The following is a 57,671-nucleotide window of genomic DNA, read 5'->3' on the forward strand; positions in this document are numbered from 1 at the left end:
GCGGGCAACTGGATTGCACGGCTGAACTCATTGTAAAACGGGCGATGCCGACGGAGCCGCGCCCGGGACTGTTCCGGGCGGCCCTTCCAGACTCGGCTTGACCTTTTTGGGATTGGGCACGAACACCGGCGAGATCGGGTCGAGGAGATCTTCCTCATCGGCGGGCCATCCGGAAGGCGGCCCCACGATGACATCGAACACGAAAACAAGTCGCTCGCTCGTTCCAGCCGGCGCTCGAACATGGCCCAGCGCACGTTGCAGGATTGTACGGTCACCAAAGACCATCCGAGCCTCCGCCGGCTCGGCCAGCAACCGGCCGAAAATTTCCACCGCCTCGGGCTTCACAAACAACAGCGCTCGTTCGACGCCGCCTTTCTGATAGGAAAGCAGGCAGCACGACTCACGCATCCAGTCCAGCACGTTGTTGACGACCACATCGCGATCGCGCGTGGAGTCCCACACGCCGTCCATCGCGCGATAGCCGGGCTTGTTGGATTGTCCGCTGGCCATCACCGCGAAGTATCCGCCGTTGGCATCCTGCGTGCCGGCGAATCGAACCCCCGACAACCCGGTGATGCGCTCAATGTCCTCTGTTTTCAGTGCGGGCAGCTTATCTCTAAAATCGTCTTGAACCGCCCGCCAGTCATAGTGCTCCCCCGCCGGCGGTGGCGAGTGAACCGGCACCCGCTCGCTGGACGGCGGCGAATTCAGATAGGCCAGCCCCGGCACCGGCTCGTTGTTCCACTTGCTAAAGCGAATCGAAAAACCCCAGCCTCGGTCCAGCGGCGCGGGCCACGATTCGACCACCACGGTCAGCTCGTTCCACCCGGCGCGCAACGGGGCGTACGACGCCACCGTGTCCACCAGATTCCGATCCGCGAACTTATGTGCCGAGTAGTAGTCCCCCCGATGGATGCAGGCACCATTCAGCCAAACAGCTGCGCCGTCGTTCTGACCAATCCACATGCGCACGTCCTGATCCGCTGGCGAATAAACCCACGCCGTCGCGCGGGCCAGCGCCCAGCCTGCCCCGGGAAAAACCTCCGCTAGATTGATGAAGTCCGTCTCCGCATTAACGCGAATGGTCTTCTCCGGCGCGGCGGCCGGCAACGGATCGAGCACGTGCTTTTGCGGCGGGCCTTCCGCGGGCGGCGTGTCCTTCACGGGATACGGACCATCGATCTGCCACAGGTCGACGTAGCCGCCGGGAACGGGTGTATCGGCGATGCGCGGCCGCATGCACTCGTCACCGGCGAGGTGATAGCGCATCACCGATCGGACCGACGTGCCGATATTATGCGGTGGCTGCGTGCCGCATGCAGAAAGCGCTTCGCCGTCCGGCACGGCGGAGATCACTTCTCCCGCGCGAATCGCCCACAGGTAATGTTCGTACCACAATCGCATGTATTGCGGCCAGGTCGAATCGATGTACGTCGCCGAGAGCGCAGCCCCGCGCGGACCCTGATCCGGACCGACCGTGATGCTCGGCTTGCCCTGTTCTTCGGGCAACCGGGGCCGGATGCTGATGACGCTGTCGAACCAGCCGCGCCGCCCGATGAGATCCTCGGCAGGCGCCTCCAGCCCCTCGGCATACGTCACATACTCCCGCGGTTCGTAGTCCAGCACTTCGTAGAATGTTGTCGCAATGCGAAGCCGTCCGCCCGTCGCGCCCCAGATCATGGCCGCGCCGAGCAGCCAATGCTCCTTGATCGCGCGAAGATCGGCATTGGACAGCTTGGTGCCGCCGCGCTTGCGTTCGATGATCACCAGCGCGTACCAAACAGCCGGCTCCTGGAACCCGACGGCGTAACCGGCTCGCTGCATGTAATCAAGCAGTTTGATCGGACCGGTGTTCATGCGCTCGGCCATTTCACCCGCGCGATAGAAGCTGTCGGCATGCTTCGGATCAATGATGCGGGCCTCGTCAAATTCGTTAAACGCCTGCGAATAAAGCCCTGCCTGCTGAAGATACAAACCCCAGCGGTATCGCTCGTTGAGATTGCCCGACGGATTGTGCGGCCGGCCGTCGTAGGCCAGCTTGCGCAACCCGCGGCGCGCCATTCGCGCGATGCGCTCGTTGTCCGACTGGCTTAGCGCTTCGTAAGACTTGCGCGCATTGATCTTGTCGCCGCCTAAATCAAAGAACAGCGCCTGAAGAAACTGCTTCGCGACCGGATCGGGCGTCTCCTGAATCAGCTCCAGCAGCGGCCCAGAAGCGCGTTCGGGCAGCACCAGCACGTCGGGCATCGCCACCATCGGAATCGCGATGCCTTCGACCTCGCTCTCCAGCGTTACCTGAATCGTCAGGTTCCCGTTTTCAAACCCTGGATTGGCGCGAACGTCACCCAAATTGATGACGTACGCCGTGTTGTAATCCTGCAAATCCCAATCGGGCAACGCCTTCGTCCCGATCGTGAACTTCAGCTTCGCCGGAATCTGCTGCTCCACCGTCAGCGGCTGGTCTGACCCCACCACCGGCGGCTGTGACACGGCCTTCTTCGGGCGACTGCTGACCATCACAATGCCCAGCGGGAGATGACCCGATGCACTCGGTGGGAGGATGAATTTCTGTTCATGCGTGCCGGCGGGGATTTGCGCAAACCCCATCGGAATCCAGTTTACTTCGTAGTGGCTGCCGGCGCTTGCAGTCAGCGTCGAGACCCCAAGAAGAAACGCGCCGATGAGGCTCTTTCTCCCAAGCCCCGTCATTGCGTTGCGGCCGAACGCGAAAAGAATGAAACTGCGAACCCTCATGATCGATGCCTCAAGCTGCGGTAACATGATCCGGCGTCTGCATGGAAATCATCATAAACGCATCGAACCCACGTCGCCAATCAGGAGGGTCGCCGCGACGCGGAGTCGCTTGCGCGATGAGACGAACCCGCGCCTTGATCGGTCGAAGAAGTGTGCATCCACTCAAAGTCGCGGTCGTTCGCACCGACGGTGTCGCTTGTTGTTCGGGCGTCGCGCGCTGCCGGCATGAGTCGCGGCGATTGCCGTACCCGTCGCCGCAACCCCAGCCACGCCACGAGGAGCACCGCGACTGCGAGAACGACCCAGCGTTCGCTTGCCATGGAAACGCCACTGGAACGTTCCGCGGTACGATCCGACGTCGATGCCACGCTGACCATTCCATTCGTCACCACAACGACGCCGGCGCCGGATTGGCCGTCCGCCGTGCGAAACATGCGCGACTTCAGAAAGTATCCCGTCGCCCGTACCGGCAAGCCGATCGGCATCCTTGCCGGTTGCTCCATGCAGACAATCGTAACGATGGCATGCGAACCGGGCACCGAGAGTTCCAACTGCGTCAGGCGGCCCAATTCCGGCCGCGCGCGAATCTCATATTCCTCCCGACTCCGCAGAACCCCCTCCACCACCACAGGTCGTCCGCGAAAATCCGCCGGCCGCTCCATCAACTGCCGGATTGGGGTCGATGATTCGGATGCGGCTGCCAGCAATTCCTGTCGTGCCGCGGAGGATCGGGCGTGCGCGCAAAGCCAATAGAACGCCTCGTCGTCAAACGAAAACGTCCCATCGACCACCTGATCGAACATTTCTCTCGCCGCAGTGGCGCCTGGCTCCGTCCGAACAGGAGCGGCCCACTCCTGCACCGGCGAGACTGGCGGCGAGGCACACGAAGCCGGCAGTATGACCCAGGCGATGACACTCCACCACCGCTTCATGGTGCGCTCACTTCGCACAACCGCCTTGCTTCGTCGTGCAATTCCAGCAGCCGCGCCTGCCACGGCGGCCCACCAAGATCCGGATACCACGCTCGCTCGCTGGCGATGCCGCGCACCACGTCCCGCGCGCGACCCCGTCGAAGCTGATGCCGTAGCCAGCAATACCTTGCCTGCCAGTACAAGACCGGGTTCACGTCGCGCAGCGCGGTGTCTTCCAACAGACGACCCCATAGCGCTTCAGCGCGATCCGCCAGTCGCTCACGCTGTGATGCATCGGCCGATTCGGCCCGCGCCTCGTACAGCCGGGCTGACCATGCAATAAAATCGCCGCGTTGCGGCGCACGACGCATCAATTGCTCAAGCTGCGAAAGGGCTTCATCCGCTCGCCCGGCATCGGCCAGAAACCGCGCCCAGGCAAACCGCGCCACGACCTCCAACGCGCGATACTCCGGCTGGGACAGACACAACCCGGTCAAGCGTTCGGCCAGGCGCACACCATCCCCTGCAAGCTGCGCCGCTTTCTCGCGCTGACCGGCAACGTCGTATCGAGTGATTTCGTCGCCCATATCATCGAGTAGCGATTTCACCACGTCTCCTGCCCCGGGCCGGATCGGCGTCGACAGAATTTTCTGCATGACCTGCGACGCTTCCAAATTTCGACCGAGCTTTTGCAGGCAGCGCCAGCGGAGCGCCAGCACGTCTATTTCCGACTCAAGCGGCGCGAGCGCAACCAGCGCTTCGTCGAATGCCGCCACGCCGTCGGAGCTAAGAATGCGGCCCGCGACAAGGCGCGCCTGCCGGGAATCCTCGGTGGGCTTATCCGGCGGACTCGCTTCGGCGTAGGCCAGCCAGGCGGCTGCCGCTTCCTTCCCCACGGATTGAAGACTGGCATCGCCGGTTTCCCGCGACTGGTCGAACAACCTCTGACGACACGCCGCGATGCCACGGATCGCGCCGAGATGGTACGACGACGACGGTGGGATCCGTGCAAACGCCGCCACGGCCCCCTCCCAATCCCCCGTCTCCTGCAACGCCAACGCGGCGGAATACCGCGCTTCCTCCGCCAGGTCGTGCTTCGGCAGCCGTGTTGCCAAACGTTGCGATGCGCGGGCCAGCACGCGGCAGTCTTCCGGACGGCGGCCGGCCAGCGCCAGCTCGCGCGCGATCCGATAAGCCTGCTCGATGGATTGCGCCGCGACGAGATCGTCTGAACCGTCGCCGATCTTCTCAAAGAGCGACAAGGCATCCCGCGGCCGCCCCAATTTATATTGACAAAGCGCAAGATGAAACATGGCTGCATCGCGCGTGGACGGGTCCAGCCGGCGTTCCACGAGAACGTTCAGCAACGTCTCGGCCCGCGCGAAATCCCCGCGCGCCAGCCGCTCCTCCGCAGCCAGGCGAAGCGATGCGTCGGACAAAGTCTCCGGCTCCGCCGTGGCGGGCACGATTCGTTCGAGGTAGACGCGGGCAAGCGCCTCCCACGCCGGACCTCGACGGGCAACGTTCTCCATCTCCTCGATGGCGTGATCCCGAAGCGTCTCGAACGTCTCCGATGGGGCCCGCGCTATGGAACTCCCTGATTGATCCGAACCACCCGCGGTGCGATCCCGAATCATCGCCCGGGCCTCAACCATCCACGACCACGCGTGCAACACCGGTGCCAGCCGAATGTAAAATGCGCCGCCCGAGTCCCCTCGATTGACGGGCGCCTTCGCTAAGGCCCCGAACACGCGCCGCGCGGCATCCCACTTCCCCGCAGCCAGCAATACGCGGCCCAGCTCATGCTGCGCGCGCACGGACAGATCCATCGGCGCAGGAGAATCGACCGCTCGCTTCAGCACCGCCTCGGCCTCTTGCCACGCAGCCAGCTCCCGCAACGCGATTCCTTTCCCGATCAGGGCCCCCAGGCGCTCGTTCGCATCGTCGGATTCCCGGCTCAATGCATCAAACGCCGCCAACGCTTCATTCGCCCTTGCCGCACGGGCGGCGGGATCGGCTTCCGTCACCGTCGCACGGTACAACTGCGCCCACGCCAGCCCGGTCCGCTGCGCCTGCCCCAGCGCGCGCAGCGGCTGCGTCAAACCCAGCAGCATGAAGCGCTCTTCCGTCAAGCGCTTCGCATCCATCAGCCGGAACAGACCCTGCCCCGCCCGGCGATTCAGATCGATCACTTCAGCCAGCCCCGCATCCAGGGCTTTGCGATCACCCGCGAGGCCGCTGGTCATCTCCAGCCGATCCAATTCCGGCGCCAGCCGGTGTTTCAGGAGCAGATCCGCCAGTTCAACGCGACATTCCGCGAAATGAAACTCGATCCATTCGCTGCGCTCGGCGGTCGTTCCGGGATCCCGCGCAATTAAGTGTCGATATTCGCGTTCGGAGGCAATCAGAAAATCTCTGCGAACCGAATCGGTATGCGTGGTTGCCGCCGCCTGTCGATACGCGCGAGCCACGTGAATTCGGAAGGGTGCCGGCTGATTCTTCACCGCTTCCGCCACCAGTTCCGGCATCCCCCGATCGGACAACGCGCGGATCAGTCGATATGCCTCGCCGGTGAGACGACCTGCTTCGATCGCCGGGTCGTCCTGCGCGATGATCGGACTGGACGAAACCAACGCAGTCACCCATGCCAGCGCGATCACCGCGCGCACACGTTGCCGCTCATGGATCGGGAAAACTCGCACCATCAGGATGGCCCGTCTACCGTCGCGGCCGCCTGCCCGCGATCCACCGAAAACTGAACGCGCGCGAACCCCGCGCGCCGGGCAGCGTCCATCGCCGCCACGACGTGCTCGTATCGAACCGCCGGTTCCGCGCGAATCACGACGCGCGATTGCGAATCCGCGCCCGCCTCCACGCGCGACCGGAGAAATCCCTCCAGCGCCGGGAAGTCTCCATCGCGAATCGACTGGCCCATCACGCGGATGCCGCACCCCGCACCCTCGCCGCGATCGAGTTCAATCCGCACCGCCGGCACGATGCTGATCTGCGCCGCGCCGCCCGGTCCGGCCTGCGCCGGCAGTCGCGTGGAAAGGAAACCCTCGGTGAGCACGAAGCTCGTTCCCAGCATGAAAAAAATCAGTATGACCATGACCACATCGACCATCGGCGCAAGATTCGGCACGGTCGTATGCGCAATCGGGAATCCGCGGCGGTTCATGAGCGTCGCTCCTCCCGCCGCGCGGCCGCGAACGTGATTCGACGGATGTTCGCCTCGGCGCAAGCGCGCATCACCACCTCAATGTGGCGATACTCGAGCGCACGATCGGCACGAATCACGCAGTTCAGCTCGGGATCAATGGCCCCCGCTGCTTTCAATCGACGCGCAACGTCCTCGAGCGATGCCGGTTCGCCGCGGTATTGATACGTCGGCTCACCGCGCTCATCCGCGACGATCCCAATGACGACGCGATTGCCGAACTCCGTCGAGGCGGCGTCCTGCGCCGTGGCGGCGGCCGGCAGGTCGATCCGCACGTTCTCCCGCTCGACCATCTTGGTGGCGAGCATGAAAAAAATAAGCAGGCACATCATCACGTCCACCATCGGAGCAAGGTTCAGCGTCAGGGCGGTCGGTTGGGGTGGTCGGCGAATCATGTCGAGGAGCCTTCTAATTCGCGAAAAATCGGTGGCGAATCAGCGCGATTCAACGGGTTGCGGCTTGGCCGAAGACGCCGCCGTACCGCCGGCTGTGGCCACTTGCGGTGCATGGACCGCGCCGCCACCGCCGGGAGATGGCGGCGCCGGTCGAGGCGCGTCCGCCCCGAAACCCATCGCCGCCGGCCGGAAGTATTCGAGCAGATCCAGCACCGCCGCATGAGCCGACACGGTCAGGGCATCGACTCGGTTGCGACAGATGCCAAAGAACCCCAGCGCCACAATCGCGACACTCAACCCCAGGAACGTATTGACCAGCGCCAGGCTGATTCCGCCCGCGAGGTCCTCCGGGCGATAGGCGCCGTGCGTGTCCTGCATCGCGCCGAATGCCTTGATCATGCCGAGCACGGTTCCCAGCAACCCCAGCAACGGCGCGAGGTTCCCGATCACATTCAGATACTCGACGCGCCGGAACAATCGGCTGGTCCAGACCCCGGCGCGCTCGTCGGCGCACTCGCGCATCGCCTCAAAACCGTGTCGACCGTGCCGCAATCCGACTTCCAGCACGTCGGCGAACATGCTTCGCTGTGTCTTGAGCTGCTCAATGCACTCCTTGAACTTTCTCGCCTCGATCATCTGACGCATCTGCTCGATCGGTCCTTCCGGCGCGATTGATTTCCGACGAACACTCACAAACTGCTCGACGATGATCGTCACCGTCGCCAGCGACATCAGGGCGATGATCAGACCCGTCCATTCCGCCCCGTGAACTATCACGTTGAACAGCGTTCGCGAACCGGCGGCCGCCGTCGGCGTCGCGCCGCCATCGCCGAGGTCCTGCGCCCACGCCGTGCCGCCGAACATCGCCGCGACGCATAACGCGACTCCAATCCATCGTGTCTGGTTCATGCCGCTGTGGGTCCTTCCGGGTGTCGTTTCGCCCCGTCGCGCACCGGCACTTCACGGCAACGCCGTCGAAGCCTGTTCGCGCGATGCGCGATCCGAGACGTGTTTGTAAGTCCCGCGATTGGTTTCCGCAATACGCCGCAAAATGCGCTCGCCTTCGTCCATTGTGTCGTTCGCAAACAAAATTGTGTGAATCGTCGTACGCCGCTCCCGGTTCATCCGAGCGATCGTACTTAGCAGCTTGGAGTTCTGATCCCCGAAATCGCCATCCGACAGTAGATACATGACATCCGGCTTGTATTGCAGCGCCCGCCGCGCCGCCTCAACCGGCTCCGTCTGGCCGCGCGGCACCACCGACTTGATGGCATCAAACGCGTCGCGCTTGTTGTCCGCCGTGGCCCAGCGAAGCCGCTCGAACAGCTCGGTCGGCCGACCATCGTTGAACCAGATGACGTTGAACTGCTGGTCGGCACCGAGCGAACCGATCGCGCGCATCAACTCCTGCTGCAACGCAGAGAAGGCGTCGCCCATCGACCCGCTGCGATCCATGACGTACACAACGGACTGCGCGGCCTGACCTTCGCCGACGCCCCATAGGCTGCCCACCGATGCCCTCCCGGTGACATCGCGCTCGCCCAGTCCGGTGCCGTCGCCTTGACTTCCGCCGCGACCTCGCCCGACCGGGACAACGTCGGATCCTCCGATCGCGCTGACGGCCAGTTCGTCCAGCCCGGCGCCGCCGGCAGCCAGAAACGGCTTGATGGACGCGGTTCGCTCCGATGGCAACGCATCGTGGGTCAGATCGTTCAGCGTCGGGCCGTCAGGGGCGTCTTGTTGAGCCTCGCGAGCCGCTTGCTCCGCCTTGCCGGCGAAATGGAATCCCACCGCCGGTAAGTCTGCGATCCCATCAGTCAATTCCACTGAATAAGCTCGCTCGGTGATCCCTGGACGCGCCAACGACCAGGTCGCCGCCGCGAGGCCGAGCAGGCCCGCAGCATGGATTGCGACGCTTGCGAAAGCGGCCCCCACCCAGGATCCCCGTCGCGCGGGCAGGCGATGCAGCGCCTCACGCCGGTTCCGCAGTGCCGCGCGCGCATCGGCCCCGGCGGGATCTGATGGAGTACAATGGGACTGCGAACGCGACATGTTGACGGATTATATGCGCGAATCAGCTGTCCGCGCGGCCCGTTCGGCTGCCCGGAGCGTATTGGCCAGCAGCATGGCCACCGTCACCGGGCCGACTCCGCCGGGCACGGGCGTGATCGCCCGGGCCAGCGGTGCGACCTCATCGTACCGTACATCGCCGATCGTCTTTTTCTGATGCGTTCCGTCGGCTGCGACCACGCTGACCCGGTGCACGCCGACGTCGATCACGATCGTCCCCGGCGCGACGTGCTCGGCGCCGATCAGCCCCGCGGCGCCGGACGCGACCAGGAGGATCTCTGCGCCGCGCGTGTGCGCCGCGAGGTCCGCCGTGCGCGTGTGACAGACCGTCACCGTCGCATGCGCGTGCAGCAGCAACAAAGCCAGCGGCTTGCCGACGATGACGCTGCGCCCGACCACGACGGCATCGCGGCCTTCGATCGGCACGCCGGTTGAGTTGAGGCAGGCGAACGCCGCCGCCGCCGTACAAGGGACCAGCGCCTCGCGCCCCATGAAAAGGAGTCCGAGATTCGCACTCCCCACGCCCTCGACATCCTTCGCCGGCGCGATTCGCTGCTGGATCGTGAACGCGTCCCACGATTTGGGCAACGGCATTTGCAGAATGATCCCGCTCACCGACGCGTCGTGATTCAAACGCTCGATTTCGCGGATCGCATCCAACTCGGTCGCACCGGCAGGCAGCGCAACACGCTCGTACTCAATGCCCACCCCGGCTGCGTCCTTGCGCTGCGACTCGGCATACGCAGCCGCGGATGCATCGTCGCCGACCATCACCGCCGTCAGCTTCGGCACGATGCCTCGCGCACGCAACGCCGCCGCGGCCGACTTCGTTTCGGCGCGAATCGTCGCCGCGATGGCCTTGCCGTCGATGATCTGTGCGGTCAAGGGTTTCGTGCCTCCAGAAAGGCGTAAACGCGCTCCACAAACGCCGCATCCAATTCCCCGAAACGGCGTTCAAATGCGTCCAGGTCTTTCGCTCCGGTCCGCGTCGCCGTCAAGAAGTCGACCAGCGCGCGCGGCTGGGTCTCCGCAAGATAGTAAACCAACGCCCACGCCGACGCATACGCTGCTGACGCGCCCGCCGCGCCCGGGCCAAGCTCGCGCGGATCACCGACCACGCGTCGAAACAACGCCAGCCGTTCGCCCGCCGGAATCGCCATGGCATCCGCCAGCCGGTACGCATTGGGTCCGTCGGCGTTTTCGAAAAGCATCGCGGTTCCCTCGATCAGCCAGCGAGCCGCCCCCGCGCTCGTTGATTGGACACCGGTTGCCGCAAGGACCTGATGAGCGATTTCATGACGCACGACTGTCGCGATCACGGCTCGTTGAGCTGCTTCCAGTGCCCGGCGCGCGGCCTCCAGCGCCTTCTGCGCCGGTCCGGCGGCCGCGTGATTCGACTCGTTGCTGGCCCGATTCTGCGACGCAAGCTCGCGCTCCCGCCGCCACAACTGGTCACGCTGCGTTCGAACGGCCGTTGAATTGGCGAAGTTAAACAGCGCGCAAATTCCCGTCGCTTCGTCGAAGTACCCCGGCACGGATTCGCTCGCGGGGAAACCGGCCAGCCGGGCATGGCGTTCGTAGCCGCTGTATCGCTCGAACAAAAGCATCGGCATCCGGCCTGCCGGCGGACGATGCGGCAATTCGAGTTTGGCAATAAAACGCGACGCACCTCGAAACGTGTCTTCCGCCAGTTCCAGCACGCGACGAACCGTGCCGGCATCGCAATCGGAGAGCATCTCGAAGTGTTCGGTGTGATAGCGCCGAAACGAGCTGCCCAGCGCCGCCGAAAGAGAATCCAGCGGCGATGCAGCCGCCTGACTGCTTGCGATGGGATCGCGATGTGCCGAATCGCTCAATGCACTGCGCGATTGAGACGATCCGACGAGCGGAAACAACAGCGCCGCCGCGCCCGTCAAGCCTGCGATGCACCTCCGCGTCACGAACTTATGACCCCGCGCCGGCAAGTTGATGCCCCTGCCGCGGCGCGTACTTGTCCCCCTTGTAGGCGGACATCGCAACGGGCTTTTCGTCCAGCAGCTTCTTGAGGTACTGCGCCGCGGCCGGGAAAGCCTTTTCCGGATCGGCCAGTGACGGCGTCCAGAGTTTCGGCCAATCGAAAACCAGATACCCCAGGTAACCGATGCCCTTGAGCAACTGCACCATCCGCGCGATTTCCACGTTGCCTTGCCCCGGCAGTGCGTACCCTTCGAAGCACGTGCCGCTGAACTTCGCGTCGGTCACGTGCACGAGACCGATCTTGGAACCGAGCCGCGGGATGGATACCGTCGGCCGTTCGTTGCGCGTCCGCGCCGCCATGGGGTTCCAGCAGCATCGCATTGCCACCGATTCCACCGCGTCGACGAGGTACCAAATCGCGGCGCTGTCGGTGAAATCGCCGCTGTTCTCGATCAGTACCGTGACGCGCCGTGCCTCGGCGTATGCCGCCAGTTCGCGCAGCGCCTGGGCGATGCGGCCGAGCGTGACCTCGCGCCGTTCGTAGCCCAGAAGGCGTTTGGGAATCTCGGCCCCGAAAACCCGTACAAACGGACACTCCAGCCGCTGCGCCAAGTCGATGTATTCGCGCGCCTGGGCCTGATTGGCAGCGACCTCTTTCGGGTCGCGCATATGAAAGGCCGCGGACGACGCGAGGCAGATCAGCTCAACGCCCGCTTGACGCATGAGTTGCGATACCTTGCCCGGATTCGACGCCAGTTCCGGCGCAACCGGCAGATGCAACTGCCCCAAAAGTCCGCGCAGCTCGATTCCCTCGTAGCCGTATTCCTTGGCCCGCTCGACCATCTGGGCCAGTGTCCAGCCCGGACAGCCGACGCTGCTGAACGCCAGTTTCATTCGGTGCTCCATTCGATCCATCAAATGCCGCTGCGCGCATCCTGCACATCCTGCGGCAATGAACAGTCGGCAATCCTAGCATTGAATCAAATCGGTGGCCAGCTTCCACGGATAGCCGACAAGCGTTCGCGGCACCGCTTGAATGATGCCCGGAACGCCCATCTTATTGGCACAAATCGGCAACAGGTTGCCGACTGGTTGTGCAATCCAATACCATATAGGCAGCCGACCGGCGTATAACCGTGAGTTCAACTCCTGCCAACATCGAGCTTTCAACCAATCGCGACGCCGCGGGCGCGACCGTGATGACCGCCGTCCTCCCGGCGAGAACACTCGCCCAGGCGGTCCTCGTCAAACTTCCAGCGATCCTTACCGCTGGCCTGCTGCTGTTTACCTTCCTTCCGCGGGCACGGGAGAACCCCCGTCTCGGCTGGACCTTCATCGCCGCCGCCGGGCTGATGGCCGTCTGGCAGTTGATCCTCTGGGCCCTGTCACGTCGAAGGGGTCAGGCGCTGGCCGTCGAATTCGTCCCTGTTTCTTCGCATTATGTTCAGGCCTTCGTGCAGTTCTGCATTCTGATCTGGTGGGGCTGGTTTGCGCCCGAAGTTTACCTCGAATTCCCGCTGATCCTCGCACAGGTGGTGTTCCTCTACATCCTCGAAGCGCTCATTACCTGGAGCCGCGGGAGAACCTGGCGAATCGGCTTCGGACCCCTGCCGATCATCTTCAGCACGAACCTCTTGCTTTGGTTCAAGGACGATTGGTATTTCTTCCAGTTCGCAATGGTCGCACTCGGTGCGCTTGCCAAGCAGTTCATCACGTGGGAGCGAAACGGTCGCCGGACGCACATTTTCAACCCGTCGGCCTTCGGGCAGTTTCTCTTTGCGCTGGGGCTGATCTTCACGGGCACGACGAACGAGCTGACATGGGGCAAGCAGATCGCCGCATCGTTCGAAACGCCGCACATGCTGATCGTGATTTTCCTCGGCGGCCTGCTCGTCCAGTACTTGTTCCATGTCACGCTCATGACGCTGGCCGCGATGTCCATGCTCATCGTTCTCAATCTCGGGTACACACAGGCGACCGGGCTGTACTACTTTGTCAACGTCAACATCGCCGCGCCGATCTTCCTCGGCCTGCACCTGCTCATCACCGACCCCGCGACGTCTCCGCGAACCAACCTCGGACGCGTGATCTTCGGCGCGCTGTATGGCATCGGCTACTTCGTGTTGTTCCGCATGCTTGATCTTTACGAGGTGCCTCTCTTCTGGGACAAGCTCCTGCCCGTACCGATCCTGAACCTGTGTGTTCCGATGATTGAAAGGCTGACGCGCAGCGGCATCCTCGGGCGCTTCAATCAAGGATGGGAGTCGATCCTCCCGCCGCGCAGACTCAATCTTGCCCACATGGCTTGCTGGGCCGCGGTCTTCGGCGGAATGTATGCAACAGGCTATATCGAAGCGCCCCACCCCGGCAATTCAATCCCGTTCTGGAAGAAAGCCTTCGCCGAAAACCGCATGCACGCCGGGCACAGCCTCGTCCTCGCGGCCGGCGCGCAGGCGGAAGGGGGGCATTCCGGCGCCGCCTACAACGAACTCGGCCTGATCTGCATGGAGGGCAAGATCGTCCGCGAGAACCACGCCGCCGCCGCGAAACACTTCGCCCGCGCCTGCGAATTGGGCAACGTCGACGGCTGCGCCAACACGGTGATTCAGTTTCTCTTTCTGAAAGAGTGGAAATCCGACGCCGACGTGGACCATGCGCTGGATTTGCTTGAGGCAGTCTGCGACGCCGAGCCGGGTGTGGGCGCGTGTTTCCTCGTGGGCAAGGCTTACGAGACCGGTCGCGGGAGGCCGCGCGACTTGGCGCGAGCGATCGCTCTGTATGAGCGGTGTGGAAAGGACGATCTCTACGCGGCCAAAGGCCTGGCCCGCATTGCACTGCTGCCCGACGCGCCGTCGTATGTTCCCGGGGGAATCGAACAAACGCTCGTGCAGGCGAGCGTCTATGGCGATTCAGAAAGCTGCTGGTATCTTGCCTTCCTGTACGACCGCGGTTTGGGCGTCGCGAAAGACCCCGTCAAATCGCGGCGATTCCTCGAAGCCGCGTGCCGATTGGGCGTGAAAGAAGCCTGCGACATCAAGGCGATGCCGAGCCTGCCGCCGTTCACCAAGCCGCGCATGCTGGTTCCCGGTTGGTACTCGGCTTTCCCGTTGTCACCTTCCCCCGCTTCATGACCTGGTTGCCGAATCCTGCTAAATGACGGACCTGGTCGCCACACCCGCGCGGAACATCGCCGGAAGATCACTCACTCGTACCGCGCTAAGGCTGTCCAATTTCAGGTCCGCATGCGAATCCCGCACGGCTCGTCCTAGTCCGATGACCCGCATCCCGGCACCGCGCGCCAATTCGACACCGATTTGCGAATCTTCCACGACCACGCACCGCGCCGGATCGCATCGCATTGCAACGGCAGCGTGGGCGTATCGATTCGTCTGCCCGCGCGGCAGCCCAACCTGGCCATCCACGACGCGCTCAAACCGGTGAATCAATCCAATGCGGGTCAGCACCGTGCGCGCGTTCCGGCTGGCCGACACGGCCGCCAATCGAACGCCGGCATGCGAAAGATCGGACAGCAACTCGGCCGCTCCGGGCAAGGCGTCGCCGGGCGTCAGCCCTTCAAGACGTGAAACGTAATGGCCGTTCTTGCGATCCATCACGCGCTCGAAGTCCTCTGCCGGCAGTTCGCGCTCGCCCAGAATTAGCCGCAGGGAGTCCTCCCGCGAGCGGCCGCGCAGCAACGGAATGACGGAAGCGGGAATCTCAATGCCGATTTCCTCGGCGGCCTCGCGCCAGGCCGCGGCGTGAAGGTCCGCCGTGTCCGCCAGGACGCCGTCCACATCAAACAGAAATACGTCGATATTTAATCCCGACACCGCGGAAGCGGTCTGCGCAGCGATCGGGTTCGCTCGTTTCAAGATTGTGACGGCCATGCCCCTTTATCGACCGATCCCACCGCCGCCTTCACCCTGCTCCAGCCGCTTGACAGCACCCGTTGCGGCCAATGGAATCCGCCCGATGTCCGACACGCCGCACAACACTGCCGCGCAGCTCTGGCGCGTCCGCATCCCGCTGATCCTCACAGCCGCGGCCGTGTACATCCTGACGCCCCGATTTACCGGCGAAGTGTTCAAGACAGGCGGCCGCTTTCCTCCTTTCGCCGCGGCCTTTCTGGAGGGACGCTTGTCCGTCGAAACCGCGACCGCGCCGCTCGACGTGTTGGAGGAACTCATCCCCAGACCGGATGGAAAGCGGCTCTTTCTCGCGTATCCGCCTCTGCCGGCGATCCTGATGATGCCGTTTGTCGCGCTGCTTGGCGTCGGCGCGGTGACGACGCAACTGGCATGCCGCGTGGTAAGCGTTGTCAACGTTGCCGTGTTCGACCTCTGCGTCGTCCGCGCTGCGAAACTGCTCGGCAGACCTCCGCCCACACCGATCGCACGCGCCGCCCTGGGGCTGTTCTTTGCCTTTGGAACGGCGACCTGGCACAACGCACAATTCGGCGGCGACTGGCACTATGCCCATGCCGTGGCGCTGGCAGCCATGCTCGCAGGCACGGCTGAACACTGCGGCCGAAGGCGCCCCACCGTCGTCGGTGCGTGCATCGCCGCAGCACTCCTGACCCGACCGACCGCCGCGCTCTGCGGCGTATTCTTCCTGATGCCGTGGGTGCGTTCACGCGATTACTTATCGCTTTCTCGCGCGCTCATGCCGATCGGTGCTGGCGGACTGATGCTCGCCGTCTACAACGCCGCGCGCTTCGGCGACCCGCTGGACTTCGGTTACTCAAGAATGCTGCTCACCGGAATGGGCGAACGATTGATGGCCCAGTACGGCCAGTTTCATCCGCACTTCATTCCGCGAAACGCGTTCTGGTTCTTCCTTGCCCCGCCCTGGATCGCCACCGAGCCGGTCCTGCGGCTGACCTATGATCCGCGCGGATTGAGCCTGTTCCTCGCCTCCCCTGCCTTGATATACGCTTTCGTTTCGCTGCGAGCGCCACACCGCCAGGTCGGGCTGCGCGACGCATGGTTTGCCATGGCGCTGTGCCTGTTGCCGCTGCTCTCGTACTTCAACTCCGGCTTCTGGCAGTTCGGGCATCGCTTCGCGCTGGATTACCTGCCGATTCTCCTGCTCCTGATGATGGCCGGCATGAGTCCGCGCCCCAGTCGCACGACCTATATCCTGATGGCGATGTCCGTTGCCATGCAGACCTGGGGCGTCTTGATAGCCATACCCGCCCCGCTGCCGGCTTGGCTGGCCCCCGCACCCTGACGACCCGATGCAAGACACATTTCAGGACTCAAAACGAAGCAATCCGATTGAATTCGCCCGGCTTCGCAGGGTAGACTTGTAGCGGAGGACTCATGCACTCGTCGAATCGATTCCGGTTTTCGGTCGCCGTCCTGGTCGCAACGTCGATGCTCGGTGGTCGGACCTCGAACGCCGTAGCCCAAACCAAGCCTTCCCAAGATCGCGGCGGACGCGGCATCCTGCGGAATCTCGCGGCTACTCTTCTAAACAACACCGGCCGCCGACCGTGGATCCCCAACGGTGGAAACCGTACCGTGATCGTCACGTCACCCTCGTACGTTTATTCCAACGAACCGAGCAATCTCATCTTCAGTCCCGGCGCATATGATGTCAACCGGCCGACACAAGTTAATACGCCGCCCCCGCTCGCAACGCTGTACAATCCCGCACCCGCCTACGTGTCACCAGTGCGGGAACCGCCCATCACCACGTACATGAACACCACGACTCTTCGGCCGATCGGCGTCGCGGGCGGCGGCATGATCCCACGTTCGTCTCCCGCGGGATCCAGCATGCCGACGGCCCTGCCTGCCCGCCCCGTCCGTGATACGCGTGGGTTTTTTCCTCTTGGGCGCACCGCGTCACTGGAGGCCGCCAAATCAGCCGGCATTGCCATTGGCCGGGGCGAAATCGCATTCCAGCAAGGTCGTTACGAAGAGGCCCGTGGCGAATTTCTTCGCGCCCGAGAATGGGTGAAGGACGATGCCCACGTTTGTTTCAACATCGGCGTCTCGGAGTTTGCGCTGGGCCAATACGATCGCGCCGCGAAGGCGATTCACGAGGGGATTCTCCTTTCTCCGGACGACTACCTGACGTATCGCCTGCTGCCCCGCTATGACAGCCCTGAAAATCTCCGGGCGCAACGTGAGCGACTCGAGACGCACACGATCGCGAATCCGAAGGACACCGCCGCCTTGTTTGTTCTGACTTTGGTGCGATGGTGGTCGGGAGACGCCCGCGGCGCAATCAATGCGCTGGATCAATGGGAGAACGCGACCGAGAATCAAAGCGACGCAACGAGCCGCTTCAGTCAGAACCTGCGCCACTGGGCGGGCCGGGCGGCAGCGGCTGATCCAACCGCGCCCAAATGAAGCCGCCGTCAACGCGCGTTTCGTAGCGGCGCAGGTGAACGGTCTCGGAGAGCGTGCACCGGCCGCTTTCGAGATCAAACTTCCAGCAGTGCCATGGACATGTTACTTCGCGCCCTTCCACCTGCCCCGCCGCCAGATTTCCCCCCGCGTGCGGACAGGAATTCGCCGTGACCCAATAACGATCGGGCTTGACCAAGCGAAAAACCGCCAGCTCCAAACCGCCCGCCTCGACATACTTCACCGTCCCCGCCCGCAGAGCATCGGCCGGCAACAGACGTGTCCACTGTGTGTCGTCCATTCAGAGTTCTCTTGGCAAATCCTGACACCGTTTGCCGTCGCACTGCAACAAATTCTATAACATTTTCAATCCTCGTGCAGCGGTTTACGTTCTCGTCGGCAGGGGAAATGGGGCGTACGGGTCGTTCGGGCTTAGGCACCGACTGCTCCGGACGCGATCAGAATTTTGTAAGATGGCAGGTCATCCGCTTCCCGCCCGCACGGGAACGACGCGCCCGGGGTGGTCTCCCGGTCCTCTCGATCCTTCCCTCGCCGCGCGAAGGCACTGTGCTCCCTTGTGTCCGTATTCGCCTCGATCAATCGCTACTGGGACGCTTGAGTGCGGGCAAATTCTGAACCATCGCGGCGGAATCAGGGGACTATTGCCCATCTCTGCCGATTTTCGTCGACCGATGCCGGTATGGCGAGGTCTCGTAGGCCTTTGCTTGACCTGGCACGGAGGTTGCTCTTCAACCAGGCGTCGATCCGGCGGCGTGCCGGAGGACCGTAACCAGGCATCACGCTGGGACAAAAGGAGTCAAACGTAAAAATGGAAGGTTTCGATCTGTTGGGCACCATTCAGGCATTCTTGTCGGGAATCTGGGAGATTCTCGCTGGATTCCTAAGCCTGATCTTCGGCCCGATTCAACTGTAGCAGCGGTCAGTCGCTTCTAACTTCCCTCTCCTCTCTCCAGTGCGGCAAGAAAAAGGCCCGTGGCGCAAAGCCCGGGCCTTTTTCGATTTCTACCGTACCACAAAAACCGGCGGCGCGGGAACACACCACGCGCCACCGGCAAGGTTTGTTGCTCAATCGACTCTTCAACCGAACCTGTTTACCAGCCGCAGCGATTCCCGCGGCCCCAGCCGCCCCGGCTGTAGTTGAACGAGAAGCCCACCGGCCGCGGCGAGCGAATGTATCGCGGACCGCAATCGTACCACGACCGCGAGTAGCCCCAAGTCCGCACCGGCGGGTAATACCGCGGCGCATAATACCTCGGGCCGTAATCCGACCAGGAACGGCTGTACGAGTACGAATAGCCGCCTCGACGCGGGCCGCACCGTCCATCGGCCTCGGCCGTGGCCGCACCGACCGTGCTCACCGCCAGCGCGGCGACGGCCCCCAGTACCATCACTCTCATACGCTTGTTCATGTCTCAAATCTCCTGCAAACGACAGAGTCTTCGCCGACTTGGCCGTTTACGGCGCTGCGGGTGGCCAACCCACAGGCGATCCCTGCGATGCGGGGACAGTGGTTCAGACACAAGCCGGAACGGTTTGGTTAGTGGAATCCGGGCCGCCCACGCACGGGCGCAGCGCGCGGTTTTCACCCAGCTATCCCAGCGAACAGCTGAAACGGGGGCGGTTTGTTTTTGGCACGCTAAACGGAGCAGGCGGATTCAATGGCACCGCTGGTCCGTGTCCGGTTACCGCTATCGTCCGGATCGGCCTTGTGCGTTTCAGGTTGGGTCCGCCCGGGCGATTCCGCGAAGTACCTAACCGGCGGTCGCCGGCTTAAGAAACCGATCAAGAATGGCTTTGTAACCTCTCACAAGAACCATCAGAAGATACCTGACTCTGTTTTGAATGGTGAGTCAGAACAGAGGCCACGCAAGGGACGTTCATTGCTTCACGCCCCTTCGCCCGGTGTAATACGCTCATGGCCTTTGAACAGGTGGCAATGATCGGCGACGGGCAGATGGCCACGGTATGCAGCGTCATGCTGGCCGACCGGGGCTTGCACGTTCGCATGTGGGGCGTGAGCCGCGATCACATCGAGGCGCTGAAAACCACGCGGGAAAATAAACGTTACCTGCCGGGTCTGCGCATTCCCGAGCGCGTGTCGTTCACGAATGACCCGGCAGCCGTGTTTCGCAATGCCGATCTGGTCGTGTCAGCCGTACCCTGCCAGTATGTCCGCTCGGTGTGGAAACAACTGGCGCCGGCGTATCCTGCGGGGCTGCCGGTGGCAAGCGTCTCAAAAGGCATCGAGAACGACACGCTGCTCCGTCCGACGCAGGTGATTCAGGACGTGATCGGCTCCTGTCCGGTGGCGGCGCTCTCCGGGCCGAACATCGCGATGGAGCTGGCGCGCTGCCTGCCGGCCACGATTGTCGCCGCCAGCGAAGATGCCGATCTCGCGGCGGGCGTTCAGGAAGCCTTCTCATCCCAGTGGTTTCGTGTCTATACGAATGACGATTTGCTCGGTGTGGAGCTGGCCGGCGCGACCAAAAACGTCATCGCCATCGCAGCCGGCATCGTGGACGGCCTCAAGGCGGGCGACAACGCCAAGGCGGCCCTGCTGACCCGCGGCCTGGTCGAGATCACGCGGCTGGGAGTCGCGTTGGGCGCAAAACGCGAGACCTTCGCGGGCCTGGCGGGACTGGGCGATCTGGTCACGACCTGCGTCAGCCCGCACGGTCGCAACCGCACTGCCGGGGAGATGTTCGGCCGGGGGAAAAAGTACGAAGAAGTCATCGCCGCGACCCCATCGGTCATCGAAGGCATCCCGACGACGCGGAGCGTCTATCAATTGGCGCGGCAACATCACGTCGAGATGCCGATCACCGAGGCAGTCTACGGCGTATTGTTCGAGGGCAAGGATGTGATCGCGACGCTTAGCGAGCTGATGACGCGCCGGCTCAAGGGCGAAACGTAATGCGATGACGTTTGCCGGTCGATACCGCACCCACCGAGGAGTCCGCGCCGGTCCGGTGAAACCATGAGACCTCCGATGTTCGACCAGCCGGTCTGAAATCTTGCCAATTGGATCAACCGTTTGGAAAGGGGCAACCAGCCGACACATGCCGATGGCGACTCCAATCCGATGGGCGATTGTCGGCTGTGGCCGCGTTGCGCAGCGGCGAGTCGCGCCGGTCTTTGCTCACCTGGAAAATGCGATCTTGCATGCATTTTGTTCGCGCGACCTCTCGCGCGCTCGTGAGTTCGCCGGCCGGTTCGGCGCGCCCGCGGCATACGGCTCGCTCGATGATCTCCTGCGTGATCCCGCGGTGGACGCCGTCTATGTCGCCCTGCCCAATGTCCTGCACGCGCCGACAGCCATTCAATGCCTGAATGCCGGAAAACACGTGCTCTGCGACAAACCGCTGGCCATGTCCGCGGCAGAAGCGTGCGCGATGGCCGATGCGGCACAAAAAGCCGATCGAACGCTTTCGGTGCTGCACCAGCAGCGATTTCACCCGGCGAATCAGCGGCTGCTGGAGCTCATACGGATCGGCGAACTTGGACGACTGCTATCAATTCGCATTCACATCGGTTTCTTCTATCCGCCCGGCGACTTGTGGCGACTCGACCCGGCGCGATCCGGCGGCGGTGCCTGGATGGACCTTGCCCCGCATGCGCTGGACCTGATGCTTCAATGCGGGGGGCCAATGCAAATCACTGCGGGCCGCGTGCGCAATCTGTGCTTTGACTACCCGGTGGAGGACGACGCCCGTGCGGAACTCTCATTCCAAAGCGGAGCAGTCGGCGCGGTGGAGACTTCCTACTGCACGCACGCCTACGGCGGGCGAATCGAGGTCTACGGCGAATCCGCGTCGTTCATCGCTGACGGAACGTTGCAGGCCGCGCCGCGGTATCGCACCATGCTCCGCAAGCCCGGCGATGTCATGGAGATCGACGAGCAGCCCGCCTCCGTCGACTGCTTTGAATCGGCCGTCCAGGATTTCTCCGCCGCCATTTCCGATGGGCGACCCCCGCGCGTCCGCATCGAAGACGCGCTCGCAGTCATGGACGCGGTCGATGCCCTTTACCGCATGGCGCGGTCGCGGTGACTCCGCGCGATCGACGATTATCCCCCGGTTCGCGTCGCCGTCGGTCGCGCGCGCTGCTCCGCCTGATCGGCGGCTTCGGCCTCGCCAACCTCTTCCTTTGAGACGGCGGACTCGTCCCCGGACACTACGACGGAGACATCCTTCTTCGTCGCACCGGCCGTTTCGCACTTCGGGCAAATGATGTCCCCCCGGTCGCGTCGCACCTGGGCCGACTTCGCCACCGTCAACTCGAAGTCGTGCCCGCAGCGGGAGCAGTGATACGCGATTTGCATGCTCGAAACACCGGAATCCACTTCAGCATCACCGGCTGTCCACCCGTAATACGCCGCGATGAACACGCCAATGGCCAAGGTCGCAATTGCGGCGCCTTGCTTCAAGCCGCCGCGTCCGCCAATCGCTCCCCGGACCCCGCGCGCCGCGCTTCCATGATCGCCCCCCTGAAGCTCATAACGACGACGAGATTGCGGCACAACGCGCTTCCTTGATCCTGCGGCGGCTCCAACTACGACAACATTGCCCGAAACCGCGGCACCATGCAGGCGAAATCCAGACGTCCGTTGAACGTCATGGCGTGCGTCAGGAATTGGGCGGCGGCGGCGGTGGCAACTGCGTGGCGCCGGGCGGTGATGTCCCGGCCGGCCGATGCGGATTGAGCAGCTCCTGCGGGAACGTATCCATTCGGCCCCAGGTGCCGCGGGCATCCTTGCCGCCGTATTGAGGAAGGTGGTCGTAATAGGTACCGCGGCCGAAATCGACAAACGCCGCATGGCCGTCGGCATAGGAGACGTTGAAAAACCCGAGCTTCTTGTGATACCCCGTCAGTTCCCCGGCGGTCAGCGTGCCCGTGACTTCGTTTGTCCACAGCGTCTGGTAGACCCGCGCCTCGAGGAACGCAAGCGTGATCGAGGTGTCGGGGATGCGCGTGTGAGAACGACCGTAAATGCCGGTGACCGTCCCGTCATTGAACGCGAGATTGTTCATGCGGAACGACGTGCCGTTCGCCGCGAAATAGGGGTTCTCCACTTCGACAGCCATGCCTCCGAACCCGGGCCACTCCTGCCAGCCGCGCTCTTCACCCGGGCACTGGAACACCTGGAAGAAAGATCGATCCCCCGGGGCCGAGCCGGCGGCGACCCCGCGCGGCCCATAGATGAGATGGTTCAGCGGGCGCGTGCGCGGGTCAAAGTAATCGTACCAACTCTGATAAGGCGCCAGGCCCGGTCCTCCGCCGTACTCGGCGTAACCCGTGCCCGCTAAAAAGACTTTTGCATTTGGATGCACCGGCCCGAGGATGCCGTTGGGATCATCCGAGGAATAGGCGAACGCGGCACCGGTCACCTCGCGCAGGTTAGCAAGACAGCGCACCTTCTGCCCTTCGGCTCGCGAGGCCGCCAGCGCCGGCACGAGGATGCTCATGATCACCGCGATGATCGCGATGACGATCAACAACTCGATCAGCGTGAAGCCGTCCCGCGATGGACTTGCGTGCTTCGTCACGGAGGTGCCCTTCCGCAGCGGTTGTCCGCTTGCCCCTGGCTGGCCAACTCGCTCCAAGGCCATGTCGCCCATCGATCGCGCCGATTTCACAGGCCCTATATCCATGAACGACGGAACCGGGCAAACCTTGCTGTGTATTCTAACCAGACCCCTACCAGGAATAAAGCGCGCAAATGTAAATCCTTGCCCTGCCTGAACCAGCAGCCAGGCCGGGATAGCTCTCACTTGTTCTTCTTCGACCAACTCAATCGGCCCAATCCGACGAACCACCACGCTGACGTAGAAAAAACGAAGCACTACAATTCGCGACACGCCATAAGAGCAATATACATAGAAAGTTACGCGCCAGCCCCTCCAAACGGGGTATAATTTAGCGTTCGCCGACTGATTCGGCGGTTAATTTCAGCTTGGCAGGAGAGCGAGGGGCCTGCAAAGCCCAGCTGCGCGAAGGAATGGGGAAGTCCTATCAACGCGGCGGAGGAGCCTCGAGGCGGATTCCTGCGGGAGTGTCTCATGCGTGTTTTCAATCTAATCATTGTTTCTACAGTTGTCTATTCTTTGTCCGTGGCCCCTGCGGCCCTTGCCGTCGGCGTCGGTGAACCCCTCGGCTTCACGATCAACATTCAACACGGCGCGACCAACGTCGCCAACAAGGCGGTGACGATCGGACCGGGCATGGACCTGCCCGACATCAAGATCTCCGACGGCACACCCGAGAGCTTCACGCAGATCGGAACGCTCCCCGGCGGCAGCCCGATCATCCTCAAAGTCGTGACCGAGGACGACGCGCTCTATCGCATCCTCCACGCCTACATCCTCGCACCGGTCAGCCTTGCCGACATTGACTCCCCCGGCCCTGTCTCGCTCTTCGATCCGCTCAAGGCCGACCCGATCACCGTCTCGCTCACCAATTTGATCTTCACCGGCGGCAGCTTCGTCGAGCCGCGCGTCGAGAACAACAACAGCTATTTCGTCTCCTACATGCGCGACATCGAGGGTAAGTTCTATCACTTGCCGAACGCCAACGCTTTCAACTCCTACGGCCACGGCGTCCTTGATATCCAGGTGCCCGGCCAGTACTACCTCGACGGCACCGCCAATCCCTACCAGTTCTCCTCCACCATCGGCTCGCCCGCTTCGGTCACGTGGGCCAATATGGTCAACCCCGGACCGGCCGGCTCGCAGGTTCACAACGGATTCTTCAGCCACAACCCGGCGTCGCCCGGCTATGTCTTCGAGCTGGGGCTATCGGTCGCGTTCGTGAAGGCGATCCCCGAACCAGGCTCGCTGTCGCTCCTGGCCATGGGCCTTGCGCTCCTCGTGAAGCGCCGCACGCGCCGCGCCGTGCTAAACTGCCGCTGATCATCCTGCTCACAGCAGAGCGGACTCGGCCCGTTTTCTCTGCTTTTTTTCCACTGCGCGCGGGACACCCATCGGTCGCTAGCCCGCATATTTCATCAGTGCTTTCCGAAGCACGTTGATAGCGTGGTAAGTCGGAGTTTGCGTGGGTCTGGAGGCGGTGACGTGGTTTTTGCGCGCAGAACCCCCTTACCCCCATGCGATCGTCGGGTTGTTGGTGGGTCATGACGGGGCAGGCGGGATCAGATGCAGTCGCGGAAGCAGGGATCGCCACTGATCCTGCAACGGGTAGCTGCTCGAGAGTCGCAGCACGACGCGACGCACCGAGACGACCACCCGGGCCGCAACCTTGAAGAGCTTGAGGCGAATCGTCTCCACCTGGGCCTCGGCGAGTTCGGTGCCGGCCAGCGCCGTGCGGCGAAGCGTTTCCACCAGGACGTAGGCCGCCGAGGACAACAGCAGCCGGAACTGGTTGGCCATGAAGCCGTAACACTGGTGCGGTCGGCGAAGAGCCCGAGCTGCTGCTCCTTGATGCGGTTCTCCATGGCACCGCGGGCCGTGTACAGTCCGTCGTAGATATCACTCGGCGTGCGGTCCGTCAGGTTGGTCACCACGAATCGAACGTTCGGTCCCTGCGCCAGTCGTTCGGCCTTGACGATCACGCGACGCGGGCGATCCCAGGTCTGCGCCGCGTATGGGACCTCGTGGAAGTTCCGCACCTTCTGCTGCGTCGCGGCGAACTGCGCCTCGGCCGCCTGCATGAAAGGCTCGGCCACTTTCTCCAACACGACATTCCGCGCCAGCCCCAGCACATACTCCACCCCGTGCCGGTCGCACCATTTCATCATCCGCCAGCGGCAGAAGCCGGAGTCCCCGCGGACGATGATCCGCACGCCGGGCCACGCCTGTCGCAAGCGCTGCACCAGGAGCTTCAGGATGGGCCACGCATGATGCGCCCCGTCGATGTTGCTGGGCCGCAGGTAGGAGACCAGCAGCCGCGCGCCGCAGAACACATACAGCGGCAGGAAGCAGTGGTGGTCATAGTAGCCGTGGAAGAAGCGGCCCTCCTGGTTGCCGTGGATCGGATCGTCGGTCGCGTCAAAGTCGAGGATCAATTCCTCAGGCGGCTTCTCGTACGACGCGATGAACTGCTCCACCAGCACGCGCGACATCCGAACCAGGTCGCCGCGCGTGACGCGGTTCTCCAGTCGGCACAGGGTCGGACTGCTGGCCAGCGGCTCATCCGGACACGGCGGCCGCCCGGTCAGGACCGCCAGCACGGGATCGGTCCGCAGCGTTTGATGGTCGTTGAGGTCTTCGTATCCCAGCGCGATGGCGAAGATGCGCTGGGCCAGCATGACCCGCTGGTCGTGTTGAATGCGGTCCGGATCGCGCGGGTCGTTGATGACCGCAGCGAGTTGGTCGACCAGACCCAGACGCCGCTCGACCTCCCGAAGCAGCAACCCCCCGGCGTCGGAGGTCAGCGTTCCGCCTGTAAAATCGGCGACGATTTTCTTGCGGCCGAGGCTGGAAAAAAGAAGCGGTTGTGCGTTACAGTCTGTCACGAAAAGGCCTCCCTGCCTAAGGACCGGAATGTTCCTGTCAGAACCCCAGTCTACAAGGCTTCGAGGCTTTTTCTATTTCAATTCCACATCAAACTGATGAAATATTCGGGCTAAGGACGATGGCGCCACGTCAAAGCGCAGATTGCGATCGTCACTAATTGACACAAACAAACGTGCCCGGAGGCTTCCCATCCCCCGGGCACGCTCGCATTGAAAGGAGCAGTCGTCTTGGTGTTCGCTCAAGGAGCCGCGCACTTCAGCTCGCGCGGCTTATCAAACTTGAGCGAATGCTTCATTCCTCTTGGCCGGGTCTCGCGCAGCGAGGCTCCCACCCGTTGAGCCGCGTCACGGCCTGCCTGGCCGTTGTGCCGCGCCGACGCTGTAACTACGGAAGTTCCGCTGCGGCGTCTGGCGCTCGGAGAATTCGTTCCCGAAGAAGTCGCGATAGTACTCGATGTACACCGTCTCCTGCGGGCTGTGATAGCCGTTCCACGTCAACGGCCAATCGGTGCGGCCGATCTGCCCCGCGACCGAGTCTTCCCACGGATCACCCATCAGGAGGTTCGTTCCGACGGATGTCGCGATCGGCGACGGCGCGTCCTGCCGGCAGCCGATCATCCCCCCCGCGATCAGCAGCGCCGCCGCGCCGCCGATGATCCACAACCCCGGATGTCGAACCCCCCGATCCATGTCCCCTTCTCCCTCTCGCGCTCGCTGGGAGGATAGGGCACCCGCCGTGCCAGGGACGGATAAATCGGCGGATCACCGCGTGTTCCGAAAACCCGAATTCCGTGCAAATCAAGTCAATTGCTTGCGGTGCAACGGGTTGCAGCGAATCGGGTGGTCCTCGCACACGTCTGTTTATGACGATTGGCGAAGAGAATCATCGTATGACGACATGAATGCGTGGGTGGAATTGCTGTAGGAATTCATCATGAGTTGCCGCAGGCGGCAGAACCCAAAGAGCCGCGGGCTGCCCAATGAGCCGCGGGCTTCAGCCCGCGCGGCCATTCGATCACGCGTGAACGCTTCGCACCGAATCCCAACGCCGCGCGAGCTAACGCTCGCGGCTCATTCGTGCGCCGGCTCGCCGCCGAAGCGCTCGGGCATGTCGGCGATGACGTAACTCACCGCCGCCATGACCGCGACGCACTGCGACAACTCGCGCGGATCAACCTTGTCCAGCGTGTCGGCGTGCGAGTGGTGATAATCGAAGTACTTCGAGCCTTCGACGCCCAGGCCCATGAGCATCACGCCGGACTCCTTCATCGGCGAGATGTCCGCCCCGCTGTGCTCGCCGCTGATGCGCAGCGTGCCCACCGGCGCGAGCAACGCGAGGATTTCATCCATTTGCTTCGCCGCTTTCTCGCGGCGTGCTTTGTCCGCGCATTCCAAACCGAACGACTCCGGACGAAACCCGCCGGCGTCTGATTCAATCGCCACGATGTGCTTGTCCATCTCGTCGGCATGATCCTGCGCGTAGGCCTTGCCGCCCATCAGGCCGTTTTCTTCGTTCGTCCACAACACGACGCGAATCGTCCGCCGCGGCGTCAGACCCATCCGCCGCAGCACGCTGATGGCCTCCATCGCCATCACGCAGCCGGTCGCGTCGTCGTGTGCCCCCTGGCCCACATCCCAACTGTCGAAATGGCCGCCGATGACCACTACCTCGTCCGGCCGCTCGCGACCGCGCAGTTCGCCGATAACGTTCGCCGACGGCACCATGCCTTCGTCCCGCGCCGACATCTTCAGGGTGACCTTGACCTCCTGCCCGCGGGCCGTCAGCCGCGCGATCATCTCGGCATCCTCGCACGACACCGCTGCCGCGGGAATCTTCTTCACGCCTTCTTCGTAGCGCATCATGCCGGTATGCGGCGAGCGCAGACTTCGCGCCGTCACCGAACGCACCAGGCACGCGACGGCCCCTTGCTTCGCAGCGAGGATCGCCCCTTTTCCGCGAAATCGAACCGTCTCGCCGTAGCGCGAGCCGTGCTCGTCGTCGTACGGCGGCATCGCGTTGTTGTACAAGACGATCGCACCCTTGACCTTGTCGCCGGCCGCTTCAAGCTCCGCTTCATCGCGGACAACGACCACCCGCGCGGTGATCCCTTCCTTCGGCGTCCTGATCGACCCGCCGAGTCCCAGCATCGCCATGGGTATGCGGCGCGGCGAAACGATCTCCGCGGATTCCTCACCGCGCACCCATTTGGGCACCATCACCTTTTCGCCCCGTACGTTCTCGTGACCGTCGGCCTTCATGGTCGCGATGGCCCACTCAATCGCCCGCTCCAGCTCCGGCGAGCCGCTAAGCCGATGGCCGATGCCGTCGCAGAGTTCCTCCATTTTTTTCCACGAGTCGTTCTCTCTCATTGTCTGTTCAATGATTCGCTTCACCGTGGGCGCGTACGTTGCGTTGCCGTCCTCCGACCGCAGCGGTGCGACAGCGAGCAGCAGCACGGCGTGTGAGATCGTCACGACAAAAACTCGGGTGCGCATGGCGACATTTCCCCGCATAGAACGAATAATGCTAGCTACCCTGTTGAAACCTCGGCGCGAACGTCACGCCGAGGCTGCCTCCGATTGCTCGCGCAATCGGCTGGTTGGCGGCGAATTGTACCGGTGCGTGGTTTCCTCATAAACCCGCTAAAACTCACACGCGACGCGGCGATAACGCGCGTTACAATGGCCAGCGTGCCTTTGGCGGCTATCGATTGCCCATGCAATCGATGTCCTTCACGGAGCCGATTGCGCAAGTAATCGAAAAACGCATGCAAACCGATCGACGGATGTTTCTGCGAACACTGACCGGCGCGACGGCGGCCTACACGCTGCCCAGCCTCATCGACGATTGGCCCTCGATCATTCACAGAGCAAACGCGAGTCAGCCGGTGGAGGGCGACAATCCGCGAAACGGCAAGACGATTCCGGGCCGTGATCAACCATCGTCCATGGACGACAAGAATGACGAGTCGTTCTGGTTCAACGTTCAGCAGGCGTTTTCGATTGATCGATCGTACATCAATCTGAACAACGGCGGGGTCTGTCCGTCGCCGCGCGTGGTCATGGACGCACAACGGCGGCAACTGGAGTTCACCAACAACGCCCCCGCGCGCCACCTGTGGCAGGTGCAGGATCCCCAACTTGAACTCGTCCGCGCCAAGCTCGCCCGGCTTTATGGTTGCGATCCCGAGGAAATGGCCATCACGCGCAATGCGAGCGAGGCGCTTCAAATCTCGTTGAACGGGATCGACCTCAAGCCTGGTGACGAAATTCTCACCTCGACGCACGATTACCCGCGCATGATCGCCACGATCCGCCAGCGCGAAAAACGCGAAGGCGTCGTCATGAAACAAGTCCCCCTGCCGCCGCCCGACGCGTCGCAGGATGAAGTCGTCGGCGCGTTCGAGCGCGGCATCACCAGCAAGACGCGCATTTTGCTTGTCTCGCACGTCGTCTTCCTGACCGGCCGAATCCTGCCCGTGCAGGACATCTGCGCCATGGCGCGAAAGCGCGGGTTGATCATCATCGTCGACGGCGCACACGCCTTCGGACAAATCGCCTACGACGGCCGCGAGATCGATTGCGACATGTACGGCGTCAGTTGTCACAAGTGGCTGACCGCGCCGATCGGCACGGGGTTTCTCCATGTGCGCCGCGGCATGATCAAGGATCTCTGGCCGCTCACCGCGCCGGAGGATCCCAAGTCGGAAAACATCCGCAAGTTCGAGGAGATCGGCACGCATCCGGACGCCGGCCGGCTGGCCATCGGCGAGGCGATTGCGTTTCATCTGGGAATCGGCCCGAAGCGCAAGGAGCATCGGCTTCGCACCTTGAGAAACTACTGGGCCACCCGGCTCATGAAGCATCAAAAGGTGAAACTGTTCACGAACCTCGCGCCCGATCGGTCCTGCGCGATCGGCACGATCGGCATCGACGGCATCGAACCACTGGCCCTTACGTCGCACCTGTGGGACAAGCACAAGATCATCGTGACGCCCATCGATCACGAAGACATCCACGGCGTGCGTGTCACGGCCAACGTCTATACGACCTTCGACGAGTTGGATTTGTTCTGCGAAGCCATGGAAAACGTCGCGCGGGAAGGCTTGCCGAAGAACGGCAAGTAATGCACGCCGATGCCAAGGCAGTCTGCGCAGCGAATCAACCCTGCGACGGCGGTCCCCCATCGCATCGATCGTTATCGAAGGTGGACGTTGAAAGCCTTCAGAGCCGCGGCGTCGTCGGCGTAGAAGCTGAACTCTTTCTCCAGCCCGGTGATCGAGAACATCTTCTTGATTTCCCCGTTCATCCCGCAAAGGGCCAGATCGCCCTTGATGGCCTGCACCTTCTTCTTCAGGTTGATGAGCAGGCCCAGCGCCCGGGAGGACAGCGTTTTGACCCGCGTGAAATCGAGAATCAGCTTCTGCTTGTCCTGGGCGTCTGGCAGGGCGTACAGATCCTTGCCGAGCTGGTCGATGGCGGCGCTGTCCAGTATGGAACTGTCCGTGAATGTCACTACTGTGACACCTGCATAGTCCGTCACCAGCATGCGATTCGCCACGCGCAATCCTCCACGGCTTCGTGGGTCAGTCGACAGGACCCGACGCAAACAACCAACGTCCCCGGCAGGATTCGAACCTGCAACCTTCGGCTTCGGAGGCCGACACTCTGTCCAGTTGAGCTACGGGGACACAATACAGCCGTTCGCCGAGGAATTGTATCGGTGCTTCGAGGCGTCGCAAGGCCCGCCCTCGGCCCGTTGCAGTGCCCTCTCACGTGGCAGCGAGAGGAATTACGCCGTGGTTGACAAAGACGCATGGCGGGCCGCAGCCGTCGCGCGCAGCCGCTCCCAATCAGCCCGGCGAAACAACACGATCATCCACACGAAAACCGGCATGACAAACGACGACGCGACGATTGAGGCAAAGACATGCTCCACGAGGAAACCCATGACCGTCTTCAACCAGCCGGGCGGGTGAAATGCGTTGATGGCATCCCCCTGGCTCAACGTGTTTACAATCGACACCCATCGGCGAAACAACACAAAGCCATGAACCGCCAGCATCGAGCCGACGAGTCCGAACAGACGCCGCCGCCAGGAAACCGGCGTGGCCACCACCAGTGCGCAAACAAGGCTTGCGGGGATGTAGCCGTCGTAACGCGCGCTGACGGGGCGGGTCCCGAACGCGCCGGGCAACGCCTTGTTCACAAGCACCATTTCGGTGTCCATCACCTCGTCGGCCGAATCCAGCGGACGAAAGGTCACCGAAGCGCGCCCTCCCACGGAATAGAAAACGGTGTTACACAGGCCGCGATAGAACGCGCGATAGCCTGTGCCGACCGCCGGCCAGGCCAATGCCAGTCCGACGTAAACGCACAGTACCACGAAGAGAAAGCGAAACGCAGCTTTAGGCATGTTGAACGCGCGCCCGCGCGACCGATTCCCGGCCCAGCGCCCACCAAGCCCACGCGAGCCAGATCGCCACGGCCAAGAGGATGAAGATCACCTGCCAGACATCGACGTGCATCACGTGAAACGCCGCGGGCCAGTACACGCCAAAGAGGAAGAGCGTCACGATCCGCATTAGATTCATCGCCATCAGGCACAGCGCGCCGGCCGCCATGCCCGCGAGGCGGGCACGAATCGACATGGGTGACGCCAATATGGCAGAAACGAGCAGCGCAATCGGCTCGATCGCGTCGCATCCGCGGGCGACTTCGACGCTGAACCGTTGCGAGCAAACAGCGCTCCCGTTGGCTTCAACAGGCCCCTGACCGACCCCTTCCAGCACGCGCGCGGCGACGATCGCATTCCCTTTCAAAAACGCAGGGAAAACGCGCGCGTGAAAAAGGGAAAGGCTTGACAGAACGTAGTAAATGGCCATGCAACCTGCGAAGGTGAGCACAAATCGAAACACGGGGCGGCGCGAGGGCCGCGGACCCGCGGGAACCGGCGACTCGCGTATGACACTTCCCGTTGAAGCAGACCGTTTGTCGCGTCGCGCCATGCGCTGCCATGAATCCTGCTACTCGAAGGATCAATCATCCTGCTCGCGCCGTACAGGGCGCGACAGGCCGATCCACAAGTGTATCAGATAGGCGGCGAGCGTCCCACTGATGGCGGTGCCGATGATGTCGCGCAGGGCGAGTTCGCCGTGAATGCGATAGGCGACCGCGCAGCCGATCACTGCCGCCACGACGACGACGATCAACGTCTTGGCGAAGATCGAAGGGTAAAACAAAGGCGGCTGGGGCGATAAATCCTGCATGGAGTCCGCTCTCTGCACATCGACTGGACTGGATCCTGAAACAACGAGAATTCCGGAAGCCCCGCGATCCCCGCGCGGGCTGGGCGACGAGGGGCGGACGCCGATGCATCCACCCCTCGCAACCGCGAAATCGTCGCTTCAGCTCACTACGAGATTACGCCATCGGCAGGACACTCTCTTTCGCTCGACGACGAGCGATCACGATGGTACCGGCTGTCAACAGCAGCAGCCCCATGATGATCAGGCCCCATTCAGAGACGGTGGGTACGCTGGGGTGATAGCTCGGAATAATCTGCGTGGCGCCCGGCGGGTTAGGAACATTGTTGCAAACATGCGAGAATTTCGCGTCGATGTCGATGCTCATGTCCGGCTGAATCTCCACCCACACTGTCCGTGGACAAGCGTTTGGCAGCCAGTAAGGGCCCGTATTGATCGGCAGGTTCAATCCCGCCATAGCATAGTTGATGGTAACCCACTGTGAGCATTGTATTGGAATCGCGGCGTTTGCGGCCGGATTCCAGCAGAAGCGCACATTGACATTGGTATTCGGTTGAAAGATGTTCACCAATCCGGCGAGGCTGAAAACTTTATCTGTGCCCGCGTTGTTGGCGAACGGGCCAAATCGCATGAGGGTATTCATTGGGATGGCCGCAGTGACCTGATCTTGGGCGGCGTGAGAGCGCGGTGATACACCAACCAACACCACACCGGCCAGGACAAGGGCTGTTGGCGAAAGAACGTTATGAGTTTTCATGTGCTACCCTCCTTTCGACCGCGTCATGATCGGCGGTCAGTGTCCGTTATTGTTTTTGTCGGCAATCACCGACGGCCGCCCTGCACGGCCAGTCTCCACTCAAACCGAGACCTGCGCTCTAGCTGTCGCTCGCGCACAAAACCCTCGCGCACAAACACGACCTCTTCGCATCCTGCGAAATGCACGAGAGAGGATGAGCGACATGTAGCGCCGTCCTGTCCGTAAATCTGCTCTCTACTTCATTTCACACCTTTGAAGCCCAAGATGTTTGCTCAACCTGCATCCGGCAGCACAAAACGATTAACAGCACCGGCCGGCTGCTCGTGTGTTACCTGCTACTCGATCACCCGGCAGGGGATGTGTAGAGCAACGCCTGCCCGGCTTCACGAATCGCGCAATTTCAAAAATACCACGCCGCGGGAGTCGAGCTCAAGAATCGGACCTTCGCTACTCGCCTCCGCAATCACCAAGAAGATGATCTCGAACGGAGGCGTGCAAGAATGCAGGTACAACGATAGGGAACATAACACAATGTCAATTTAAAAGTCAATAGTTTCTGGTATAAAATATTTTCTTCGAACGTATCAATCTGCTCAAAGCGCAGCCTTCATGCCTAACTATCTGATTTAACACTATTTGCGAAAATCCATAGGGAATTCTCCCCACGCAATCCGAACCTTAACATCGCTCCGTCATGGCTCCTCACGGCTGCACAAACAAATCATCAACTGCAAGCACCACCAAGCCCTCACCGTTGTTCTGTATAACTCGACCGGTGACAAGGACTTCCGCAAGCGGCCGCAAACGGCCTGCGCCATCGAGACTGATGTGAAGCGGCTTGCGCTCCGGCCCGAGCACCTGTGCCGTCAGGGAGTGTGCCGCAATCCGATCCGAAGGCTCGCAGCAGTAGTCCCACGGCGTCGGGCACTTGTCTTCGGGATTCGCGTTGCACGGCGGCAGGCTCATGTCGGTCAGCGTGAACATCGCGCGGCCCTCGACAAACGGCGACTTGCTCCCGCCGATGCGGCCGCGCACGACGATCTTGTCACCGATTTTCGCAGTGCGCTTCACTTCCAGCACGCTCTTCGCGCCGGCCGGCGCGGTGTTGAGGAAGAAACCAGGCGGGAGTGCATCGGCCGCGCCGTTGGAAGCGTTGGGCTTGGCCTCCTCGTTCGCCCCGCGGTCGCAGGCGCCGGCAATGAGCGCGCAGAGGACGCCGATGCACGCATGTGTGCCGACGCGGCGCGTTCGGAAAAACCGATTCACACTCATCGGACTCATTCGCCGAATCACCATCACGCACTCACTCCTTGTTGATTCAAGCCTCCTGCTCACGCTGCCTTCAAGGCCTCGCCGATTGTCGGCCGCAGGCATCGCCAGCCCGGCGGCAACGCGCCGAACAATCCAAGCAGCAGCGCCGCACCGATGCCCAGCGCGAGCGTCGGCCCGTCAATCGCCAGCGCGAACACTCCCATCGAGAAACGCACCGCCAAGCCGTCCAGCCAAAGCACGGCTGCGAGCGATGCGACCAGCGCACCGGCGCAGGTCAGTACCTGCGATTCCTGAATCAGGCTCAACAAGATCGCGCGGCGCGAGAAGCCCAGCGTTTGCAACGTCGCCAGCTCGCGCACGCGCGAGGCGAACGCCGCGTAGAGCGTGTTCAACCCGCCGAAGAGGCCGCCCAGCGCGATCAGCGCCGCGGTCGCCCATACCACCATGCGGATCGGTCTGAAGAAATCCGTCAATTTTTCGTAATAGTCCGATTCGCGAATCGCCACCAGTTCCAGGTCCAGTCGCTGCTTGCAGAACGCATCGACATCCGCGAACTCTGCGTCGCCCAGCGTCAGCACGACGCAGGAGTAACCCGTCCGCTTCATCATGATCTGAATGTCCGACAGCGGGCACCACAGCTCCGATTCAATCACACTGCCCGGCGCCGCGAAGCGGCCGACGACCTTCCATTCGCGACCATCCACCCAAATCGATCCGCCGGGCGCGAGCGACGCATTGGACAGCCCTAGACGCACCGCCGCATGGCGACCGGCGAGCAACTCGCGGTTCCCTGCGCGCGGAAAGCGCCCTTCCACGATGCGCACCTGTCGATGCACCAGCAGCGCGGCCGGCGTGACACCACGAATCAGCGCCGACCGCGTTTCCTGTGCATCCGCTCGTTCGCGAATCTCCACCTGCACATGCGATTCTTCAGAGACATACGCCTGGCCCAGGTCCGAGCGAATCCCGCTGATCGCAGCCGCGACAATGCCCGGCACCGCGGCGTCGACCTCGCTTCGCTCAATGCTCTCCTCGCTCCCTGCGCCAAGCAAAATGACGTTGTCCGGCTGCCCTGTCACCGATAGCCCGCGAATCATGCCGCGTACGAAGCCCCCTGCGCACAGAATTAGCAGCACCACGAGCGCGCTGCCGACCAGCCCGGCGGCGCACCGCTGCGGCGAACGCCCCAGGTTTCGCACGGCATATTCAAATGGAATGCGTCGCATCAGCGCTTGTCCTCAAACGGTTCGAAAGCACGTTGCAATTTCCCGGCGGGAGACTTCCCACGCGGGAACCAGCCCCGCGATGATTCCCACGACCGCGCTCAACGCCGCGCCCTGTGCAAAGAGCGACAACCCCGCGCGGATGGGAATGCTGACACCCTCCACCGAGATGCTGTATTGCCCCCACGCCAACCACAGCACCACCACGCTGCACCCGGCCACTCCGCCAATCATGCTTAGCAGCAAGCCCTCGGTAACAACCCATCGAGCCAGCAGCCCGCCATCGAATCCCAGCGTCTGTAGCACTGCGTGCTCCGTGACGCGCTGACGCACCGCGAGGAACACCGCGTTGCTCACCAGGGCCATCACGGCTGCCAGCGCCGCCCAGCCAAGCCAGCGCGTGAAGCCCGCGATCTCGACGATGTCCTTCGCCGCTCCGGCCACGAACGATTGCGCCGACTGCGTGAAAGTCGGATCGGCGTCCTTGGCGAACTCCTTGTCAATGGCCGCCGCGACGGAATCCGGCGGCACACCCGGTCGCGTGAGAATATCAAATTGTGTTACATATCCGCCCTGCCGCCCGCCGGTCGCGTATTGGATAAAACTCAAGTGCGCGTAGGCGACGTTTTCGTGCTGGGCTTCGTCCGATGCGATGATGCCCGCGACATAGACCGTGATCCCCGCCGCGTCGAAGCGGTCCCCCACCTTCAAGCGTCGGCGATTTGCAAGCGTCTCGCCGAGGAGCACGGCGTCACTACGCCGTCGCCAGTCTTCGAGCGAGCCGGCGACGAATCGAATCTGGCCTGCATAGTCGGCCGCGAAAGCATCTTCCGGCACGCCTCGAAACGTCACCACGTCCAGCGCCGTGCGGCAATTGTTCACCACCACCCGCACCGGCACCACCGACGCGACCCCCGGAACCGCGCGCAGCCGATCCAGGTACGACTGCGGCAGTCGACTTGTCGCCGGGCAGTAGCGGTCCTTGCGATAGACGATCAGGCGAGAATCGTCGCTCGACGCGCGCGTTGCCTCCTCGACACCCGCCTGCATCGCGCGCACGCCGCCGAAGAAAACCATCATCAGCGCAACGCCGGCGATCGTCAGGCCGCTGCGCGTCTTCTGGCGAAGCGCCTGCTTGAGAATGACCGGCCAGAACTTCGGTGCGACCATGTTTTATGCCTCCACTCCCGCAAGGCGAGGCTGCTCCGTCTCGACCAGCGCGCCCTTCTCCAGATGCAGCGTGCGCGAGGCGTGTTCGGCCGTGTGTGGATCGTGCGTCACCATGATGAGCGTCTTGCCTAGTTCGCGATTGAGCCGCTTGAGCAACGCGATCACCGCCTGGGCCGCGCTCGCGTCGAGATCGCCGGTCGGTTCGTCGGCGACGAGAATGCGCGGGTCGGTGACGATGGCGCGGGCGATGGCGACACGCTGCTCCTGCCCGCCACTCAACTGCCGCGGGAAGTGATCGTAACGATCCGCAAGCCCCACCAGATCCAACGCGAGCGTGACTTTCTGATGCCGAACCTCTCGCGAGTAATCGTGCAACAGCAGCGGCAGTTCGACGTTCTCGTACGCCGTGAGTGTTGGAATCAGGTTGTACAACTGAAAGATGTAACCGATGTATTCCGACCGCCAGCGGGCCAGCTCCGAACGCGACCTTGCTCCGACATCGACCCCGTCGATCACCAATCGCCCGGACGTCGGCCGGTCTATCCCGGCGATCAGATTCAGGAGCGTCGTCTTGCCGCTGCCCGACGGCCCCATCAGCGCGAGAAACTCCCCCGCCTCCACCATGAGGTCGAGATTGGACAGCGGCGTGATTTCCATCTCACCCTTGCGATACGACTTGGTCAGGCGATGGCATTCGATCAAAGGCATCTTCGAGTCCTTGAATAGAATTCCTCTACTGCTTCGAACGTGTGTCCCCCGTCGCGCGAATTCGCGCCCCATCGCGCAGCGAAGCCGGCGGGTCCACGATGAGCGAGTCCCCCGGTTGAAGGCCTTCCGCGACCTGAACCCATCCATCCTGTTTGGCCGTCCCGAGCTTGATCGCGCGGCGCTGCGCCCGGCGCGCCGAGGAATCGACCAGCCAAACGTAGGGGTTGCCGCCGTCATCGCGACGGATCACCGCCTCGGGCGCGAAAACGCTCAAGTCACTGCTCGCACCGGTCGCGGAATCGGTCGAGAGAAACCGCACGCGCGCGAGCATCTCGGGTTTGAGTTCCGCCGCGGGATCGGTAATCGCCACCTTGACCTGCAACGTGTTCTTCTGAATGTCCGCCTCATGCAAAACGCGCGTCACCCGCCCCCGAAAGACCCGGTCCGGCAGAACATTCACCACGACTTCCGCGTCCTGACCGATGCTGACCTGCGCCGCTTCTGCAAGCGGCACGTCCACGCGCACCTGCAATCTCCCGGGGTCATAGAGCCGCACCACGTGCGACGACATCGGATTGTCCGTCGCCTGCATGACTTTCGACCCCGGCTCCACCAGTCGCGTCATCACAACACCCGCCACGGACGACCGAACCTCCATCCGTTCCAACCGCAAGCGGGCCTCATCTCTCGCCGCGCGCGCGCGATCAACCGCCGCGTGTGCCGACGCCACGGCCGCACGGGCCTCATCCAGCGCTCGCTTCTCCGGGATGCGCAGCCGGAGATTCTCCTTCGCCGCCGCCAGCTCCGCGCGCGCCGCATCGAGCTGCGCCTGAAGGATCGGCCGCCTCGCCTCGATCGAAGCGACGGTCGCCCGTTGCGATTCGCACCGCTGCGTCGCGCGGATGAACTCGATCTCGCTCGCCTGCTTATCCGCGTGCAGCCGCTCGATTCGAGCGCATTCGGCCCCCAGCTCGGCCGCGACGGCCTGCGCTGCCGCCAGTTCCGACGGCCACCGATGCAATTCCGCCTCGCGCTCGGCCAACGCCGCTTCGGCCGACGCCACGCGCCGCGTCAGCTCCACCGGGTTGTCCCACTCGCGCTGCGCCGCTTCAAGCGTTGCCTCGGCGAACCTCAACGCCGACTCGCGCTCCGCCAGCTCCGCGGCGGCCTTTTCCAGCCCGATTCGCGCGTCGTCGGGAATGAGCCGTGCAACCACATCGCCCGCCTTGATCCGCGCGCCTTCCAGCGCCAGCACTTCCGCGACCACGCCATCCGCCAGCGCCGACACCACCGTCGGATATGGATCGGCCTCGACCCAACCGGGCGCCTGCACCGTCGCCGCAGCCGTGCCGCCGACGCCCGACTTGGCAACGACCTTCACGATTCGCACATCGGTGGCGGGCCACAGCGCATCGGCTGATACATAGACAAATAGTACGAATGCAAGGCTGACGATCCCGCCGGGTATGCCCCAGCGCGTCACCCATCGCGGGCGGGGCCTTGCGATTCCGCTCGTCGGCGCGGCTGCGTCGCCGGTTGAAGCAGCACCGCGCGGCCGAGCGAGCGCCGTCAGATCAGTCGTGGGAGGAGTCATGAGTTATCCGCTCTGCCATCGAGACCATGATGGAACGATTTCACACGGTTGCGCAGCCAGAAAGGGTTGCAACCATTTCGCGCGGACGCACTTCAATGTGGTCACGCGGCGTCGATCAACGAGAATAAAACGTGTGAATCAGGCTCGAGGCGGGTGGAAGACGTCGGCGAGCGAGCGGTCGTTGGAAGTAATTTGTCCGACATGGAGGATTCCGCAGCATGCGACGGGCTGCGCAGAGCCGGCCTTCGGCGAAAGACCCATGACAACTTTCGCACAGCAGTTGGCGGTGCAATGCGTGCATCGCTCCGGAGCAGGCGCCGGGGCATCCGGCGAGCCGCTGGTCGAGTCGTCGGCCGTCGCGCTGATGGCGGATGGAGTGTCTGCGGCGATCAACGGCAGGTCGCATGAGACGCAGCATTCGGCGATCTTGCCATCGTCCGCGACGCGCACCGTTTCTTCGCAGCAACGCTCCGCCACGCGCGGCAGCAGCACGGAGGCTGCCAGCAGGAACGCAAACGGAATTTGAAGCTGCCCGGAGTTCATGCGACACGCGACCAACGAATCACTCTTCGGCGGCAGAAAGAGCCGCCCGGCACGACTCAATATCGTAGCATACTTCGAATCGGCCCTGTATCGATTTCAGGTTTCGTTTTGCGCCCCCTTTACATTCGATTCGCCGCAAGCTACGGCCAATCTGGCCCAAGACTGCATTGATTCATCCCCCGTTCATTCATAGAATGGCGACCGATAAACCAAGGCGGGCGGCTCTGCCCGCGGGAAAGCCTAGCAGCGAAGGGATTCCAACCATGACGGCGACGATGACGGCCAGCAAGACAGACGAGCATCTCAAGATCGCAGACCAGTACGGCGCGCACAACTACCACCCTCTGCCGGTCGTCATCGAATCGGCCAAGGGCGTTTGGGTGACGGACGTCGATGGAAAGAAATACCTAGACATGCTCGCGGCCTACTCGGCGCTGAATTTCGGCTATTCGCACCCCAAGCTGATCGAGACCGCCAAACGTCAGCTCGACAAGGTCACGCTGACGTCGCGCGCCTTCCACAACGACCAGCTCGGCCCTTTCTGCAAGGAACTCTGCGATCTGACCGGCTATGAAAGCGTCCTGCCGATGAACAGCGGCGCCGAGGCCGTCGAAACCGCCATCAAGTGCGCCCGCAAATGGGGCCACACGCAAAAAGGCATCGAGGCTGACAAGGCCGAGATCATCGTCGCGCGGGACAATTTCCACGGCCGGACGACGACGATTGTCAGCTTCAGCACCGATGCGCAGTACCGGCACGGTTTCGGCCCGTTCACGCCCGGCTTCGTGCTCGTTCCCTTTGACGATGCCGCGGCACTGGAGAAGGCCATCACCAAGAACACCGCCGCGTTCCTCGTCGAGCCGATCCAGGCCGAGAGCGGCATCCGAGTGCCGAGCGATGGCTACCTCAAGAAAGTGCGCGAGATCTGCACGAAGCACAACGTCCTGTTCATCGCCGACGAGATTCAAACCGGAATGTGCCGCACCGGCGACCGCTTCGCCTGGCAGCACGAAGGCCCGGCGGCCCGCCCCGACATGATGTGCCTGGGCAAAGCGCTGGGCGGCGGCATTCTGCCGATCTCGGCAATCGTCACGTCGAAGAAAATCATGAGCGTCTTCACGCCCGGCGACCACGGCTCGACCTTCGGCGGCAACCCGTTCGCCTGCGCCGTCGCGCGCACCGCGATGGAGCTGATCCGCACCGAGGGATTGGAGAAACGCTCGAAGGAACTCGGCGAGTATTTCCGCAACAAGCTCAAGGCCGTCAACGCCCCGGCCGTGCAGGAGGTGCGCGGGCGCGGCCTGCTGATCGGCGTGCAAATCAAGTCGAATTATCCCAAGGCGCGGTGGTTCTGCGAGCGGTTCATGGAGCAGGGCATTCTCTGCAAGGACGCGCACGACGACGTGATCCGCTTCGCCCCGCCGCTGGTCATCGAGCAGAAGGAAATCGACTGGGCGATGGAACGCATCGGCCCGGCCCTGCTAAGCGCCAAGCCGGTGTAAGCTCGCAACCATATACCAAGATTCATCGAATCACGCCCACGCGATTAACTGGTCGCCTGGGCGTTTTTTCTTGCGACCGGCAGACTCTTGACAGGTATGCTATCATTGTTGAATGCCCGGTCGGTTGAACGACACCGTCGGCCTTTTACACTTCCAGCGGACGTCCCGCCTTCTCATCGAACGGAGTCAGCCATGAGCCATCAGGACATGCTGGGTTCCCTTGCGCACGCCACGGACGACACCGAGTTCTACACACCGATGCCGCCGGGCTACAAAGCCGGCAAAACCAAATACGTCGGCGTCTTCGGCACGGTCATGAGCGGACTGGGCAAAGGCATCTTCGCCAGCAGCCTCGCGAAAGTGCTCAAGGACAAGGGCCTGACGGTTGCGCCCATCAAACTCGAAGGATACCTGAATCTCGACTCCGGCACGCTGAACCCCTTTCGACACGGCGAGGTTTTCGTGCTGGACGACGGCATGGAATGCGACATGGACCTGGGGACCTACGAGCGCATGCTCGACCAGGACATGAGCCGGATGAACTTCTCCACCAGTGGGCAGATCTTCAGCGCCGTGCTGGAGAAAGAGCGACGTGGCGGGTATCTCGGCCGCGACGTGCAGATGATCCCGCATGTCACCGGCGAGGTGAAGAGCAAGCTGCGCCAGCTCGCGGTCACGTCCGACGCCGACGTGGTCTTCATTGAGATCGGCGGGACGGTCGGCGATGTGGAAAACGCCTACTTCATCGAGGCGCTGCGGCAACTTGCGTTTGAGGAAGGCCCGGGCAGCACCTGCTGGGTCGCGCTGACCTACGTGATCGAGCCGCCGGCGCTGGGCGAGCAGAAGTCCAAAGCCGCGCAACTCGGCATCAAGCAGCTCATGCAGGGCGGCATCCAACCGCACATCGTGGCCTGTCGCGCCAAGTCGCCGGTGACGCCGAAGGTGCGTGAGAAAATCGCCCTGTATTCCAGCGTGCGGGAGGATCGTGTTTTCTCCATGCACGACTGCGAATCAATTTATGTGATTCCCGAGATGGTGCGCGAGGCCGGGCTGGATCGGGCCGTCGTGGAGATTCTCGGCTTGCAGGATCGCATGCATCCCGAGCTGGAGGCCAAGGCCTGCGGCGTGTGGAGCGAGTTCCTGGGCGGCATCCGCCAGGCGACCGAGCGCGTCACGATCGGCATCGCCGGAAAATATACATCTGTAAGAGATAGCTACGCCTCGATCATCAAGGCCCTGGAGCACTCCGGCGCCCGGTGCCGCACGGCCGTGGACATCCGCTGGATCGACACGTCCACCGTCAACGACAATTGTGTGGTGCAATCGCTTGACGGCCTGGACGGCATCATCGTGCCCGCGGGCTTCGGCGCGCGCGGCGCGGAGGGCAAGATCACCTGCATCCGACACGCGCGAACGACCGGCCTGCCCTATCTGGGAATCTGCCTCGGTTTTCAGATGGCGGTCATCGAGTTTGCGCGGAACGTCTGCGGGCTGGAAGGCGCGGATTCCACCGAGTTCGACCCTGACTGCCGGCATCCCATTATCAGCGTCCTGCCGGAGCAGAAGCAGATCGAAGGACTCGGCGGCAACATGCGACTGGGCGGGCAGGATGTGCTGCTGACGCCCGGCTCACTCGCGTCGCAGCTTTACAGCGGCGCGCGAGAAACGCGTCTGCGATTTCGCCATCGTTACGAAGTGGATCCGCGCTACATCGAGCAGTTGGAATCCGCCGGGCTGATCTTCAGCGGACGTGCCCCGCACCTGCCGATCATGCAAGTGCTCGAACTTCCGGCGACGACCCACCCCTACTTCATCGGAACGCAATCCCATCCCGAACTAACGAGCCGACCGCTGCGACCTGATCCCTTTTTCCTCGGTCTTGTGCGCGCGGCGATCGCACGGCGGACTGGGCACCCGGCGCCAACGGAATTCGCGACGGGCCGCGCAGGTTGAATCCCGCGGCGCAATCCAAACGTCTCAATTCGCTGACATCAGGCCTGAATCTGCTTCGACGGGCTGCGCCGCACCTGGGAAGGCCGAATGGCTTTGATCTGATTCTTGCCCGCCGCCTTGGCCTTGTAGAGTGCTTCGTCGGCGAGGTGGACCAGTTCGATGCACGTCGCGGGCAAGTTGTTTTCACGGCTCGCCAGGCCGATCGACAGCGACACGAAATGCGCATCGGGCATCCGGCGGAGCAGCTCGCGTTTGAAACGCGTCAGAATCCGCTCGGCGCTGGCGGTCGCCTCGGCCGGCGTGGTGCGCGGGAAGAGCACGGCGAACTCATCGCCGCCGTAGCGCACCGGCACGTCGGCCTCGCGGATGCAGGCTAGCAACACTTCGGATGTAATCTGAAGGAGTTGGTCGCCCATGTGGTGACCGAGCGTGTCGTTGACCTGCTTGAAGTTGTCGAGGTCCAGCATCATGCAGGTGATTTCGGTGTTGTATCGCGCCGCCTCGGCGAAGAGTTGCGCCAGCACGTCGTTGAAGTGCCGGCGGTTGTAAAGCCCCGTGAGCGAATCGCGCGAGGCCATCTCCGCCAGCCGCATGTTCGCACGCTCCAGATCGAGCGTCCGCTCGCGCACACGATCCTCCAGCTCCGCATTCAGCTTGACCAGCTTCTCGTGAGAACCATTCAACTGATCGGCCATGTCGTTGAACGCGCGCTTCAGATCGGCGATCTCGCCCCACTCATGCTTGCCCAACGGCACGCGCACGTCGCGCTGACCCGATGCAAACGCCGACACGGCTTCCGCCAGCCGGTTGATCGGCGCGATCACCACGCGCACCGCCTGGAACCCGACGGGGACCATCAACAACGCAACAGCGACGCACAGCCAGATGATGTCCTGACGCAGCCGAGCGAGTCGAGCAGTAGCCGATACCAGGCTGACGCCCAGCCTGACAAATCCGACGGTCGGCGCGGCCAAGCCGCTTGCTTCCGCCGAGGTAATCGTCACGGGGTAGATAACGTCGATCCGCGGGCCGAACTCGCCGTGATGAAGCAGCCGCGGCTGGTTGATGGGATCGACGAGCACCCGATTGGTACCATCGACCAGTAAGCTGTTGATGTTGCCCGCGCCGCGCTGACAACTGGCGAGAATCTCGCCGCTGATGTCCGTGAAGACGAGATAAGCCAGTTCGCCTTGTGAAACGCACGCCTGCGCCGTCCGGGTCAAGGTTGTCCGATCCTGGTTCGCCACCTCGCTGCTGCTGGAAAAGGCCACGGCGCGTGCGAGATCGGTGGTGTGCCGGCGCGATTCGCTTAAGATGAGCGATGAAGAAAAACGCGCATAGGTCCATCCGCACAATCCCGTGGCGACCACGACGATGACGGCGAGCAGCGCGGTCGTTCGGAATTGAAGCCCGAACAGCCCACGACGCAGTTGAATGGCGGATTCTGCCACGGCAGCCTCCTGTGGGATCTTCGGTGACGAAGTCTCGCCCGCTGGGAGCAACGACTCCGATTCAATGTGCAATATCGAGTCGTCCGCGGCGAGACTTTGTCGTGAAATTCCCTCTTCGTCCGAAGCGTCCTAGAATGACTCGCCAGGGTTCCGCTTACATGAAGCAGGCGGCATTTGCCGACTTGCCCCGGCTGCGCAGACTCGGACTTGAAACGGTTCGAGTGCCAGCGATAATGTACGCATGCCGGGGGGCGCCGCAGGCAGACCACCGCGGCATGTTGGTGAGTGTAGCTCAGTTGGTTAGAGCACTAGGTTGTGGTCCTAGGGGTCGCGGGTTCGAATCCCGTCACTCACCCGTCAATGCTTGAAGCCGGCAGGCAGGGGTCGGCGAACCGGTTGATCAGCCAACCGATGCCGTCGTGCTGACATCGCGTCGATCCGCTGCCGGAGGGCGCTCACGGATGGAGTATCGGTTCTCACTTGATCAGCCGGCGTTCCTGCTGCTGCTCCTTTCCCTGCTGACGATTCCTTATTTCTCGTTCCGTTCGCTTGCCTCCCTCGGCCGCCTGCGGCGTGCGATGGTCTGGACGGCTCGCTGCCTGACACTGGGGCTTCTTATCTTCGCACTCGCGGGGATCGAATCGGTCCGGCGCGTGGATGATCAGACTGCTGTCTTCGTCCTTGACACGTCCAACAGTGTGCCGTCCAGGCTTCAGCAGGCTGCCTTTGATTTCCTCCAGCGCGCCGTCGGCGGCATGCGCCCGGGAAAAGACCGCGTCGCCGTTCTCGGCTTCGATGGACAGGTCTCCATCGAACAGCCCCCTCGATCCACTCTCGAGATCGATCGCGCCCCGGCCGCCGCAAAACCGGATCGAACCGATCTCGCCCGCGCGCTGCGCATGGCATCGGCCTTGATGCCCCCCGACACGGCCAAGCGCGTCGTTATCCTATCGGACGGAAACGAGACAACGCCCGGCGGGATGTACGAAGCGCTAACGCTGAACGCCAACGGCGTGCCGGTCGATGTGGTCCCCATTTTGCACGAGCGCCGGCGAGAGGTCGTGATGGATCGCATGGTCGCGCCGAATCGCGCCAGACAGAACGACACCGTCAGCATCAGCGTATTGCTCCGCGCCGACGGACCCGTCACGGGTCGGCTCGCCCTTTCCTACAACGACCGATTCGTGGATCTTGACCCGCAGAGCGCAGGATTGGAAATGCCGGTCCGGCTCAAGGAAGGCCTCAATCGGTTTTCATTCCCCATTCCGCTGACGCGGCCCGGCGCGCACCGATTTCGCGCAACGTTCACGCCGGACGATCCGTCGATGGACGCCGTCGCCGAGAACAACATGGCGGACGCCTGCACCGTCGTTGCCGCGAAAGATCGCATCCTTTATGTCAAGGATGCATCCCTGAATCGCGCCGGGGAAGACGCGTCGGCCGAATTGCTCGTCGAAGCGCTTCGCCGCGAACAACTGGAATGCGATGTCCTGGAAATCGGCGACGCCGTGCTTGATCTGCCCACGTTGATGAACTACTCGCTCATCATCCTCCAGAATATCTCGGCCAGTTACTTGTCATCCGATGCACAGGCCTCGATCGTGGCCTACGTGCAGGACGCGGGCGGCGGCCTCATCGTGATCGGCGGGGATCAATCCTTCACCGTCGGCGGTTATGAAAACACACTGCTCGAGCGGATTCTCCCCGTTGAAACCAGCCGGCAGAAGCTTCAACTCATGAGCACGGCGCTGGTGCTCGTGATTGACCGCTCCGGCTCAATGCAGGGACAGAAGCTCGCCCTCGCGCAGAAGTCTGCCATCGCGTCCATGGAGCTGCTAAGCTCGCTCGATTGGATCGGCGTCCTCTCCTTCGACTTCGTGGCGACGTGGGATGTCCCGATGACGAAGTGCAGTCATCGCGCTGACATTCGCCGTCGAATTGGTTCGATCGCCGTCGGCGGAGGCACCGATCTGTATCCGGCCCTTAAGCAGGCTCACGCCGCCCTCAAGGGAATCGACGCCGGCGTGCGGCACATCATCGCCCTCACCGATGGCCAGTCCGTCCCCGGCGATTTCGACAATGCAGCCAACGCCATCCGCCGCGATGGGATCACCATTTCGACCGTCGCCGTCGGCGACGATGCCGATCGCGCTTTGCTGGCGCGAATCGCGAAGATCGGCGGAGGCCGGACCTATCTCGCGGACACGCCCGATGCTGTTCCGCGAATTTTTGTCCGAGAGACCATGCTGGCCGGCCGATCGGGTATTTATCAGAAGTCCTTCTCGCCCCAATTGACGCCGACGCTCAATGACGAAATCACCCGCGGGCTTTCTGGACCGTCGCTCCCACGTCTGGGCGCATACGTCATCACCGCGCTGAAGCGCGATGCGCACGCGCCCATCGTCAATCCCACGACTGAAAACTCCGACCCGATTCTCGCCTATTGGCAGGTGGGGCTTGGTCGCGTGCTCGCGTTCACCAGTGGAATGTGGCCGCAATGGGGGCCCGAATGGCCGAACTGGACCGGCTTTGGAAAGCTCTGGAGCCAGGCGGCGCGTTGGACCGCGCGGCGAGAAACCGCCGCGGACATGGAATTGTCTACAACCGTCGAAGGTGAGTCCTTTGTCCTGCGGGTGGATATGGGCAGCGATGCGCCGGGGAAGAGCCTGCAAAACCAGATCGTCGGGCGCGTGATCGACCCCGCCTACCAGGGTGCGCCGATTCGGCTCGACCAAACCGGCGCCGGCCAGTACGTCGCACGGATTCCCATTTCGCAGGCAGGGAACTACGTCGTTCGCCTGGTTGGCCAAAGCGGGTCCGCTGACACGGTGACACCGCAAGAGGCCGTAGCCGTCCTGAATGCCCCCTATTCCCCCGAGTTCCGCGAACTGCGTTCCAACGAGCAATTGCTGAAAGAGATCGCCCATGCAACCGGGGGGCGCGTCCTCACCCACGAGAAGCCCGATGCCGTCTTCGATGCAGCGAGCATCCGACGTCTGAACGTCCATCGCCCTCTGCGCAACGCGTTTCTCATCTTTGCGATTGCGGTCTTTCTGATCGATGTCGCAGTCCGACGTCTAGCCATTACACCCCAGGATGCCGCAGCGTACATGCGACGCTTTGTCGCGTCCCTGACCCCCGGCGGACACACGGCGAAAGTTGAAACGGTCCTTTCCAACTTAAAGAACGTCCGCACGCGTTCCCGCAACAGCCTCGCACGGGAGAGCGAGCTCCCAACCGCGAGCGATTCGGCGCCGCCGCGGCCGAGCTTCACTGTCTCGCCAAACCGACCCAATCCGAGTGCGGGACAAGCCGCTCCGCCATCAGCAAGCACAAACATTGCCGAAACGCTGACGGGCAAAACGGCCGACGCGAACAGCGTCCCGAAACCGAGCAGCGGTCCCGCCGCCGATTCACCCTCCGAATCAACGACGGCCCGTTTACTCAAGTCCCGTCGCCAACGGCAAGACCCCTTGTGACGCCGCTTTAAAACCGAGCCGATTTTGCGATCAAGCTTGCCGTCTCCGGGCCGCAAGCGTGCCAAGTTGTCCGCAGGCTGCCATCGCCGCTCGGCCTTTCGTATTCCGGCGGAAGGCAAGCTGGCCCGCGTTCATCAGGACCTGCTGAAACGCGACAACCGTCTCCTCATCGGGCACGTCGTAGGGCGAGTTCTGGCGCGGGTTGTACGGAATCAGATTCACGCACGTCGGCAGGCCGCGCAGATACGCCGCCAGCTCGCGCGCATGCTCCGATGCGTCGTTCAACCCGCGGATCAGCACGTACTCAATCAACACGTGGCCGCCCGCGCGGACGGGATACTCCGCGATCGCCCGACGCAATTCCGCCATCGGCTCCACGCGATTGATCGGCATGATCTGCGAACGAATCGTGTCGTTCGGCGCGTTCAGCGACACCGCCAGATTCAGCCGCCGCCACCGCAGTGCCGCAAGCCGCCGAATCCCGTCGCACCGCCCCACCGTCGAAACGGTGATTCGTCGCCGAGGAATCTGCCGCGCTGGATCATGGTGCAGCCGCGTGATCGACTCGATCACCGCGTCGAGATTGTCCATCGGCTCGCCCATACCCATGAACACGACGTTTCGGACGGTCGCGCCCAGCACGCCGCGCGCCGCCTCCACCTGCCCGACGATCTCATCCGCCGTCAGATTGCGGATCAAACCCATTTGCGCCGTCTGGCAGAACGTGCAGCCTCGCTTGCAGCCGATCTGCGACGAGACGCAGAGCGTGTGCCAGGTGTTTTCGCGCGCGCCCATCGGAATCAACACGGATTCGATTTCGTAGCCGTCGGGCGTGACCTGACAAAATTTGGTCACGTCACCATCGCGCACCACGCGCGCGATCGGAAAAGGCTCGGCGACCCGCGCCTCGTGCGCCGATCCGCAATTCACACCTGCGGTACGAGTTGTCGCGACGATCGGGATGGACGTGTCCGGTGACATGTCCCGCCATCTTAATCGGACCCTCGCGGATACGCCCCCAACCGCCTCACCGCCTTGACCGGCCGGCCTTTCCGGGCTACAAACAGGGGTCCGGCGCGAGGTGTTTCACACACCCGCCGGCCATCGGCCGCGTACCCAAGTGGTTCAAGGGGACGGATTGCAAATCCGTTATTCGTCGGTTCGAATCCGACCGCGGCCTGTCAATTCTCCTGCAACCAGGCGCGCCACGGCGAGCCGATCATCTTCCAGGCCGCTCTCGCGGGAATCTCAAGCACGCATTTGAGCAATTGCACGGCAACCCAAGCCGTGAAAGCCGAAAAAGTTGTTTATGCGTCGCTGCCAGGGGCTTGGGTTTTTGCTAGGTAGCGCCGCGATCTTCCCCGCACGTTGCGGCGCGGCAGCAACCAAGTCGCGGATAAATCACCGTCCGAAGATTCCAATTGAACGACAAGCCGCGAGTCGCCCATGTTTCCGATATCAGGAAACTTGCCCCACCGGCTTGTTCAATTAAACTGCGCGCGATCAGGAATTCAACGTGTCCCTCGTCCCCAATCGCTACCTGTTCAAGTTCGAGTTCCCGTTGGTCCGCAGCAGCAAGCCGCCGAAGATCGACGGCCGGGCCGATCGATGGGACCAGCGCCTGCTCCTGCCGCCGTTGTACGAGCTGGACGGCGAACCTCCCACGGGGGACGTGCTGGCGACGTGGAACGACGCCGGGCTGTATCTTGGCTGCGTCGTCCGTGGCAAGCGGCGTGCGTTGCGATGCAACCCTGCTCAATTCTGGAAATCCGACTGCCTGCGCGTCATGACGGACCTGCGCGACACGCGTGATATCCGCCGCGCGACACGGTTCTGTCAGCATTTCTACCTGCTGCCCGCCGGCGGCGGGCGCGGTGGGAACGACCCCGTCGCGGGAAACGCCAAAGTCCATCGCGCCATCGAGAACGCGACTCCGGTTCCGGCAAACAGCATCCCCATCGCCGCGCATCACTTCGACGACGGCTACGCCCTGACCGCGCATCTGCCGGCCGACGCCTTGAGCGGCTGGAACCCGGCCGAGCACCGGCGCATCGGGCTGTATTACATGCTGGAAGATACCGAGAAAGGGCAGCAGTCGCTGACGGTCGGTGATGAGTTGAACTGGTTCATCGATCCGAGCACCTGGCCCACCGCCGTGCTGACGGATTGATCCGTTACACGTTGTCGTAGTCGGATTCGAGCGCGCCCTTCAGATCGCCGAGGTTCTCCAGAAAAATGTACGTCCCGCGCGCGACGCACGAGAGCGGATCGTCCACGATGTGAACCTGCAAACCGGTCGCGTCGGCCATGATCCGGTCCAGCCCGCGAAGCAACGCGCCGCCTCCACACAGATGCACGCCTGTATCAACCAGATCCGCCGCCAGTTCCGGCTCGCAGCGCTCCAGCGTGTGCGTCACGGCTTCGAGAATCTGGCTGACCGGCTCACGCAGCGCCTCGCGAATCTCCTGGCTGGTGACCACCGTCTTGCGCGGCAGGCCGCTGATCATATCACGTCCGCGCACGTCCATTGACAATTCGTTCTCCAGCGGTGCGGCCGATCCGATCTCGATTTTCAGCGTCTCGGCCGACTGCGGTCCGATCTGCATGTTGTACGTGCGCTTCATGTAGGAGATGATTGCTTCGTCGAGATCGTCCCCCGCGACGCGGATCGACTCGCTGACGGAGATATCGCCCAACGACATGATCGCCACTTCCGTCGTGCCGCCGCCGATGTCCACGATCATGCTGGCCCGTGCCTCGGCGATCGGCAGACCGGCGCCGATTCCCGCGGCCATCGGCTCGGGAACGAGGTACACACGCCGCGCTCCGGCGCGCTCGGCCGAGCCGTACACCGCGCGCTTTTCAACGGCTGTGATCCCCGATGGCACGGCGATGACAACGCGCGGCCGACGAAACCAGCTGTTGCCGTGGACTTTGCGAATGAAATAACCGAGCATCGCTTCGGTGATATCGAAATCCGCGATCACGCCGTCTTTAAGCGGACGCACCGCAGTGATGGAACCGGGGGTCTTCCCGAGCATTTCCTTGGCCACAAGACCGACGGCGTTGCCATCCTGCACAACTTCGTTCGTGCCCTTGCGCACCGCGACAACCGACGGCTCGTTGAGCACGATGCCCTCGCCTTTCACGCACACCAGCGTATTGCAGGTGCCCAGGTCGATTCCCATGTCGGTGCTGAACAATCCTCGGAAGCCGTCGAATAACAAGGTCGAAATCCCTTCCTGTGAATAGACGCCCGTCGGATGATGCTCCGGCCGGCAAGGCGACGAGGCGCCGCCATGGGCTGAGCCATTCTACCCGCTTGGGACCAGTACGCCACCTGCTCGCAGTTGGATCGTGGTGAGACGAAGATTGGCAGCTGTGAATTCTCACTAAGCAGCCGCAGAATGATCCATATGCAGTGGCACCCGCCTCGGCGGGTGAATCACAGGCGAGACGCCGGTGCCACAGATGAATGCTCATTGCGGTTCCACTTAGAAGAAAAAAAGCGGCCCGCGAACCAAAGTCCGCAGGCCGATCGATTCAACCGAGTTTCGCGGCAATTGGCAGAGCGGTGTTCCCGTCGGTCAGAAGATGAACCCCGGCGCGACGGTACCCAGCACTTCGTGGGATCGAATCATCACGTAGGCAATCGCCCCCAGAACCAGCGCCAAGGCAATTCCGGTCAGAATCGTGTAGATGTCGTTGTCCGCGTCTGGTACCGCACTTTTTGCCATGATTCTGCTCCCGGTCGGAGATCCTCCGTCGTGAATTCAACCTCGCATGGCGAAGCTGGCTTCATCGCGAGCGAGATCGCCCGGCCGAATGTCGCCCTCGGCCTGCTCGATCGTGCCGCCCGATTCGTTGGCTGTGACCCGCGTGACCTTCAGCGTGCCGAGGTATTGCGGTTTGCCGCCCTCGCCAACGCCGCGGCGATAGATGAGAAACGTCATGCCCGGCACCACGCCGTCGGCACTGCCGATCGAGATGCTCGCGAGATTATCCTTCACGCTTTTGACTTGACCGCGGATCGGGGCCGCCACGAACTGACCCGCGACCGGCTGAACCGACGGCAGGCCGCCCTCGACAATGCCGCTGCCACCCGGAATCTGCGTCGCAGCCGTCAGGCCGCCGGCCCCGGCCCGCGCCGCGTCATCCATCGAGGCGATCTGCTGTTGAAGCGCCCGCACCTGCGCCCGGGCCATGTCCACGCTCGTGGTCAGCTCCTTCACGCGGTCGGTCAGGTCGATGTTGCCGCGCTCCAGCTCGCTGTTTCGCTGCGCCAGGCGGGCCGCGAAATCCTTCTCCTTGTTCAGGCCGGCCAGCAGAATCTTGTTCTCATCTGCGAGACTCGTGACCTGGCTCTGCTCCTTTGAAAGCTTGTTCTGCGCGTCGGCGACGGCCAATTCGAGCTCCTTGATCTTCGCCTCGCGCGCCGTCAAATCCGCCTGCAAGGCCGCGATCTTGCCGCTGTCGGTTTTCGACTGGGCCAGCGCACGCTGTTGCTCGATGGCGGCATTGGCGACCGCCGCGCGCTCCTTCGCCTGGGCCGCAAGCGCCGTCGCCTCCCAGTCGGTGGCCGACTTGCGCCAGTTGTCCTGCTGCGAGAAGGCGGCCACGACCAGCATCGACAGCGCGATGGACGAGACCGTCAAGAGGACGACCAATACTTTCGTCAAAACGCTCACGGAAACCTCCTCGCTGCGATCTTGTCCCGCCCTGGGTGGTGTGACCGCGTAATTCCGTATCTGCCACTCCCCCCGGGGTGGGCGACCATTCGCAGCGCGATGTCGGATGCACGCCGTGCGTGCGGTGAGGATCGGGCGACCAACTCTTGGCGCCGGCTTGGGCAGCCGACCGTGCCCGACTCACAGGATTATCTCCCACGCAAACGGGTTTTGCAAGCCGATCCTCGAACGAAATCACCGACGTGCCGGTCCACGGACTTCGCCCCAAAAGAGCCGGCCGGTTACCTTTGCCAGACCGTGTTTATGGGTCAGGACTCGGATCGCGCACGGGACGCTGTCGGATCGTGACTTCCGCCCATAACGGACAAGGCCGGAACAGCCCACGTCTTGGCTTTGGCTTGACCTGCGATTGAAAGACCCATTAAATTAGGGGTGAAAGCGGTCCTTCGGACGTCGATCATGGCCCAATCGCCCGCCAGCCCGCAGGCAAGCCCGCCGAACGAACTGTCCCCTGAAGACCGGATGCTGGTGCGACTCCGAGACCAGTTGTATGGGGGCAACTGGGAGGAAATGATCCTCGACTTGAAATGCCGGTTGCGCGGCGAGCCGTATATTTTCAAGCTCGCCAGCCGCATCCAGGACGACTTGAATCGCATTGAACGTCTCCGCGCGATGGGATCGCAGCGAGGAGACCCGCCCAACGAGCCGCCGTCGTCCCGAAACGCCTGACCTTCCCGCGATGCCGGGGGCATCGAGAACCGGCGGCGCAACGCCGCACAAGGAGTTCGCTCGCCATGCTGAACAGCGACCATTCGATCCGCTCTACCACACCGCGCGGCGCGATCCGCCTCGCTGCGGCGTTTGCCTGCGTGCTGAACCTCGGCATGTCGCTTCGGGCTTCCGCACAGATGATCAGCGACGAGGCCCTGGCCCGGCTCGATTTGCGATCGGCCTGGAGCATCGACCTGCCGCTTGAGGGCGGTGAAGAAGTCACGCGCACCGTCGCACTCGATGACAACCTCTACGTCCTCACGTCCATCAATCGCGTGTACGCCGTCCATCTGCACACGGGCATTCTCCGCTGGGCCTCCGATGTCTCGTCGGCGGGCGATCAAGTCCGCGGCCCCACGCACAGCAACGAGTATGCCGTATTCACGACACCCGGCGCCGTGCGCATGCTCGATCGTCGCACCGGACTCATCCCCGGCGAGCCGCGCCATCTTTCCGGTGTTGTCGTGGAAATCAAGCACGACACGGCCGAAGTGAACCTCGGCGAGGTCCACGGCCTCAAGGGCGGTGAGATTCTCAACGTTTACATGGTAAACGAATACGGCGATCACGAGGGCGATCCCGTCGCCCGCATCCAGCTTGGCGCGGTCAAGAATCGGTACAGCAAAGGTCAAATCACATCGCTCAACTCCAGCGTCAAACCGCTCGCTGGTTACAAAGTCGAAGCCGACCTCACCATGCCGCTTGAGGAAATCAAACTGCCCTTCGCGGCGAGCAGTCCGGCCGTCGCGAACGCAAGCCATCTTTTCGTCGGCGCCGCCAATCAGCGCTTTTATTGCGTCGATATCCATCGCAACGTGACCCATTGGCAGTTGATGACCCCCAACACGGTGACGGTCCCCCCCATCCTCGACGGCAAGAATCTGCTGATCGCCGGGCAGGACGGCCTGGTCACCTCTTGCACGCAGGCGGAGAAAGCCAGGAACTGGACCTTCATGACCGAGGGGCCGATCTTCGCCAACTTGGTGATCGACGGAGATCGGCTGTTTGTGGCATCGAGCGATCGGTCGCTGTATTGCCTGAACCGCGTGACCGGCAAGCGACTCTGGCGTGAGCGGTTTGATTCGCAACTCAATACCGCGCCGATGATCTCGGACGGGCGCGTTTACCTGCCAGTCCCGGATACGGGCCTGCACGTCCTCGACGCGACCAACGGCACGCAACTCTGGAAGCGGCCACAGGGTGGACGGTTTCTGCTGCAACTCGATCGTGATGCCATTCTGCTGTCAGGAGAGGGGACCGGCGCGCTGATTCGCGTCGATGCCGCCAAGGGAACACGCAAGCAAGTCGCTGAATTGAGCAGCGTGCGTCAAGTGACATCCAGCGCGGCGGCGCAGGCGATTCTGATCGCGTCGGCAGATGGGCGCGTGCAGAGTCTTCGCTCGCGATTTGCACCTCGTGTCCGCCCCGACGACGTCGCCGAGGTCCTGTACGACGCCGACAAGGCACGAGCCATCGCCAAAGTGGACGCCGATCGCAAGGCGGCCGCCGAGAAGAAAACCGTTGAACAGCCCAGGCGACCCACGGCCCGCGAGCTGATGTTCGACGACGACTGGCTCTCCAGCCGCAGCACGGCGAAGCCGGTCGGCGGTCACGGGCTGGTGGATATTTCCGAAGATGCCGAGGGCCGGAAGCCCGCAGCGGAAGCAGACGAAGGCGCCGCAGCAGAAACGGATGACGACACGGCTGACAAGGACTCCGACGACAAGGAAGGCGACAAGGAATCCGCCAACAAATCGGATGAAGAATCCGATTCCGATGACGCCGATGCCTCGGACGATGAATCCGGAGACGATGCGGACGAATCTGCCGACGACTCCGATGAAGGCGAAGGCGAAGATGACGAGTCCGACGAAGACAACGGCGGCGGAGGCGGCGGTGGTGGCGGCGGTTGATCTGGCCGGGGGTTGGTTCGACGCTTACACTGACGGTTTCGCAGCGCGATTTCATGCGGCAATCGCCGCCCCGCGCAGCTGCCCTTTCAGCCGACGCCTCGAATCATGCCGACGCAACGCATCCGCCGGGCACTCATTGCAGTCTATGACAAGACGGGCATCGCCAACTTCGCCCGCGCGCTCGTCGATGAGTTCGACTTCGAAATCATCTCCACCGGCGGCACCGCAAAGCACCTCAAAGACGCCGGCATTCCGGTCACAATAGTTGAGGAAGTCACCGGCTTTCCCGAACTGCTCGACGGCCGCGTGAAAACGCTGCACCCGAAGATTCACGCCGGCATCCTCGCCGACCGCGACAACCCCGAACACATGCGGCAGCTCGCCGAGCACGGCATCCAACCCATCGACATGGTGGTGGTGAATCTGTATCCGTTCGAGAAGACGGTGGCGGACCCGGCCTGCAAGTTCGAAGACGCGATCGAGATGATCGACATCGGCGGGCCGTGCATGCTCCGCGCGGCGGCGAAGAATCATCGGCACGTCCTGCCGGTGTTAGCGACGGAATGGGCGTTGGATGCCGTGCTCCGGCACCTTCGAGGTCAACTCGACGAGGACTCGGTCCGATTTCGCGCGAAGCTGGCGGGGCGATGCTTCCTGCGCACCCGTGGTTATGACGGCCATGTGGGTGATTACCTGCTCCTTCAATCCCTTGATTCGCCGGTATCTCCGTCGGAGCAGGCCTTCGCACTGTTCACTTGTCTATTGCTGACGAAGATATCCGATCTGCGCTATGGCGAGAACGCTCATCAGCGCGCGGCCTACCAACGGTACTTCGAGCAGTCAACGCCGTTCGATTCGGCGTTCGATTCAAGCACGCCGACCAACACTTCCTTCAATAATCTCATCGACGCCGATGCGGCCAGGGGCCTGTGTGCGGAATTGGCGCGTTCCATCAATCCCGCGCAACGAGCCGCGGGCGATCAACGAGCCGCGGGCGATCAACGAGCCGCGGGCTTCAGCCCGCGCGGCCAATTGAACGCAGGCGCCAGCCCACTCGCGCCGCCGACCATCGGCGATCCGACCTGGCTCCTGACCTGGACCACCTATGGAACTTGGCTCCCGGGAGACCCGCGCGGATACGTGAGCCGAACGCCAACAGAATCCGGCACCCATGAGATCTTCAATGCACCCGGGCAACCCTATTCGACCGATCAGCCGGAATTGTCCGAAGCGGCCAAAGATCGAATGGACGGAGAGCCGGTGCTCCTGGACGCAAGGCATGCGGCTGCTGCAAGCGATGCATTCATGAAAGCCGCAGCGGCACACAATATTCGGCTCGTGGCCTATGCAATCATGCCGAATCATGTTCACGTGCTGTGCCAGGCAACACAAAATGGTCCGGAACTACTCCGACTCTTCAAGGGGGTATCATCGCGCCGGCTGGGGCAGGCATTTTCGTTGGCAAGCTCACCACGCTGGTGGACAAAATCGGGTTCGACCCGCCACTTGAAACCGGGCGACGATCCGACAGCGGCGATCGATTATGTTTGCGAGCAACTGAACTCGTTGCTCGTGCGATGCTTTGATGGACGGCGAAACAAGGGCGCGATTCGCTCTGATTCCAAAGCCGCGCGGGCTAAAGCCCGCGGCTCGATTGGCGAGATTGATCGTGCGCTGGAAAAAAACAAAGCCGCGCGGGCTGAAGCCCGCGGCTCGTTGCCTGAAGCCCGCGGCTCGTTGGCTGTCGTGTGTTTTATCAAACACACAAACGCCTGCGGGGTCGGTGTTGCGGACGATCCGGCCGAAGCCTATCGCCGTGCCTACCTCGGCGACCCCAACGCCGCCATGGGCGGCATCCTCGCGGTGAACTTTCCTGTCACCGCGGACTTCGCCGCGATGGTGATGGAGACCTACGACCGCCTCGGCAAGCCGCTGCGCGAATCCGGCGCTCCCCATGCACCCGGCGGATTCTTCGTCGAAGTGTGGATCGCGCCGTCGTTTGAAAACGCGGCCGTCGAAATCATTCGTGGCGCGACCCGCGCGCCGACGGGCGAATCGAATGCCGAAAGCCCCGGTTCTGCCTTGTCGGCGCGCCCAAAGAAAAAATGGGGCGAGAACGTGCGATTGCTCGCCGTCGGCGACCTGTCGCAGCCACCCGCGACGGATGAACTCGTCTACCGAAGCATCGCCGGCGGGATGCTCGTGCAGACGGCCGACACCGTTGGCCTTAA

Annotated in this window: 48 protein-coding genes, 3 tRNA genes and 1 pseudogene (2 of these 52 running past the window's edge); 16 read left to right on the forward strand and 36 right to left on the reverse strand. The window is 62.8% G+C overall.

Going from position 1 to position 57,671, the window contains the following annotated elements; genetic code table 11:
- The 11 genes from HRU71_01870 to HRU71_01920 all read right to left on the reverse strand — a co-directional run.
- Positions 1 to 19: the 5' end (the start) of a glycosyltransferase family 4 protein gene (locus HRU71_01870; protein ID QOJ02303.1), read on the reverse strand. Its footprint begins 1,217 nt before the window's first position; the window shows 19 of its 1,236 coding nt (coding positions 1-19); its start codon is at positions 17 to 19; its stop codon lies off the left edge, out of view.
- Positions 20 to 27: 8 nt separating this feature from the next.
- The gene (locus HRU71_01875; protein ID QOJ02304.1) at positions 28 to 2,781 is read right to left on the reverse strand and encodes a hypothetical protein; all 2,754 of its coding nucleotides are present in this window, start codon (positions 2,779 to 2,781) and stop codon (positions 28 to 30) included.
- Between the two features lie 53 nt (positions 2,782 to 2,834).
- The gene (locus tag HRU71_01880; protein ID QOJ02305.1) at positions 2,835 to 3,686 is read right to left on the reverse strand and encodes a hypothetical protein; all 852 of its coding nucleotides are present in this window, start codon (positions 3,684 to 3,686) and stop codon (positions 2,835 to 2,837) included.
- The gene (locus tag HRU71_01885) at positions 3,683 to 6,370 is read right to left on the reverse strand and encodes a tetratricopeptide repeat protein (GenBank protein ID QOJ02306.1); all 2,688 of its coding nucleotides are present in this window, start codon (positions 6,368 to 6,370) and stop codon (positions 3,683 to 3,685) included. Before HRU71_01885 ends, HRU71_01880 begins: the two co-directional genes overlap by 4 nt.
- A complete protein-coding gene (locus HRU71_01890; GenBank protein ID QOJ02307.1) occupies positions 6,370 to 6,843 on the reverse strand; it encodes a biopolymer transporter ExbD in 474 nt (157 codons plus the stop codon). The genes HRU71_01885 and HRU71_01890 overlap by 1 nt, the downstream gene beginning before the upstream one ends.
- A complete protein-coding gene (locus HRU71_01895; protein QOJ02308.1) occupies positions 6,840 to 7,277 on the reverse strand; it encodes a biopolymer transporter ExbD in 438 nt (145 codons plus the stop codon). The genes HRU71_01890 and HRU71_01895 overlap by 4 nt, the downstream gene beginning before the upstream one ends.
- Before the next feature lie 39 nt (positions 7,278 to 7,316).
- Entirely contained in the window at positions 7,317 to 8,186 is an 870-nt protein-coding gene (locus tag HRU71_01900; protein QOJ02309.1) for a MotA/TolQ/ExbB proton channel family protein, read from the reverse strand.
- Positions 8,187 to 8,237: 51 nt separating this feature from the next.
- Entirely contained in the window at positions 8,238 to 9,104 is an 867-nt protein-coding gene (locus HRU71_01905; GenBank protein ID QOJ02310.1) for a VWA domain-containing protein, read from the reverse strand.
- Between the two features lie 234 nt (positions 9,105 to 9,338).
- Entirely contained in the window at positions 9,339 to 10,232 is an 894-nt protein-coding gene (locus HRU71_01910) for a bifunctional 5,10-methylenetetrahydrofolate dehydrogenase/5,10-methenyltetrahydrofolate cyclohydrolase (GenBank protein ID QOJ02311.1), read from the reverse strand.
- Entirely contained in the window at positions 10,229 to 11,287 is a 1,059-nt protein-coding gene (locus tag HRU71_01915) for a DUF1570 domain-containing protein (protein ID QOJ02312.1), read from the reverse strand. Before HRU71_01915 ends, HRU71_01910 begins: the two co-directional genes overlap by 4 nt.
- Positions 11,288 to 11,291: 4 nt before the next feature.
- Positions 11,292 to 12,197 carry a sugar phosphate isomerase/epimerase gene (locus HRU71_01920; GenBank protein QOJ02313.1) on the reverse strand — a complete coding sequence of 302 codons (906 nt, stop codon included), beginning with the start codon at positions 12,195 to 12,197 and terminating at the stop codon, positions 11,292 to 11,294.
- Positions 12,198 to 12,439: 242 nt separating this feature from the next.
- Here HRU71_01920 and HRU71_01925 point away from each other — a divergent pair, with 242 nt between their 5' ends.
- A complete protein-coding gene (locus HRU71_01925; protein ID QOJ02314.1) occupies positions 12,440 to 14,434 on the forward strand; it encodes an SEL1-like repeat protein in 1,995 nt (664 codons plus the stop codon).
- A gap of 18 nt (positions 14,435 to 14,452) precedes the next feature.
- Here HRU71_01925 and HRU71_01930 read toward each other — a convergent pair whose 3' ends face one another.
- On the reverse strand, positions 14,453 to 15,190 hold the full coding sequence (locus HRU71_01930) for an HAD-IA family hydrolase (GenBank protein QOJ02315.1): 738 nt from the start codon (positions 15,188 to 15,190) through the stop codon (positions 14,453 to 14,455).
- Between the two features lie 85 nt (positions 15,191 to 15,275).
- Between HRU71_01930 and HRU71_01935 the strand changes: the two genes are divergently transcribed.
- Complete coding sequence (locus HRU71_01935) at positions 15,276 to 16,532, forward strand: DUF2029 domain-containing protein (GenBank protein QOJ02316.1); 1,257 nt, start codon at positions 15,276 to 15,278, stop codon at positions 16,530 to 16,532.
- A 293-nt stretch (positions 16,533 to 16,825) separates the two neighbouring features.
- Positions 16,826 to 17,662: a tetratricopeptide repeat protein gene (locus tag HRU71_01940; protein ID QOJ02317.1), complete on the forward strand. Its 837-nt coding sequence runs from the start codon at positions 16,826 to 16,828 to the stop codon at positions 17,660 to 17,662.
- On the opposite strand, the gene HRU71_01945 is transcribed toward HRU71_01940, so the two are convergent.
- Together HRU71_01945 and HRU71_01950 are read right to left on the reverse strand one after the other, a co-directional pair.
- Positions 17,598 to 17,960: a Rieske (2Fe-2S) protein gene (locus HRU71_01945; GenBank protein ID QOJ02318.1), complete on the reverse strand. Its 363-nt coding sequence runs from the start codon at positions 17,958 to 17,960 to the stop codon at positions 17,598 to 17,600. The genes HRU71_01940 and HRU71_01945 overlap by 65 nt on opposite strands.
- A gap of 811 nt (positions 17,961 to 18,771) precedes the next feature.
- The gene (locus tag HRU71_01950; GenBank protein QOJ02319.1) at positions 18,772 to 19,089 is read right to left on the reverse strand and encodes a hypothetical protein; all 318 of its coding nucleotides are present in this window, start codon (positions 19,087 to 19,089) and stop codon (positions 18,772 to 18,774) included.
- Between the two features lie 506 nt (positions 19,090 to 19,595).
- Between HRU71_01950 and HRU71_01955 the strand changes: the two genes are divergently transcribed.
- Together HRU71_01955 and HRU71_01960 are read left to right on the forward strand one after the other, a co-directional pair.
- Entirely contained in the window at positions 19,596 to 20,594 is a 999-nt protein-coding gene (locus HRU71_01955) for an NAD(P)-dependent glycerol-3-phosphate dehydrogenase (protein QOJ02320.1), read from the forward strand.
- A 151-nt stretch (positions 20,595 to 20,745) separates the two neighbouring features.
- A complete protein-coding gene (locus HRU71_01960; GenBank protein QOJ02321.1) occupies positions 20,746 to 21,729 on the forward strand; it encodes a Gfo/Idh/MocA family oxidoreductase in 984 nt (327 codons plus the stop codon).
- 17 nt (positions 21,730 to 21,746) lie between these two features.
- Here the strand turns inward: HRU71_01960 and HRU71_01965 are convergent, their stop codons facing one another.
- On the reverse strand, positions 21,747 to 22,079 hold the full coding sequence (locus HRU71_01965; GenBank protein QOJ02322.1) for a zinc ribbon domain-containing protein: 333 nt from the start codon (positions 22,077 to 22,079) through the stop codon (positions 21,747 to 21,749).
- A gap of 226 nt (positions 22,080 to 22,305) precedes the next feature.
- The gene (locus HRU71_01970; protein QOJ02323.1) at positions 22,306 to 23,226 is read right to left on the reverse strand and encodes a prepilin-type N-terminal cleavage/methylation domain-containing protein; all 921 of its coding nucleotides are present in this window, start codon (positions 23,224 to 23,226) and stop codon (positions 22,306 to 22,308) included.
- 513 nt (positions 23,227 to 23,739) lie between these two features.
- Here HRU71_01970 and HRU71_01975 point away from each other — a divergent pair.
- Positions 23,740 to 24,588 (forward strand): PEP-CTERM sorting domain-containing protein, encoded by an 849-nt coding sequence (locus HRU71_01975; protein QOJ02324.1) that lies wholly within the window; start codon positions 23,740 to 23,742, stop codon positions 24,586 to 24,588.
- A 219-nt stretch (positions 24,589 to 24,807) separates the two neighbouring features.
- Here HRU71_01975 and HRU71_01980 read toward each other — a convergent pair.
- From HRU71_01980 to HRU71_01990, 3 genes and pseudogenes are all read right to left on the reverse strand, one after another.
- Positions 24,808 to 26,150: pseudogene (locus HRU71_01980) on the reverse strand (IS1380 family transposase).
- 345 nt (positions 26,151 to 26,495) lie between these two features.
- On the reverse strand, positions 26,496 to 26,840 hold the full coding sequence (locus HRU71_01985; protein QOJ02325.1) for a hypothetical protein: 345 nt from the start codon (positions 26,838 to 26,840) through the stop codon (positions 26,496 to 26,498).
- A gap of 381 nt (positions 26,841 to 27,221) precedes the next feature.
- Entirely contained in the window at positions 27,222 to 28,646 is a 1,425-nt protein-coding gene (locus HRU71_01990; GenBank protein QOJ02326.1) for a M20/M25/M40 family metallo-hydrolase, read from the reverse strand.
- A 290-nt stretch (positions 28,647 to 28,936) separates the two neighbouring features.
- Here HRU71_01990 and HRU71_01995 point away from each other — a divergent pair, with 290 nt between their 5' ends.
- The gene (locus tag HRU71_01995; protein ID QOJ02327.1) at positions 28,937 to 30,277 is read left to right on the forward strand and encodes an aminotransferase class V-fold PLP-dependent enzyme; all 1,341 of its coding nucleotides are present in this window, start codon (positions 28,937 to 28,939) and stop codon (positions 30,275 to 30,277) included.
- A 71-nt stretch (positions 30,278 to 30,348) separates the two neighbouring features.
- Here the strand turns inward: HRU71_01995 and HRU71_02000 are convergent, their stop codons facing one another.
- From HRU71_02000 to HRU71_02055, 12 genes are all read right to left on the reverse strand, one after another.
- Positions 30,349 to 30,711: an STAS domain-containing protein gene (locus HRU71_02000; protein ID QOJ02328.1), complete on the reverse strand. Its 363-nt coding sequence runs from the start codon at positions 30,709 to 30,711 to the stop codon at positions 30,349 to 30,351.
- A gap of 56 nt (positions 30,712 to 30,767) precedes the next feature.
- Positions 30,768 to 30,841, reverse strand: a tRNA-Arg gene (locus HRU71_02005).
- A gap of 101 nt (positions 30,842 to 30,942) precedes the next feature.
- Complete coding sequence (locus tag HRU71_02010) at positions 30,943 to 31,566, reverse strand: hypothetical protein (protein QOJ02329.1); 624 nt, start codon at positions 31,564 to 31,566, stop codon at positions 30,943 to 30,945.
- Entirely contained in the window at positions 31,559 to 32,068 is a 510-nt protein-coding gene (locus tag HRU71_02015; GenBank protein ID QOJ02330.1) for a hypothetical protein, read from the reverse strand. The genes HRU71_02010 and HRU71_02015 overlap by 8 nt, the downstream gene beginning before the upstream one ends.
- A 120-nt stretch (positions 32,069 to 32,188) precedes the next feature.
- On the reverse strand, positions 32,189 to 32,419 hold the full coding sequence (locus HRU71_02020; protein QOJ02331.1) for a hypothetical protein: 231 nt from the start codon (positions 32,417 to 32,419) through the stop codon (positions 32,189 to 32,191).
- Between the two features lie 154 nt (positions 32,420 to 32,573).
- Positions 32,574 to 33,173: an IPTL-CTERM sorting domain-containing protein gene (locus HRU71_02025; GenBank protein ID QOJ02332.1), complete on the reverse strand. Its 600-nt coding sequence runs from the start codon at positions 33,171 to 33,173 to the stop codon at positions 32,574 to 32,576.
- A 702-nt stretch (positions 33,174 to 33,875) separates the two neighbouring features.
- On the reverse strand, positions 33,876 to 34,469 hold the full coding sequence (locus tag HRU71_02030) for a hypothetical protein (protein ID QOJ02333.1): 594 nt from the start codon (positions 34,467 to 34,469) through the stop codon (positions 33,876 to 33,878).
- Between the two features lie 35 nt (positions 34,470 to 34,504).
- Positions 34,505 to 35,671: an ABC transporter permease gene (locus HRU71_02035; protein ID QOJ02334.1), complete on the reverse strand. Its 1,167-nt coding sequence runs from the start codon at positions 35,669 to 35,671 to the stop codon at positions 34,505 to 34,507.
- Positions 35,672 to 35,683: 12 nt separating this feature from the next.
- Positions 35,684 to 36,838, reverse strand: coding sequence for an FtsX-like permease family protein (locus HRU71_02040; protein ID QOJ02335.1), 1,155 nt, complete (start codon positions 36,836 to 36,838; stop codon positions 35,684 to 35,686).
- A gap of 3 nt (positions 36,839 to 36,841) precedes the next feature.
- Positions 36,842 to 37,546 (reverse strand): ABC transporter ATP-binding protein, encoded by a 705-nt coding sequence (locus tag HRU71_02045; GenBank protein QOJ02336.1) that lies wholly within the window; start codon positions 37,544 to 37,546, stop codon positions 36,842 to 36,844.
- A gap of 25 nt (positions 37,547 to 37,571) precedes the next feature.
- A complete protein-coding gene (locus HRU71_02050; protein QOJ02337.1) occupies positions 37,572 to 39,140 on the reverse strand; it encodes an efflux RND transporter periplasmic adaptor subunit in 1,569 nt (522 codons plus the stop codon).
- 138 nt (positions 39,141 to 39,278) lie between these two features.
- The gene (locus HRU71_02055) at positions 39,279 to 39,683 is read right to left on the reverse strand and encodes a hypothetical protein (GenBank protein ID QOJ02338.1); all 405 of its coding nucleotides are present in this window, start codon (positions 39,681 to 39,683) and stop codon (positions 39,279 to 39,281) included.
- A gap of 275 nt (positions 39,684 to 39,958) precedes the next feature.
- On the opposite strand from HRU71_02055, the gene rocD reads away from it, so the two are divergent.
- Both rocD and pyrG read left to right on the forward strand, forming a co-directional pair.
- Complete coding sequence (rocD, locus tag HRU71_02060; protein ID QOJ04897.1) at positions 39,959 to 41,185, forward strand: ornithine--oxo-acid transaminase; 1,227 nt, start codon at positions 39,959 to 39,961, stop codon at positions 41,183 to 41,185.
- 258 nt (positions 41,186 to 41,443) lie between these two features.
- Entirely contained in the window at positions 41,444 to 43,138 is a 1,695-nt protein-coding gene (gene pyrG, locus HRU71_02065; GenBank protein QOJ04898.1) for a CTP synthase (glutamine hydrolyzing), read from the forward strand.
- A 38-nt stretch (positions 43,139 to 43,176) separates the two neighbouring features.
- On the opposite strand, the gene HRU71_02070 is transcribed toward pyrG, so the two are convergent.
- Positions 43,177 to 44,589, reverse strand: a complete 1,413-nt coding sequence (locus HRU71_02070; GenBank protein ID QOJ02339.1) for a diguanylate cyclase — start codon at positions 44,587 to 44,589, stop codon at positions 43,177 to 43,179.
- Between the two features lie 281 nt (positions 44,590 to 44,870).
- Between HRU71_02070 and HRU71_02075 the strand changes: the two genes are divergently transcribed.
- Positions 44,871 to 44,944 (forward strand) — tRNA-His (locus HRU71_02075).
- Positions 44,945 to 45,050: 106 nt separating this feature from the next.
- Positions 45,051 to 48,068: a VWA domain-containing protein gene (locus HRU71_02080; GenBank protein ID QOJ02340.1), complete on the forward strand. Its 3,018-nt coding sequence runs from the start codon at positions 45,051 to 45,053 to the stop codon at positions 48,066 to 48,068.
- 30 nt (positions 48,069 to 48,098) lie between these two features.
- Here the strand turns inward: HRU71_02080 and HRU71_02085 are convergent, their stop codons facing one another.
- Positions 48,099 to 49,049, reverse strand: a complete 951-nt coding sequence (locus HRU71_02085) for a 23S rRNA (adenine(2503)-C(2))-methyltransferase RlmN (GenBank protein QOJ02341.1) — start codon at positions 49,047 to 49,049, stop codon at positions 48,099 to 48,101.
- A gap of 125 nt (positions 49,050 to 49,174) precedes the next feature.
- On the opposite strand from HRU71_02085, the gene HRU71_02090 reads away from it, so the two are divergent.
- Positions 49,175 to 49,248, forward strand: a tRNA-Cys gene (locus HRU71_02090).
- Between the two features lie 336 nt (positions 49,249 to 49,584).
- Complete coding sequence (locus tag HRU71_02095; protein ID QOJ02342.1) at positions 49,585 to 50,238, forward strand: hypothetical protein; 654 nt, start codon at positions 49,585 to 49,587, stop codon at positions 50,236 to 50,238.
- A gap of 4 nt (positions 50,239 to 50,242) precedes the next feature.
- Here the strand turns inward: HRU71_02095 and HRU71_02100 are convergent, their stop codons facing one another.
- The 3 genes from HRU71_02100 to HRU71_02110 form a co-directional block, all read right to left on the reverse strand.
- Positions 50,243 to 51,271 carry a rod shape-determining protein gene (locus tag HRU71_02100; protein ID QOJ04899.1) on the reverse strand — a complete coding sequence of 343 codons (1,029 nt, stop codon included), beginning with the start codon at positions 51,269 to 51,271 and terminating at the stop codon, positions 50,243 to 50,245.
- A 384-nt stretch (positions 51,272 to 51,655) separates the two neighbouring features.
- The gene (locus HRU71_02105; GenBank protein QOJ02343.1) at positions 51,656 to 51,805 is read right to left on the reverse strand and encodes a hypothetical protein; all 150 of its coding nucleotides are present in this window, start codon (positions 51,803 to 51,805) and stop codon (positions 51,656 to 51,658) included.
- Positions 51,806 to 51,841: 36 nt separating this feature from the next.
- Positions 51,842 to 52,756: a hypothetical protein gene (locus HRU71_02110; GenBank protein QOJ02344.1), complete on the reverse strand. Its 915-nt coding sequence runs from the start codon at positions 52,754 to 52,756 to the stop codon at positions 51,842 to 51,844.
- A gap of 459 nt (positions 52,757 to 53,215) precedes the next feature.
- On the opposite strand from HRU71_02110, the gene HRU71_02115 reads away from it, so the two are divergent.
- The 3 genes from HRU71_02115 to HRU71_02125 form a co-directional block, all read left to right on the forward strand.
- On the forward strand, positions 53,216 to 53,485 hold the full coding sequence (locus HRU71_02115) for a hypothetical protein (GenBank protein ID QOJ02345.1): 270 nt from the start codon (positions 53,216 to 53,218) through the stop codon (positions 53,483 to 53,485).
- Positions 53,486 to 53,550: 65 nt separating this feature from the next.
- A complete protein-coding gene (locus HRU71_02120) occupies positions 53,551 to 55,440 on the forward strand; it encodes a PQQ-binding-like beta-propeller repeat protein (protein QOJ02346.1) in 1,890 nt (629 codons plus the stop codon).
- A 105-nt stretch (positions 55,441 to 55,545) separates the two neighbouring features.
- Positions 55,546 to 57,671 carry the 5' portion of a transposase gene (locus HRU71_02125; protein ID QOJ02347.1) on the forward strand. Its footprint extends 406 nt past the window's final position, so only the first 2,126 of its 2,532 coding nucleotides appear in the window; its start codon is at positions 55,546 to 55,548; the stop codon falls past the right edge of the window.

Source organism: Planctomycetia bacterium, from assembly GCA_015200345.1.
Lineage (GTDB): Bacteria > Planctomycetota > Phycisphaerae > UBA1845 > UTPLA1 > PLA3.

Coding starts and splice junctions, on each gene's coding strand:
- HRU71_02030 (QOJ02333.1), bottom strand. CDS start 34,469: ATGGTGATTCGGCGAATGAGTCCGATGAGTGTGAATCGGTTTTTCCGA.
- HRU71_02050 (QOJ02337.1), bottom strand. CDS start 39,140: ATGACTCCTCCCACGACTGATCTGACGGCGCTCGCTCGGCCGCGCGGT.
- HRU71_02055 (QOJ02338.1), bottom strand. CDS start 39,683: ATGAACTCCGGGCAGCTTCAAATTCCGTTTGCGTTCCTGCTGGCAGCC.
- HRU71_01995 (QOJ02327.1), top strand. CDS start 28,937: ATGTTTCTGCGAACACTGACCGGCGCGACGGCGGCCTACACGCTGCCC.
- pyrG (QOJ04898.1), top strand. CDS start 41,444: ATGCCGCCGGGCTACAAAGCCGGCAAAACCAAATACGTCGGCGTCTTC.
- HRU71_01955 (QOJ02320.1), top strand. CDS start 19,596: ATGGCCTTTGAACAGGTGGCAATGATCGGCGACGGGCAGATGGCCACG.
- HRU71_02080 (QOJ02340.1), top strand. CDS start 45,051: ATGGAGTATCGGTTCTCACTTGATCAGCCGGCGTTCCTGCTGCTGCTC.
- HRU71_02045 (QOJ02336.1), bottom strand. CDS start 37,546: ATGCCTTTGATCGAATGCCATCGCCTGACCAAGTCGTATCGCAAGGGT.
- HRU71_01880 (QOJ02305.1), bottom strand. CDS start 3,686: ATGAAGCGGTGGTGGAGTGTCATCGCCTGGGTCATACTGCCGGCTTCG.
- HRU71_02040 (QOJ02335.1), bottom strand. CDS start 36,838: ATGGTCGCACCGAAGTTCTGGCCGGTCATTCTCAAGCAGGCGCTTCGC.
- rocD (QOJ04897.1), top strand. CDS start 39,959: ATGACGGCCAGCAAGACAGACGAGCATCTCAAGATCGCAGACCAGTAC.
- HRU71_02035 (QOJ02334.1), bottom strand. CDS start 35,671: ATGCGACGCATTCCATTTGAATATGCCGTGCGAAACCTGGGGCGTTCG.
- HRU71_01900 (QOJ02309.1), bottom strand. CDS start 8,186: ATGAACCAGACACGATGGATTGGAGTCGCGTTATGCGTCGCGGCGATG.
- HRU71_01935 (QOJ02316.1), top strand. CDS start 15,276: ATGTCCGACACGCCGCACAACACTGCCGCGCAGCTCTGGCGCGTCCGC.
- HRU71_01885 (QOJ02306.1), bottom strand. CDS start 6,370: ATGGTGCGAGTTTTCCCGATCCATGAGCGGCAACGTGTGCGCGCGGTG.
- HRU71_01960 (QOJ02321.1), top strand. CDS start 20,746: ATGGCGACTCCAATCCGATGGGCGATTGTCGGCTGTGGCCGCGTTGCG.
- HRU71_01930 (QOJ02315.1), bottom strand. CDS start 15,190: ATGGCCGTCACAATCTTGAAACGAGCGAACCCGATCGCTGCGCAGACC.
- HRU71_01950 (QOJ02319.1), bottom strand. CDS start 19,089: ATGAACAAGCGTATGAGAGTGATGGTACTGGGGGCCGTCGCCGCGCTG.
- HRU71_01990 (QOJ02326.1), bottom strand. CDS start 28,646: ATGCGCACCCGAGTTTTTGTCGTGACGATCTCACACGCCGTGCTGCTG.
- HRU71_02120 (QOJ02346.1), top strand. CDS start 53,551: ATGCTGAACAGCGACCATTCGATCCGCTCTACCACACCGCGCGGCGCG.
- HRU71_02010 (QOJ02329.1), bottom strand. CDS start 31,566: ATGCCTAAAGCTGCGTTTCGCTTTCTCTTCGTGGTACTGTGCGTTTAC.
- HRU71_01890 (QOJ02307.1), bottom strand. CDS start 6,843: ATGAACCGCCGCGGATTCCCGATTGCGCATACGACCGTGCCGAATCTT.
- HRU71_01975 (QOJ02324.1), top strand. CDS start 23,740: ATGCGTGTTTTCAATCTAATCATTGTTTCTACAGTTGTCTATTCTTTG.
- HRU71_02020 (QOJ02331.1), bottom strand. CDS start 32,419: ATGCAGGATTTATCGCCCCAGCCGCCTTTGTTTTACCCTTCGATCTTC.
- HRU71_01920 (QOJ02313.1), bottom strand. CDS start 12,197: ATGAAACTGGCGTTCAGCAGCGTCGGCTGTCCGGGCTGGACACTGGCC.
- HRU71_02105 (QOJ02343.1), bottom strand. CDS start 51,805: ATGGCAAAAAGTGCGGTACCAGACGCGGACAACGACATCTACACGATT.
- HRU71_01875 (QOJ02304.1), bottom strand. CDS start 2,781: ATGTTACCGCAGCTTGAGGCATCGATCATGAGGGTTCGCAGTTTCATT.
- HRU71_02085 (QOJ02341.1), bottom strand. CDS start 49,049: ATGTCACCGGACACGTCCATCCCGATCGTCGCGACAACTCGTACCGCA.
- HRU71_01985 (QOJ02325.1), bottom strand. CDS start 26,840: ATGGATCGGGGGGTTCGACATCCGGGGTTGTGGATCATCGGCGGCGCG.
- HRU71_01895 (QOJ02308.1), bottom strand. CDS start 7,277: ATGATTCGCCGACCACCCCAACCGACCGCCCTGACGCTGAACCTTGCT.
- HRU71_02115 (QOJ02345.1), top strand. CDS start 53,216: ATGGCCCAATCGCCCGCCAGCCCGCAGGCAAGCCCGCCGAACGAACTG.
- HRU71_01945 (QOJ02318.1), bottom strand. CDS start 17,960: ATGGACGACACACAGTGGACACGTCTGTTGCCGGCCGATGCTCTGCGG.
- HRU71_02025 (QOJ02332.1), bottom strand. CDS start 33,173: ATGAAAACTCATAACGTTCTTTCGCCAACAGCCCTTGTCCTGGCCGGT.